This window comes from Faecalibacterium intestinale (assembly GCF_040096575.1).
Lineage (GTDB): Bacteria > Bacillota > Clostridia > Oscillospirales > Ruminococcaceae > Faecalibacterium > Faecalibacterium intestinale.
The window spans coordinates 114,464-170,378 of sequence record NZ_JBBMEN010000003.1; the positions used below are offsets into that span (position 1 = coordinate 114,464).

Here is a 55,915-nt window from a genome sequence, read left to right on the forward strand (position 1 = left end):
TGCTCAGGGTGTTGGCGTTTTCACGTACGGTACGGGGTTCTGCCACGGGTCAGCCCTCCCATCTGCGCAGGGCGATGCAGGCGTTGTGACCGCCAAAGCCCAAGCTGTTGCTCAGTGCGTACTGCATCTCCTGCTGCCGTCCGGTGTTGGGCACATAGTCCAGATCACACTCCGGGTCGGGCTGGGCGTAGTGGATGGTGGGCGGTGCAAACTGATCCCGCAGCGCCAGCGCGGTGAACACGGCCTCAATGCCGCCCGCACCGCCCAGCAGATGGCCGGTCATGCTCTTGGTGCTGACCACGGTCATCTCCTTTGCGTGTGCGCCGAACACCGCGTGAATGGCGGCAGTCTCGCAGGCATCGTTCATGTGGGTGCCGGTGCCGTGAGCGTTGATGTGGTCCACCTGCTCCGGTGCGATATCCGCATCTGCCAAGGTCAGCTTCATGCAGTCGATGGCGCCCACGCCGCCGGGAGCCGGTGCGGTAAAGTGGTAGGCATCGCAGTTGGCACCGTAGCCCACCACCTCGGCGTAGATGTGTGCCCCGCGTGCCCTTGCGTGCTCCAGCTCCTCCAGCACCAGCACACCGCTGCCCTCGCCCATGACAAAGCCGCCGCGGCGGGCATCAAAGGGCAGGCTGGCAGCGTCCGGGTCGGTGGCGGTGGAGAGCGCCTTCATGCTGGTAAAGCCGCCGATGCCCAAGGGGCTGATGCAGCTCTCCGCGCCGCCGCAGACCATCACCGGCTCGTAGCCGTCCCGGATGCGGTGGAAGGCGTCGCCTACGGCATTGGTGCCGCCGGCGCAGGCCGTGACCGGGCAGGTGCACATCCCCTTCAGGCCGAAGCGGATAGCCACCTGCGCCGCTGCCATGTTGGCAATGGCCATGGGCACAAAGTAGGGGCTTACCTTCTCCATGCCCTTTTCCTCGCCGCGGGCGTGCTGCTCCTCAATGGTGGGCAGACCGCCGATGCCGCTGGACAGGATGACGCCGATGTTTTTGCCCTCGGCTTCCGTATCGATGCCGCTGTCTGCAATGGCTTCGGCGGCAGCGCCCAGTGCCAGCAGGGTGAAGCGCGCCATCTTGCGGACTTCCTTTTTGTCCACCACGGTCTCGGGGTCAAAATTCTTTACCTCACCGGCCAGTTTGCACTTGAAGTCGGTGGTATCGAACTGAGTGATGGGGCCGATGCCGCATTTACCGGCACGGGCTGCTGCCCAGCTGTCAGCCACATTGTTGCCCAGCGGGTTCACCGTGCCAAGGCCGGTGATCACAACTCTGCGTTTTTCCATAAGGGTTCTCCTTTACATTGCCATGCCGCCGTCCACACAGAGCACCTGCCCGGTGAGATAGCTGCTTTGTTCTGCGGCAAAAAACGCCACTGCCTGCGCCACATCCTCCGGCTGGCCTGCGCGGCCTGCGGGGATGCCCTGCGTCATGCCGGTGCGCACAGTCTCCGGCAGCACGGCAGTCATGTCGGTGTCGATAAAGCCGGGTGCTACCGCGTTCACGGTCACGTTCCGCGCGGCCAGCTCCCGGGCAAGGCTCTTGGTCAGGCCGATGAGCCCCGCCTTGCTGGCGGCGTAGTTGGTCTGCCCGGCATTGCCGCGCAGCGCCACCACGCTGGAAAGGTTCACGATGCGGCCATAGCGCTGGCGCACCATGCGGCGGGCAGCTTCCTTGCAGCAGAGAAAGGCGCTTTTCAGGTTGGTGTCCAGCACCGCGTCAAAATCCTGCTCGGTCAGGCGCAAGATCAGGTTATCCCGGGTGATGCCCGCGTTGTTCACCAGCACATCCACCCGGCCAAAGGCCTCGGCGGCGGCATCGAACAGCGTTTTGCAGCCCTCGGCGGTGGATACATCCGCCTGCACGGTCACCGCCTGCACGCCCTCGGCGCGGCAGAGCGCTGCCGTCTGCTCCGCAGGCTCTGCGCCGTGGCAGTAGTTCACCACCACATTGCAGCCCTGCTTTGCCAGTGCCACGCACACTGCGCGGCCAATGCCCCGGCTGCCGCCGGTAACGATGGCGGCGCGGGTCAGCTTTTCTTCGCTCATTCTGCTTCCTTCCATGCGGTCAGCACCGCATCCAGCTGTTCCGGGGTCTCCACTGCGGTGCAGACCACCCCGGACAGGGTCTTTTTCACAAAACCGCTCAGGGCGCTGCCGGGGCCGACCTCCAGAATGTGGTCCACACCCAGCTCGCCCAGACGGCGCAGGGTATCTTCCATGTAAACGCTGCTCTGCACCTGCTTTACCAACAGCTGCGGGATGCTGTCGGTCTCGGCCTTTTCATGCCCCAGACAGTTGAACAGCACCGGCGTCTCCATGGTGCCAAAGTTTTCGCCCGCAAAGCGCTGTGCCAGCGCATCCCCTGCGGGAGCCATCAGCTTTGTGTGGAAGGGGCCGCTGACCTTCAGCGGGATGCAGCGGCGGGCACCGGCTTCCTTTGCCAGCGCAGCGGCCTGCTCCACAGCGGCTTTCTCACCGCCGATGACCAGCTGCCCCGGGCAGTTGTAGTTGCAGATCTGCACACAGCCCGTCTCTGCAGCCTGTTCGCAGCAGGCAGACAGTTTTTCTCTGTCCAGCCCCAGCACGGCGGTCATGCCGCAGTCAAGGCCCTTTGCAGCTTCGGCCATGGCCTTGCCCCGGAAGGCGGTCAGCTCGATGGCCTGCTTTGCGGTAAACACCCCGGCTGCCTGCAGCGCGGAGTATTCGCCCAGCGAAAGCCCCGCCAGATAGGCGGGCTTTACGCCCTTTTCCGCCAGCACAGCGGTCACACCGCAGGCAAAGGCCACCATGCAGGGCTGGGTGTATTCGGTCTGGTTCAAAACGCCGTCCGGGTCCTCAAAACAGACGCGGTGCAGGTCAAAATCCAGCGCTGCGCTGTCAAAGGCCGCCCGGAAGGCGGGAGATGCTTCGTAAAATTCCTTGCCCATGCCGGGGTGCTGCGCACCCTGACCGGCGTAAAGTACGGCAAGCTTCATAAATTCTGCCTCCATTCGGTCACAAGTTCGTCCATCAGCTCGCGCACGGTGCGCATCCGGTCCAGCCTGCCCACGTTTTCGCCGCAGAAGAAGAGCCCTTCCTCCACATTGCCCTTCACCGCCTCGATGAGGGCGTGGGTGATGCAGTAGGGCACGGCGGCGGGGTCGCAGGTCTTGAGACACCGGGCGCAGTGCTTGGGCGGGAAGCGCTTGCCCTCGGCCAGCGCCTGCACCAGCGGGGTGTTCAGCGCGCGGCCGGGCATTCCCACCGGGCTGTGGATGATGCGCACATCCTCCGGCTTTGCCGCCAGCAGCACGTCCTTGTAGGTCTGGGAGGCGTCGCACTCGTAGGTGGGGATAAAGCGGGTAGCAAGCTGCACGCCCGCAGCGCCAAGCTTTGTAAAGTGTGCCATGTCGGCACCGGTGTACACGCCGCCCGCCACGAATACCGGGATGGCGTGGCCGTATTGCTCCTCGTAGGGTTTTACCTCCGCCAGCACCCCGGGCAGAATTTCGTCCAAGGTCTGGCAGCGGTCGGCCAGCAGGTCCTCCTCGGCAAAGCCGAGATGTCCGCCCGCCTTGCAGCCCTCGATGACCACAAAATCGGCGGTGCGGTCAAAGCCCTTTGCCCAGCGGCGCAGGATGAGCTTTGCCGCCCGGGCGCTGGATACGATGGGCGCAATGGCCACCTCTTTGGTGCCCACGATGCCCGGCAGTTCCAGCGGCAGACCCGCACCGGAGACCACGGCATCCACCCCCGCCGCCACAGCGGTGCGGATGGCGTCGGCATAGTCCCGGGTGGCTACCATCGCGTTGATGGCTACCAGACCCATACCTCCGGCAATGGCCTTGGCCTTTTGAATCTCTGCGGTCAGGGCGCGGTGATTGGCTGCCGCCGGGTCACGGGCAAAATCCGGCTCGCGGTAACCTGCATCGGCGGTGGAGATGCACCCCATGCCGCCGCAGGCCGCTACCGCACCGGCCAGCCCACCCAGCGAGACGCCCACGCCCATGCCGCCCTGCAAAATGGGTACTTGCAGGGGCTTGCCGCCAAGGGTCAGCATTCGGTGTTCAGCGCGGCGATGCGCTGCCTCCCGCCCTGCCACAGGTCGGCAAGGATGTCCGCCACGGGGCGTACCTCGTGCAGCATTCCGGCCACCTGACCGGCCATCAGGCTGCCGCTTACCGTGTCGCCCTCAAAGACGGCGCGGCGCAGGCTGCCCAGCGTGTATTTTTCCAGCTCCATCTTGTCCGCGCCCGCCTTTTCCTGACGGACATACTCCCGGCTCATGCGGTTTTTCAGCACCCGCACGGGTGCGCCTACGCTGCGCCCGGTAACGATGGTGTCACTGTCCCTGGCTTTGAGCAGCGCGGCCTTGTAGTTTTCGTGAATGGGGCACTCCTCGCTTGCCAGCAGGCAGGTGCCCACCTGCACCCCGCAAGCGCCCAGTGCCAGCGCAGCCGCCAGCTGACGGCCGTCTGCAATGCCGCCCGCCGCGATGACCGGCACGCTGACCGCGTCCACCACCTGCGGCACCAGTGCCATGGTGGTCATCTCGCCCACATGGCCGCCGCTCTCGGTGCCCTCGGCAACGACGGCGTCAATGCCCAGCGGCTCCAGATGCCGTGCCAGCACGGCAGCAGCCACCACCGGGATCACCTTGATGCCGGCAGCTTTCCACATGGGAACGTATTTCCCCGGGTTGCCTGCGCCGGTGGTGACCACGGCGACCTTTTCCTCCACCACGATCTGGGCAAACTCATCTGCCTGCGGGTGCATGAGCATGATGTTCACCCCAAAGGGCTTGTCGGTCAGCTCCCGGCAGCGGCGGATGTTCTGGCGCAGGATATCGGCATTCATGCCGCCTGCACCGATGATGCCCAGTGCACCGGCGTTGGAGCAGGCGGCGGCAAACTCACCGGTGGCAATGTTGGCCATGCCGCCCTGAATGATGGGGTATTTCGTCCCCAAGATCTCGTTTAAAAGTTTCATGGTCTTTATCCTTTATATTCCACGATCATGCCGCCCCATGTCAGACCGCCGCCGAAGCCGATGCAGGCAAGGGTCTGGCCGGGGTGCAGCTGGCCGCTTTCAGCCAGCTCGTTCAGCGCCACCGGGATGCTGGCAGCACTGGTGTTGCCGTGGCGATCCATGTTTTTGTAGAACTTTGCACCGTCGGCGTGCAGCGCCTTGACGCAGTGGTCGATGATGCGGCTGTTGGCCTGATGGCAGACCACCCAGTCCAGCCCGTCCAGCGTAAGGCCGGTCTCGTCCAGCACGGTGTGCAGGCACTTGGGCAGGGCATCTACCGCAAAGCGGAACACTGCCCTGCCGTCCATGCTGATGGGTGCCGAGCCTGCGCGGCTGGGGCCGCCGGCATGGATGGCGGCATCGCCCCGGGCACCCAGCGTGATGGCAAAGGGCGCTGAGGTGTCGTTCAGTTCAAACACCGCCGCACCGGCTCCATCGCCGAACAGCACGCAGGTGGAACGGTCGGCAGGGTCCATCAGGCGGGAGAGCGCCTCGGTACCGATGACCAGCGCGTACTGTCCGCCCAGCGTAGCCAGCAGGCCGCGCGCCACCGCCGTGCCATACAAAAAGCCGGAGCAGGCGGCGTTCACGTCCAGTGCAGGGCGGTTTTCCGGCAGCGCCAGCGCCGCCTGCACCTGACAGGCCACGCTTGGGGTGGCGTCCGGCGCGGAAAGGGTGGCGCAGACGCAGCAGGCAATGTCTGCCGGGGCAAGGCCGCTGCGCTGCAGCGCCTGCTTTGCGGCGGCAATAGCCAGTGTGGCGGCGTTTTCGCCCTCGGTGCAGTAGTGCCGGGTGCGGATGCCGGTGCGGGTGGTGATCCACTCGTCGCTGGTATCCACGGTGCGGCTAAGCTCTTTGTTGGTGACCGTGCGGCCGGGCAAAGCCCCGCCGGTGGCGATCAGACGCAAACCCTTCATGCTTTCCTCATTTCTCCGATCTGACGGAATTTCTGGTAGCGCTGCTCGGCCAGCTGACGGCCGTTCATGCGGTCAAGGCTGCGCAGCTGACGCCGCAGTGCCTCGTCCAGATTGCCGAACAGTACCCCGTGGGCACGCTGTGCGCCGCCCACCGGCTCCGGGATGATCTCCTCCACGATGCCGTCCTTGTACAGATCCTGCGCGGTCAGCTTCATGATCTCGCAGGCTTCGCCGCTGCGGGAGGAATCCTTCCACAGGATGCTGGCAAAGCCCTCGGGGCTCAGCACCGAGTAGACGGCATTTTCCAGCATGAGGATGCGGTTTGCCACACCCAGCGCCAGTGCGCCGCCGGAGGAGCCTTCACCGGTGACCACTGCGATCACCGGCACGGTCAGGCCGCTCATCTCCATCAGGTTGCGGGCAATGGCTTCGCCCTGTCCGCGCTCCTCGGCATCCTTGCCGGGGTACGCACCCGGGGTGTCGATAAAGGTGATGATGGGACGGTCAAATTTTTCGGCCTGCTTCATCAGGCGCAGGGCCTTGCGGTAGCCCTCCGGCCCGGGCATACCAAAGTTGCAGCGCAGGTTTTCTTCCAGCGTGCTGCCCTTGCGGTGGCCGATGACCGTGACCGGCTGACCATGGAACAGTGCCACACCGCCCAGAATGGCGGCATCTTCCTTGCACTGGCGGTCGCCGCACTGCTCGAAGAAGTCGGTGAAGAGTGCATCCACGATCTCGTCGATGTGGGGGCGCTCCGGGTGGCGTGCCAGAAAAACTCTGTCCTCTGCAGTCAGCGCCCCGCAGCCGGACAGCAACGCGTCCTCCTGTGCGGAAAGCTCTGCCAGCTCGGCAGCGTGGTTGGTGATATCGGTCATATTCTCGTCCGCCGGGTCGCCGCGCAAGGCGGCGATCTTTTCATCCAGCGGTGCGAGCTGTTGTAAGATGTCCTTGATCATAAGGCGCTCCCTCCTCAGGCGTGCAGACGCAGCAGCTGCGCCAGTGTTTCGCGCATTTCGGTACGGGGCACTACCTTGTCCACAAAGCCGTGCTCGTACTGGAACTCGCTGCGCTGGAAGCCTGCGGGCAGCTTTTCGCCGATGGTCTGTTCAATGACCCGGGGGCCCGCAAAACCGATCAGCGCCCCGGGCTCGGCCAGCATGATGTCGCCAAGGCTGGCAAAGCTGGCAGTCACACCGCCGGTGGTGGGGTGGGTCAGCACGCTGATGTACAGCCCGCCCCGGGCGGAGAACCGCTCGATGGCGGCAGAGGTCTTTGCCATCTGCATCAGGCTGAAAATGCCTTCCTGCATCCGGGCACCGCCGCTGGCCGAAAAGATGATCAGCGGCAGGTGCTTTGCGGTGGCGTGCTCCACGGCGCGGGTGATCTTTTCGCCCACAGTGGTGCTCATGCTGCCCATAAAGAACCGACTGTCCAGCACCGCAGCCACCACCGGGGTGCCCTCGATGCGCCCCGTGGCGGTGATGACGGCTTCCTTCAGGCCGGTCTTGCCTGTCTGTGCTTCCAGCTTTTCCGGGTAGCCGGGAAACTGCAGCACATCCTGCGGGGCAAGGTCGGCGTCCAATTCCCGGAAGCTGCCCTTGTCCAAAATCAGGTTCAGGCGGTAGTACCCGCCGATGGGCAGGTGCACCCCGCAGTTGGGGCAGACGTACTGCGCCTTGTTCCAGATCTGGCGGGTGGCACGGCGTCCGCACTTTTTGCATTCCACGAACTGCGGGTCGTTCCACACGGCACCCGCATCCCGCCGGGCTTTCAGCTGGAAGGTGCGCTCCCGCATACTGCCCGGCAGCAGGTCTTTGATACTGTTCATCGCGTTTCGCCTCGGTCAGCCTCAGACATGGGCATTGATGTAGTTGAAGATATCGCCCACGGTCTTGAGGGATGCCAGCTCCTCATCGGGGATGGACACGCCGCAGGCCTCCTCCAGTGCCATGTTCAGCTCCACAGCGTCCAGGCTGTCGGCCTCCAGATCCTCGGTCAGGCTGGCTTCCATGGTCACCTTGTCCTCATCGCAGCTCAGGGTATCGACAACGATCTTCTTCATTTCCTCGAAAGTCATGGTAGTGTTCTCCTTTATGTTCTATGGTTGTTTTTAATTATTTACCTAAAAGTTGTGAGGTATCGAACACGACCATTATAGCCAATTCGTCGGATAAGTCAATGGATTTAGTTAAATATTTTTATCTTTTACACTTTTGTCACAGTTTGCTTCCTTTTTATATAGCCCCCTGCACAGGGCGCAAAAAAGCCGCTGCACAGTGCTTTGTGCAGCGGCTTTTCCCGCAATAATAATATTATTTTCTTATTCCAACCCGATCTGCTGTGCGTATTCCTCCAGCAGTTCCCGCTCAAGGAAGGGGGTCTTGACGCCCTCGCGGTCGCGGTAGGTCTCGTGCCCCTTGCCGATGACGGCGATCAGATCGCCCTCCTGTGCGTGATCCACTGCGTAGTGCAAAGCGTCCAGACGGTCGGGGATCTCCACGAACTTTGCGTCCGGGTTGCCCTTGTTCATGCCCTCGCGGATATCCGCGATGATGTCCTCCACCTTTTCAAAGCGGTTGTTGTCCTCGGTGAGGATGGAGAAATCGGCCATCTTGGCGCAGATCTCGCCCATGCCGTAGCGGCGCAGCTTGGAGCGGTTGCCGCCGCAGCCGAACACCACCACCAAGCGGTGGGGCTTGTAGGCGCGCAGGGTGGTGAGCAGGCTCTCGGTGGATACCTCGTTGTGGGCGTAGTCCAACAGGATGGTGAACTTTTTGCTGATGGGCACCAGCTCCACACGTCCCTTCACCACGCACTTGCCCAGACCATCGTGGATGGCGGCATCCGGCAGACCCAGCACCTTGCCCACGGCCAGCGCAGCCAGCGCGTTGTACACGCTGAACTCGCCGGGCATATTCACCTTGACGTCCATCTCGTCCTTGCCGGTAACGTGGAAGGCAACGCCCAGAAAATCGTGGGTGCGCAGCAGCTCGTATCCGGTCTCGCGGTAGTCGGCCTTTTCATCGCGGCCATAGGTGACCAGCTTGCAGGTGTGGCCTTCCAGCAGGGCGGCGGTGTTCTCGTCGTCGATATTCACCACGCCCACATCGCAGCGCTTGAACAGCTGTCCCTTCCAGCTGCGGTACTCCTCAAAGGTCTTGTGCTCGCCGGGGCCGATATGATCCGGCGAAAGGTTGGTGAACACGCCCACATCGTAGTGCACGCCCGCCACGCGATCCATCATCAGACCCTGACTGGATACCTCCATCAGCGCGGTGTCGCAGCCGGCATCCAGAAACTCCCGGAAGGTCTTTTGCAGCTCGTAGCTTTCCGGGGTGGTGTTGGCGGTGTCCTTGTGGCGTCCCATATAGTAGATGCCGTTGGTGCCGATCATACCTACCTTGCGGCCTGCGGCCTCCAGCACGCTTTTGATCATATGGGTGGTGGTGGTCTTGCCCTTGGTGCCGGTGACGCCGATCATGGTCATCTGGCGGGCAGGGTTTCCAAAGAGGTTGGCGCTCATCAGTGCCATGGCATAGCGGCTGTTCTCCACCTTGACCACGGTCACCCCGGGCATGGCGGAAAGGTCGATGTCGTGCTGGATGACCAGCGCGCTGACCCCCTTGGCGGCGCAGTCGGCGGCAAACGCGTGGCTGTCCCGCTGGGTGCCCACGATGCACACGAACAAAAGCCCCGGGGCAGCCTTGCGGCTGTCGTAGATGATATCTGCGATCTCAGTATCCAGACTGCCCTGCACAAGGGTAAAGGGCACGCCTTCCATCAGTTGTTCCAGCTTCATACAGTCTCCTCCAAAAAGCTTCTTTACATGGGGTTTTCTTCTTCGTTGGCCGTCATGCGGTCAGGGTGGGTCAGGGGCAGCTGCTCGGTGTCCGCGTCAGCTGCCGGTTCGGTGGTGTCGGCAGCATCCGCGCTGTCCGTGCTTTCTGCACTGTCGGTGCTGTCGGCGGCGTCCTCTGCCGGGGCGGGTTCCTCGGCCTTGGGCGGCACCACATAGCCGGAGGGCAGAGTAGGCTCGCCCTGTGCAAAATAGATCTTGCGGGTGCTGCTGGCGCTGGTATGGCTGAAATCCAGCCGCCCGGTGTCGGTGGGGCCGCAGCCCTTGCCATCGGCGTTGGTCAGCACATAGCGGGCGCGGTCCAGCTTATAATCCAGATCATTCAGCGTACCCAGCAGCACGCTGATGCGGTCCTGATACAAAAATGCGATCTGTTCGGTGTCTGCCACTTCCAGCCGTGTCACATCCTGCGACAGGCCGTATTCTTCCAGCTTGCTCACCAAGGTGCTCAGAGCTTCCATGCGGGCATCCCCTGTGTCCGCCGTGCTTTCGCTCCCGGCTGCTTCCGACCCGGAGACGCTTGCTGCGTCCGCATCCTCCACAAGGCAGAACGCCTGTCCCGGGGCGGTATCCTGCAGCTTACCGCCGTACAGGGTGCAAAGCCCCTCGGGCTGGGTGCTTTCCTCGGACAGGATCTTCCATTTGTCCGAGATCACAAGCCACTTGCTGCCGTTTTGCACCGCGTAGGCGGGCACGGCTTCGGTCACCTGCACCACCACGGTGTTGGGGTAATCCCGGATCACCTTGATGGAGCCCAGCAGCGGGAAATTCTGCTCCAGCACAGCGGCCTTTTCGCCGGGCTCAAAGCTGAAAATGTTCTCTTCCAGCTGCACGCCCATCCGCTGCAAAATGCTGTCTGCGGAATAGCCCGCGATCTCGGTCACCTGCTTGCCGTCCGGGGTCTGCACCTGAATGGAATTGATGCGGAACAGCATGGTCATGGTCAGGTAGATGCCCGCGCCAATGACGCACAGCAGCATGGCAAAGGCGGTCAGGCGGCGCAGTATCCGGCGGCGGCGCAGGGTGGCGCGGGTCACCTTGCGCTTTTTGCGCTTTTCCCGCCGGGCAGGGCTTTGCTGCGGGGCAGTCTGCGCCGGGCGCAGGCGCTGGTTCTGGCTGCCTGCCGGTTGCTGCCGGTTCGGGTGGTTTTGCGCGTTCGGGTGGTTCTGGTTTTTCCGGCTGCTCTGCCCGCTGCGGGCATTGTTTGCCGGGCGGCGCTGTTTGCCGCCGGACTTCGCGTTTTTCGGTCTGCTGCCCGCCGGGCGGCTGCCGGCGGGGTACTGGGTGGTATTGCTCCCCTGCCCTTGCGCCGGACGGCGGGTCTGGGACTGGGGCTGGGTTGGGAACTGGATGCTGTTATCCGCCCGGGAGGAGCGCACGCTGCCGTTGGCACTGCGGGAGGGCGGGCGGCTGAGCGGCTCGCCGTTGTAGCCGTAGCGGCTGCTGCCGGTGTTCCGGGGCGTATGATCCTGCGAAGGCGCAGAGATGCGCGCCACATCCCGGTTCAGATCATAGGGTCTGGTGTTCCGGGGTCTGCCGTTGCGGTCACGGTTCTGCTGCATCATTCGCACCTTCCTTCTTGTTTATTCCGGGTCTGCATCACGGGGTCTTTACCAGCTTGAGCAGCGCCGCAGTGATGCGGTCCAGACTGTCGTCCACCGACAGGCTGCGGGCGTTTTTGCCCATCTCGGCCAGCTTGCCGGGCTGTGCCAGCATTTCGGCCACCGTCTGCACCAGCTTTTCGCCGGTCAGGTCTTTTTCCTCAATGACCATGGCCGCCCCTGCCTTTTGCAGCTCCATGGCGTTGTAGTACTGGTGGTTCTCCGCCACATTGGGGCTGGGGATCAGCACAGCGGCGCGTCCCACGGCTTCCAGCTCTGCCAGCGTCAGCGCACCGGCGCGGCTGATGACGAGGTCTGCTGCAGCCAGCAGTTCCGGCATATTGTTGATGTATTCCTTTACCACAAGGCTGTCGCCGGGGGTAAAATCCTTCTGCTTTTGCAGCTGCTCAAACAGCTGTACGCCGTACTGTCCGGTGGCGTGCAGGTGCAGCACCGGCTTGTGCTCGTGCTGCTCCCATGCGCAGAGGTCTGCCACCACCTCGTTGACCCGGCGTGCACCCAAGCTGCCGCCAAAGGACAGGATGACGGTGCGGTCGCCCGCGCCCAGCTGTGCGCGGATGGCTTCGCGGTTCGCGGCCTGTACAAACACCTCCGGCCGCACGGGGTTGCCCACCACAAGGGTCTTGTCCGGTGCGCCCAGCTTTTCCACAGCGGCGGGCACGGCGGCAAACACGATATCCACATCCGGAGCCAGCAGCTTGTTGGTCACACCGGGGAAGGCGTTCTGCTCGTGCAAAGCGGTGTGGATGCCCATTTTGGCGGCGCAGCGCACCACCGGGCCGGACACATAGCCGCCGCAGCCGATGACGAGATCCGGCTTTACCTCTTTCATCATGGCCTTGGCCTTGGGGCCGGAGAGGGCCAGATTCCACAGGGTAATGAGGTTGCGCTTGATGTTGTGCAGGCTGAGCTTGCGCTGGAAGCCGGTGATCTCGATGTGGTGGAAGGGGTAGCCCACCTGTGTGACCAGACGGTACTCCATGCCCTCCTTACGGCCTGCAAAATGGATCTCGGCGGTAGGGTCAGCCTTTTTCAGAGCACCGGCAATGGCCAGTGCGGGATTGATATGTCCGGCAGTGCCGCCGGCTGCGATGAGAACACGCATGGTGATTCCTCCTTATAAACGCCCGGCCTGCGGCCGGGCGGGCTTGCGGTTTTACTGTTCTGTGCGGGCTGCGCGGGCAGAAGCCAAGTCAATGGTCTTGCGGGCAAGCTCTGCTTCCCGCTCAGCACGGGCGGCTTCCCGCTGGGCACGCATCTGCTCCCGCTGCTGCGCCACCCGCTCGCCGTTGCGGCCTATGTTCACCATCACGCCCATCTCTGCCAGCAGCAAAATCAGACTTGTGCCGCCGGAGGAGAAGAAGGGCAGGCTGATGCCGGTGTTGGGCAGGGTGTTGGTGACCACGGCGATGTTGCAGAACACCTGCCACGCGATCTGTGCCATGATGCCGATGCCCACCATGGTGCAGTACAGGTTCTCCGCCTTATAGGCGATGAGCAGACCCTGCACGATGAACAGCACGAACAGCACGATAATGAGCACTGCGCCGATGAAGCCCAGCTCCTCGCACACCACGCTGAAGATGAAGTCGTTGGTGCTTTCCGGCAGCCAAAGCTGCTTTTCCACGCTGTTGCCCAGCCCCAGCCCCTTCAGCCCGCCGGAGCCGATGGCGTAAAGGCTCTGCACGGTCTGGTCGGTCATCTTGCTCAGATCCTGCGTCCAGCCGTCCAGACGCTTTTGCAGGTAAGGGATGGAGTCCACATGGGAGAGCAGGGTCTCCAGCAGGGCGCCTGCCGTGATGGCACCCGCCCATGTCAGCACACCGCCGCTGCCGGACAGCAGCAGGATGGTGCCCACCACCGCCACCGTCAGCACGATGCCGGACATGTGCGGCTCCATCGCCAGCAGGATGACCACCGGTATAAGGGGCAGCACCGGCACCACGAGCTGCTTCCACACCCGCACCCGCAGCCACTCCCGGGGGGTAAGCAGGATGCGGCGCTCCGGGTCCAGCCGCTCCACCTGCGGCGCTTTTGCCGCAAGATGGGAGCTGAACAGGATCATTTCAAACTTTGCTACCTCCGAGGATTGCAGTGTAAGCCCGCCGAAGCGGATCCAGCGGCGGCAGCCGTTCAGAGGAGCCATGGTCAGGGTGACGGCCAGCATGGCCAGCACGATGATGTACCCCGGCACCACCATCTTGCGCAGAAAACGGTGGTCCACATAGCTCATAAGGAACATACAGCCCAGCCCGAGCATCATACACAGCGCCTGCTGTTTGATGTAGTGGAAGCTGTCGCCCATGCGCAGGTAACCGGTGGTGTAGCTGGCGCTGAACAGCATCACCAGCCCAAAGATCATAATAACAGCCAGCGTAGCCAGCCAGTCGATCAGCAGCCGGGACCACGGGCCCGGGTCTCGCTGGAACACCGACACCGGCGCTCTGTGTTTTTTGCGGATAGTCGCCATCTGCGCTCCCTTCCCTCTCTGTGCCCGGTCAGCACCAGCGCAGCAGCGCCAGCGCCAGCACATAGCCGACAGCGCTCAGCGCAAAGCTGCACAGAAACACCGTCTCCGGGCTCATTTTAACCCAGCAGCGCAAGGGCTTGCCGGTGCGCTTTGCACACAGCAGCTGCGCTGCCAAAAGTCCGCCCGCCGCCCAGAAGGGCAGCGCCAGCGGCACGGTCAGGCTGGTCATGTCCAGACTGAGCGGGATGCAGCCGATGGCACCCGCTGCCAGCAGACTGCCGCAGCAGCCCACCCCCAGCCTTGCCGGGGGAAATGCCCACAGCAGCAGTGCCACCAGCGCCCCGGCAAGCGCGGCGGGCAGCACCGCCAGCCCGGAAACGCCCAGACCGGCTTCTACCATCATCAACGCCAGCATGGCCACAAAGGCCGCACCGCACACCGCGCCCTCGTCCCGCTCGGCGATGCGGGCACACTCGGCCAGTGCCACCATGAGCACCGTCCACAAAAAGGGCACGGCGCTGCCCAGCAGCACATACCCCGCCCCGGGCACGCCCAGCCCCCGGGGCAGACAGCCCGCTGCCCGCAGCAGCAAAAGGACAAAGGCCGCAGCCAGTGCTTCCAGCAAAAGGCGCACATCCCGCCGCAGCCCCAGCGCCGCCGGGCTGCGCATCCGGGCAAGATCTTCTGCAAGACCCACTGCCCCAAAGGCAAGGCTTCCGGCCAGTGCCGTGAGCAGCCGTGTCATCAGCCGGCCCTCGCTGCCCAGCAGCTCCGGCTGGCCTACGCAGGCGGCAAGCCAGCCCACGCCCACCGCAGTCACCGTGCCCGCCGCCGCACACAGCCCGCCCCACAGCGGGGCGCGCAGGGGTGCAGGCCGGGGCTGCTCAGACTGCACCGGCTGCTGTTGTTGTTCGCGGCGTTCCAGCACCCGCCGCAGCGGCACAAACAGGCTGCACAGGGCTGCCGTAAGGGCAAAACCCAGCACCACCGCCGCTGCCAAGGCGAAACGCTCCATAGATCAGACACTCCATTTCGCCAAATAGTTATACTTCCGCTTCTTTATGCTCTTCGTAGAAGATATCCAGCACTTTTTCCAGTGCCATGCCGTGGCTGGCCTTTACCAGAATGGCATCGCCGGGCTGCACCCGATCCAGCAGAGCATCGGCAGCCTCGCGGTAGCTGTCCGCGTGCAGGGTCTTTACCCCCTTGGCCGCAGCCACCACAGCGGTGCGCTTGGCCTGCTCGCCGTAAGTGATCAGGCAGTACAGCCCGCTCTCGGCGGCAAGGCGTCCCAGCTCCTCGTGTGCTTCGCGGCTCAGCTCGCCCAGCTCCAGCATATCGCCCAGCAGGGCAAAGCGGCGCTTGCAGGGGAAATCTTTAAACATCGCCAGCGCGGCCTTCATGCTGTCCGGGTTTGCGTTGTAGCAGTCCTCGATGACGGTCACGCCCTCGCTGTCCACCACCTTCTGGCGGCGTCCGGTCTGCTCAAAGTTGGAAAGCCCATGGATGACCCTCTTGGCGTCGCACCCCAGCCGGGTGGCAGCGCAGTAGGCAGCCAGAGCGTTTGCCACATTATGGCGTCCCATGGCGGGGATATTCACCACAAAGGTGCCGTGCTCCTGATCCTCCAGCACAAAGCTCATGCCGTCAGTCTCCTGCCGGATGGACAGGGCGCAGACGTCTGCGTTCTCATCGCTCAGGCTGAACCACACCGGGCGCACATGGGCGGGGAGCACCGCCTTGCGCAGGAAGGGGTCATCGTAGTTCAGCACCAGCGGCGCACCCTCCGGCAGACCGTTGCAGATCTCCAGCTTTGCCTTGCAGATGTTCTCCTGACTGCCCAGATTGCCGATATGGGACACGCCGATGCAGGTGATGATGCCCACATCCGGGCGTGCCGCCCGCGCCAGACGGTCGATCTCGCCGGCGTGGCTCATGCCCATCTCGATGACCGCGTACTCGGTGCTGCTTTCCAGCCGCATCAGGGTGCGGGGCATTCCCAGCTCATTGTTCTGGTTGCCCTCGGTCTTGATGGTCTCGCCAAAGCCGCTCAGGGCGGCGTAGGTCATCTGCTTGGTGGTGGTCTTGCCCACACTGCCGGTCACGCCCACCATCTTGGGGTGGTACTGGCTGCGGTAGTTTGCGCCCATCACCATCATGGCGTGGTAGCTGTCCGGGCAAAGGATGGCCTTTTCCTCCGGCACACCGGGCACGGGGTGGTTGACCACCACATACTCCGCGCCCTGCTCCAGCGCACGGGCGGCGAAATCATGGCCGTCGAACCGCTCGCCGGGGAAGGCCACAAAAATGCAGCCGGGTTTTACCTCGCGGCTGTCGGTGGTGACCAGTTCCACCTCCGGGTCACTGGTCAGTTTTCCGGCAGGCACCAGCCCTGCCAGAAGCTTGCTTGCATGGATCTTTTCCATTGTTCTATCCCCTCTCGTTCTATTGAATGCTGCACCCTCATCCGTCACTGCCTTGCGGCAGTGCTTTATGCTGAAAGCCTTGGTCGAGGATGCCGAAAAAGCTGTTTTACCCACAGGTCAGGGTGATGATAGTGCCGCGCTGCACGCTGGAGCCGGGCTCGGCGCTTTGCGCCTGCACCGTGCCGCTGCCTTCCACCACGCAGTTCAGCCCGGCGGCGCTCAGCATCTGGCGGGCAAAGTCCGGGCTCTTGCCAGTCACATCCGGCACCTCGGTGCGGCTGCCCTCGTAGGTATCGGTATACAGGTAGATGGTGGTGCCGTAGGGCACCTTTGCGCCCGCGTGGGGGTACTGGTAGGTGACCGGGGCAGCGGACTGGCTGCTCTGACTCTCCTGCAGCTGATGCTTCAGGCCCTGAATGTTCAGGCTCACCTGTGCGTTGCTCCACTCGGTGCCCACAAGGTTCGGCACGGTGACGATGGTGCCGCTGCGGTCCTCGCCGTCGGTGGCAATGCCCAGATAGGGGGCCACCTCGCTGATGATATTGCCCGCCACAGGGGCTGCAAGGATGGAGGAATAGTCCGTCTGTGCGTTGTTGGGGTCGTCCAGCATGACGTAGACCAGAATTTCCGGGTCGTTGGCGGGCAGCACTGCCACGAAGGAAGCCACCTTTTTATAGTCGCCGTCGGCGCGGCGGTTCATATTCAGCTGCTCGGAAGTACCGGACTTGCCGCCGATGCGGTAGCCGGACACATAGGCGTTTTTGCCGCCGCCGGTGCCGTTGCCCACCTCGTACTCCATCATCTGGCGGATGACATCGCTGGCGCTCTGACTGATGACCTGACGGCGCACGTTTGCGCCGATCTCCTGAATGACGTTGCCGTTAGAATCGGTGATCTTATCCACCACATGGGGGGTGACCAGATACCCGCCGTTGACGGTGGCCGCAATGGCGGTGCACATCTGCAGCGGGGTGATGGCCATGGCCTGACCGAAGGAGGAGGACGCCAGCTGCACCTCGCCCAGCTGGTCGGCGCGGTAGTACTGCATAAAGTTGGTCTCGCTGGGCAGATCCACGCCGGTTCGGGCGGTAAAGCCGAAGGCATCGAAGTAGTTATAGAACTGCTGCGAGCCGACGCGCTGCCCCAGCTGGATGTAGTAGATGTTGCAGCTCTTGCGCAGCGCCTCGGCCATATTGAGCAGGCCGTGCGCCTTGCGTCCGGCGCAGTGGTAGGTCTCCTTGGCTACGCCGTAAGCGCCGGAGCAGGTAAAGGTGGTGTTCATGGTCGCCACGCCGGAGTCGATGCCCATGGCAGAGGTGATGACCTTGAATACAGAGCCGGGGTAGTACAGCTCGGTGATGGCCTTGTTCTTCCACAGGATATCCCGGTAGTAGCCGGAATAGTCCGCTTCCTCGTCCAGAATTTTGTTGCCCTGTTCATCGGTGATGTAGTTGCCGTCGGCGTCCTTTTTATAGACGCCGTAAAGCTCCGGCTCTGCGTGCACCAGCTCGTTGAGGTAAGCCTCGTTGGCGGTGTAGTTCAGCGGGTCGTTGGGGTCAAAGTCCGGCTTGGAAGCCATGGCAAGGATGGCACCGGTCTTGACGTTCATTACAATGGCGCAGCCGCGGTTTTCCACCGTGTTGGCTGCAATGGCTTCGTTCAGGTACCGCTCCGCGATCTCCTGCACGTTCACATCCAGCGACAGCACCAGATTGGAGCCGTCCTTGGCGGCAAAGGTGGTGGCGTTGGCGTCTGCAATGGCGTTGCCCACCGCGTTGCGCTGGGTGATGGTGCGGCCGTCCACACCAGCCAAGGTGGACTGGTAGGATTTTTCCAGTCCGTAGGTGCCGACGCCATCCGCGTCCGTAAAGCCCAGCACCGCTGCGGCAAAGGCACCGTAGGGGTAGTTGCGCTGGAAGCTCTTTTCCGAGGACACTGAGATGCGCCCCTTGCGGGAGGTGTCGGTGGCCTTTTTGTGCGTCTTGTTGAAGCTGGTGACGTACTTTTCAATGGAAAGCTTCACCGCGTTGTTCACCTTGGTGGCAAGGGTAACGTAGGCGGAATCCAGCCGGGAAAGTGCATCGTAAACGGTCTGGTACTGCTGCTGATACTCTGCCGAGGAAGTGTCCACGCTGTCCAAGCTTTCGCCGTCCCCGGAGAGCAGACGCAACGTCAGCTCCCGGCTCACCTCGGCGCACATGGCGGGGTCCAGCGTTTTGGTCACGGTGTCGTCATCATTGGTCTTGCTCGTATAAAGGATGCTGCTGTAACTGGGGTCTGCCCAGATGGTCCACACCACGCTGGTGGAAGCAAGGGTGATGCCGGAAGCATCGTAGATCTCACCGCGGGTGGCCTTGATGGTGGTATCCAGCAGCTGCTGCTGGGCGGCGTACTGGCGGTACTCTGCCCCGTGGACGATCTGGATATTATACAGGCTGCGGATGACGATGGCAGCTGCCACCACCACCGCAAGGATGCCCAGACGGCTGCAAATCCGCCGCACCCGGCTGTCCAGCCGGTCCCGGCCGGTGGCCGGACGCAGGCGGTAACCCCTGCTTTTTTTGTTACGGAAAGGTTCTTGCATTGGTTTTCTCCTGCGGGGCGTGCACTGCATTCCGCACGCCCTGCGCTGTTATTTGTTCAGACTGCGGTGTCCATAAACCGAAAAAAGCGTGCGCCGCCGCACGCTTTTTCCGTTTATCTCACGGTGCCCAGAATGTTCACCGCACCGGTGTACAAAAAGTCGGTCCATTGCCGCACGGTGGACTCCCGGCGCACCAGTGCGCCGCTTTCGCCCAAGCGGATGTAGGTGATCTGGCTGGGGTCTACTTTCATCAGACCCAGCCGCCCTGCGGTCTCCTCCACGCTGGCAATGTTGGTCTTGCTGTTCAGGGTGCTGTTGTAGTAGGTATACTGGCTCTGCTCGCTGACCAGCTGCGCCTTAGTGGCTTGAATCTGGTCGTTCAGCTCCACCAGCTGTGCCTCGCTCCACAGCAGACTGATGGCAAAACCCACCAGCAGTGCTGCCGCCACCAGATTCATGGCGTTATGTACGGCGGCCTGCAGCGGGTTCAACCGCCGCTTGCCGCCCTTTGCTACCCGCAGGGTTGCTTTGCGCTGCGGCTGCGGCGCCCTGCGGCGGCGCGCCGCGTTACGATCGTATGCTGGCTGACCCATGGTTCCTCTCCTCCTCATGATGCCGGTGCTTCCGGCATCTCAGCATTTTTCCAGTACACGCAGGTGGGCAGAACGGCTGCGCCGGTTCTCCTCCAGTTCCTGCGTATCAGCTTCAATGGGTTTGCGGGTGATAAGCTTTGCCTTTGCCTTGCCGCCGCATACACACACCGGAAACTCCGGCGGGCAGGTGCAGGCTGTGGACCAGCGGCGGAACTTGTTCTTGACCAGCCGGTCCTCCAGAGAGTGGAAGGTGATCACGCACAACCGGCCGCCCGGTGCAAGGTGATCGAAAATGGTATCCAAGCCCTCTTCCAGCGCATCCAGTTCGTGGTTCACTGCAATGCGCAGTGCCTGAAAGGTGCGGCGGGAGGGGTTCTTGTTTTTGCGGCGCTCTGCCGGGGGCATCGCGCTTGCTACGGTATCTGCCAGCTGCAGGGTGGTCAGGATAGGAGCAGTTTCCCGCGCCTCCACGATCTTTCCTGCGATCTGCCATGCGTAGGGTTCCTCGCCGTAGTCCCGCAGGATACGGGCCAGTTCCTCGCGGCTTTCGGTGTTCACAAGGTCTGCGGCGGTCTCGCCCTGCTGGCTCATGCGCATATCCAGCGGTGCGTCTGCCCGGTAGGAAAAGCCCCGGGCGGCATCGTCCAGCTGGTGGCTGGAAACGCCAAGATCCAGCAGTGCACCGTTGATCTTTTCAATGCCCAGCTGCTCCAGCGCCTGCCCCGCATAACGGAAATTGATCTGCACCACGGTGGCAGGCAACCCGGCAAGGCGGGAGCGCGCGGTCTGCACCGCATCCGGGTCCTGATCCAGCGAAATGAGCCTGCCGCCCTTGGCGGCGTCCAGCCGCAAAGCGATCTGGCGGGAATGTCCCGCGCCGCCGGCGGTGCCGTCCAGATAGGTGCCCGCCGGGTCGATGGCAAGCCCTGTCAGGCACTCGTTCAGCAAAACGGGGATATGCTCAAACGAGGCCGGGTCAAAGGGCTGCTGTTCTTCAAAGGCCATTGGCACGGCCTCCTTTCTCGGTTTAATTTTTTGCATCAGAGGTGCAGCTTGCGCAGCTGCTCGGCGCGCTGGTCGTTGGTCACGGCGGCGCGGCGGGCGTTCCAGACCTCGGTGGCCCAGATCTCGGCGTGGTTGCGGTTGCCGATGATGGTCACGTCCTTTTCCAGTCCGGCGTAGGCGCGCAGTTCTGCGGGCAGCAGGATGCGTCCCTGCTTGTCCGGCACCACCTCGCAGGCGGTGCTGAACAGATCACCGGAGACAGCCCAGCTGTTCATCAGCTCATCGCTTTCCAGCTTGTCCGCCAGCCGCTGGACTTCCTCCATGGGCAGTGCGAACAGGCAGTTGTCCACCCATTCCAGCACCACAAAGCTCTCGCCCATGGCGTCGCGGAATTTTGCAGGGAAGTTCATCCGCCCCTTGGCGTCGATGGTGTAATCATAACGGCCAAAAAACACGCGCTGCTCCCCCTTTCAGGGGCGTTTTCAGGGTGTATGCCCTACTTTTACCCACTTTGCCCCACCGATACATCTTTATTGTAGCAAATCAGACTCGTGAATGCAAGGGTTTTCGGGCGGCTTTTGACCGCAAAAATCCACAAAAAAAGTCCCTGTGAGCCGTCATTTTTACTCGCAGGGACTTCGTTTTCCGCAATGTGTGGAATTTGTGTGGAAAGTTAGCCGTTATCAGCCGTTTTTCTTGGCGTTCTGGCGCAGACTGTTACGGATGTTTTTGACCTGTGCGGCGTTTTCCACCATGGTGTCCTCGGTGGTGCGCAGCATATTCTCGCAGTAGTCGGTCACGGTCTGGCGCAGGGTGCGTGCCTCGGTCTGGGCTGCGGAGGTGATCTCAGAAGCGCGCTGCTGGGCAGCCTTGACGATCTCGGCATCGCTGACCAGAATGCGGGCGCGCTCCTCGGCTTTTTTTACAATGGCCTGTGCCTGTGCATTGGCGCTGTCCACGATCTGCGCCCGGTCGTTCACGATCTGCTGCGCCTGCCGCAGTTCGCCGGGCAGCGCAGCCCGCACCTCGTCCAGATAATCCCGGATCTGCTCCACATCCACGATGCGCTTGCCGCCGGAAAGGGGCACATTTGCGCTCTCTTCCAGTGCATCCTCAATGGTATCCAAAAGCTCGTTCACGTTCATAAGGCTTCTCCCTCCTGCTCAGCGGCGGGCTGCATGGGCTTTGTGTACTTCCACAGCAGCACCTTGCCGTATTTATACTGTTTCTGCAGGGTCAGACTGCCCGCCTGCGCGGGCAGCACGATGCCTGTTTCGCTCTCGCACAGCACGATGCCGCCCGGAGCGACGCACTTTTCCACGGCGGGCAGGATCTTTTCCAGCGTGCCGCCGCGGAAGGGCGGGTCCAGCAGCACCAGATCGAACTGCTCCCGGCAGGCCGATAAAAACCGCGCAGCCTCGCCGATATTCACCCGGCTGCGGTCAAACACGCCGCAAGCCTTGCAGTTGCGCATCACGATGCTTACGGCCTCCCGGCTCTCGTCCAGAAAGACGCACCGGGCCGCACCCCGGCTCAGCGCCTCGATGCCCAGCTGGCCGCTGCCGGCGTACAGATCCAGTACCCGTGCCCCGGGCAGGTCGAACTGTACGATGCTGAACATCGCCTCCTTCACCTGCGAGAGGGTGGGGCGGGTGACATCGGTGCCGGGCAGTGCTTCCAGCCTGCGGCCCCGGGCTTCTCCTGCGATCACGCGCATGATGTTGCCTCCTTGCCGTAGCTGCCGTCCCCGCGGCAGCCAGTTTGAACTCTTTCGTATCCTTTATTATCTCCCAACTGCATAGCATTGTCAAGAGCCCGCATTGCGCTGCGAGCGGCTTTGTGCTACAATCATAGCAGCAATATTGCGCATTTTACGGCGCATTTCAGCAAAGGAGAGTATACAGCATGAAAGTTCTGCTCATCAACGGCAGCCCCCACGAGAAGGGCTGCACCTACACCGCCCTTTCCCTTATTGCCGGGGAGCTGAAGGCACAGGGCATTGAAACCGAGATCCTGCACGTCGGCGGTCAGCCCGTGGGCGGCTGCATCGGCTGCGGCGGCTGCCGCAGCGGCAACGGGTGCGTGTTCGGCGGCGTCGTCAACGAAGCCATTGAGAAGGCCAAGACCTCCGACGCCTTCGTGTTCGGCAGTCCGGTGCACTACGCCTCCGCTGCGGGCAACATGGCCAGCTTTATGGACCGTCTGGCCTACGCGGGCGGCAAGTATCTGGCCTACAAGCCCGCCGCCATCTGCTGCTCTGCCCGCCGCGCCGGTACCACCTCCACTCTTGACCAGCTGGTCAAATACCCCCAGTTCTTCCATATGCCGCTGGTCAACGGCTCCTACTGGGCGATGGTGCATGGCTCGAACCCCGAGCAGGTGCTGCAGGACGCCGAAGGCTGCGCCGTGATGCAGGAACTGGGCCGCAACATGGCATGGCTGCTGCGCTGCATCGAAGCCGGTAAGGCTGCAGGCATCGACCACCCGCAGAACCCGCCCCGCCCCATGACCAGCTTTATCCGCTGAGCGGAAGAATTATTTTAAATTTATGGATTGGGAAACTCCACAGAGTTTCCCAATCCATTTTTTCACATACAGCCCCTCTCGTGAAAATGATTTCAGAGCCCCGGAACGCCGCTGGCGTTCTGGGGCTCCATTTCTATGGGCGATTTTGTACAATTTTTCCAAGCATTTCTTGGGCAACCTGCCACCGGCAGCTTCCGCGCACTGCAAAATTTCTGCTGTTCCGGCACAAAAGGGGCGCGAATGCTTTTTTCGTTCATAACTTTGTGATACCATACCTCTATAAGCTTATCACTCAGACGGAGATCCTGCTATGGAACACTACGATTGGAACGAGGGCTGGCTGTTCACCCCCACATTCGACCCGGCGCTGGTGCGCCCGGAGTGCCCGGAGCTTTCCCTTACCCCGGTGCGGCTGCCGCACACGGTCAAACCCCTGCCTTATAATTATTGCAATGAGAACGACTACCAGCGCCTGTGCGGCTACCGGCGGGAGTTTTTTGCGCCCAAGGAGTGGCTGGGCCGCACCGTGCTGCTTACTTTCGGGGCAGTGGCACACGATGCCACTGTGTTCTGCAACGGGCGGCGGATGTTCCACCACGGCTGCGGCTACACCGCCTTTACGGTGGATCTGACCGGTGCGCTGCGTCTGGGGCAGAAGAACGTGGTAGCTGTGCGCTGCGACAGCCGGGAGGATCTGAACATCCCGCCCTTCGGCGGGCAGCTGGATGCGCTGACCTACGGCGGCATCTACCGCGCCGTCAGTCTGGATATCAAGGAGCCCGCCTATCTGCGGGACGTGTTCATCGAGGCAAAGGCGGAGGGCGATTTCCGCATCTACACCGCCACCGTGGGCGAGACGGTCGGCTGCACCCTGCAGGCCGAGATCCGCAGCCCCGCCGGGAGCCGGGCGGTGTACAGCGGCGAGCTTTCCCTGCCCATCACCGGCACGCTGAACAACGTGCACCCGTGGAGCTTAGAGCACCCTACCCTGTACACCCTGACCGTGCGGCTCATCCGCCCCGGCACCGGCGGTCTGCCCGACCGGGTGCTGGACGAAAAGACGGTGCGGTTCGGTTTCCGCACCGTGCAGTTCGTGGCGGGCGGGCTGTACCTGAACGGACAGCGGGTGGAGCTGCGCGGCCTTGACCGGCACCAGAGCTACCCCTATCAGGGCTACGCCATGCCGGACAGCATCCAGCGGCTGGACGCCCAGCTGCTGAAAAAGGAGCTGGGCTGCAACGCCGTGCGCACCTGCTATGCGCCCCCCAGCCCGGCGTTTCTGGACGCCTGCGACGAGCTGGGTCTGCTGGTGTTCCCCGAAATGCCCGGCTGGCAGCACATCGGTGATGAGGTGTGGCAGGCGCAGGCGCTGCAGAACTGCCGGGAGATGGTGTGCCAGTGCCGCAGCCATCCCAGCATCTTTTTGTGGGGTGCCCGCATCAGCGGCAGCCCCGACAACGAAGCCTTTTATAAGCGCACCAACGAAGCCATCCACCGGCTGGACCCCACCCGCCCTACGGCGGGCAGCCGCAGCACCCGCAAAAGCCAGCTGCTGGAGGACGTGTACGCCTACAACGATTATTCCTACGCCGGGCGCGGCGCGGGCTGCGAGAACCGCGCCGCCGTGACCCCCGACACCCGCAAGGGCTACCTTATCAGCGAGTTCGGCGGTCAGAACTTCCCCGCCAAGCCCTTTGACGATGAGCCGCACCGTCTGGTGCAGGCACTGCACCACGCCGCCGTGCTGAACGACAGCATCGCCCAGCCGGGCGTGGCGGGCAGCTTTGGCTGGTGCATGACCGACTACAACACCCACCGGGAGTTTGGCAGCGGCGACCGCATCTGCTACCACGGCGTAATGGACCCGTTCCGCAACCCTAAGCTCTCCGCCGCCGTCTATGCCAGCCAGAAAACGCCCCGCGCCCCCTCCGACATCGTGCTGGAGGTCTCCTCTGCCATGACGCTGGGCGACCTGCCCGGCGGCGCAGCCGCCGCCTGCTGGGTGTTCACCAACGCCGAGAGCGTGCGGCTGTACCGCGGCAACGACTTTGTGGCCGAGTTTACCCCCGACCGCCGGGGACGCTTTGCCGCCCTGCCCCACCCGCCCATCGAGATCAACGATTTTGTCGGCTCGCTGCTGGAAAAATACGAGGGCATGGATCACGCCACCGCCGTGCAGGCTGCCGCCATCCTCAACGAGCTGCGGCGGGACGCCATGGCGCTTTCGCCCCTGTCCAAGGCGCGGATGCTCTCGCTGCGGCTGAGCTGGAACGAGCTGCTGCGGATGTACTACAAGTACATCGGTGTGCTGGGCAGCTCCGCGCCGGTGTACCGGTTCGAAGCGGTGTGGCATGGCCGCGCCGTGCGCACCGTGGTGCGGGAGCCGGTGCAGAGCGTCCGGCTGGAATGCACCGTGCACAACCCCCTGCTGACCGACGGCCCCACATGGGACTGTGCTGCCGTCAGCCTGCGCGCCATCGACCAGAACGGCAACCTGCTGCCCTACTGCGGCGAGGCCGTCTGCCTGTCCGTGGAGGGTCCGCTGAAAATTTTAGGTCCCAGCGTAGTGCCCCTGCGGGGCGGCATGGCGGGCACCTACCTTGCCACCACCGGCAAGGCCGGACGCGCCGTGCTGCACTGCCGCATGGAGGGCGCACTGGACACCGAAGCGGTGCTCACCGTGCGCAGCCGGGAGGAGCAAAACGTTTAATTTTCGTCCTTTCATGATAGATTTGCAGTCTGTTCAAAATTTTATCATGGTTGGCTGATATTCTAGAGGTACAAAGTATTCCGCAGGGCGGCGCTGCTGCCCTGCGTTTCCGTGTGTAAAGCCCCAGAGAAGAGGATGCGAAAATCTATGAGAGAAAAATTCCGTCAATTCATGATCGGGCGCTACGGCACCGATGGCCTGAACCAGTTTCTGAGCATGAGTTCCATCGTGATGCTGCTGGTATCGCTGCTCACCCGCGTTTCCCTGTTCACATGGCTGGGCGCGGCGCTGCTGATTTTGTGCTACTACCGCAGCCTGAGCCGCAACATCTCCAAGCGCACCGAGGAGAACTACCGCTTTTACAGCCTGAAGGATCGGTTCAATAACAAGTTCCGCAGCCTGAAGGAGCAGTGGGCCAACCGCAAGCTGTACCACTACTACCGCTGCCCTCAGTGCCGCCAGAAGCTGCGGGTGCCCCGGGGACGCGGACGCATCCAGATCTCCTGCCCGCGCTGCGGCACCCAGTTCATCAAAAAAAGCTGAGCCGCCATGTTCGGATATGTGATCCCGGATCGGGCCGCCCTCAGCCCCGAAGCGCAGAGCCGCTACCGCTCGGCCTACTGCGGGCTGTGCCGCCGCATCGATGCTTTGCACGGGCTGCGGGGACGGTTCAGCCTGAGCTATGACCTGACCTTTTTGAACATTCTGCTGTGCAGTCTGTACGAGGGCGAGACCCCCGCAGACAGCGGTATAAACCGCTGTCCCATCCACCCGGTACACGGTGTACTTTGGCGCAGCGCCGACCCTACCGACTACTGCGCCGACCTGAGCGTGGCGCTGCATTACTACAACGCGCAGGACAAATGGCAGGACGACCGCAATCTGCTGGCGCTGGGGTACAGCGCCCTGCTGGACAACAGCACCGCCGAAGCCGCCCTGCGCTGGCCGCGCCAGTGCAATGCGATCCGCTCGTGTCTCGCCAAGCTTGCCGAGTACGAAGCCGCCGGCAGCACCGACCTTGATGCAGTGTCCGGCTGCTTTGGTGCGCTGATGGCAGAGCTGTTCGACTACCGGCAGGACCGCTGGGCACCGGAGCTGCGTAGCATCGGCTTCCATCTGGGCAAGTTCATCTACCTGCTGGACGCCTACGACGACCTGTCCCGCGACAAGCGCCGGGGCGCGTACAACCCCCTGCGGGAGCTGAGCACCCACCCGGACTATGAGGAAGAGATGCTGGACATCTTTGAGCTGCTGCTGGCACGCTGCGCGCAGAACTTTGAGCGTCTGCCCTGCGTGGAGGACGCAGATCTGCTGCGCAACATCCTGTATTCCGGCGTGTGGCTGAAATACAACTGCAAAAACGCAAAACGCACCGGAAAGCCCGATGTGTCTTGATTTTGTGCCGATATTCCGGTAAAATAAAACGGATATGGTGCAGCGGCGCTGTACCGTCAGTATAATGAGTGAGGAAGTATACCGAGCATGAGAGATCCCTATGAGGTGCTGGGCGTTCAGCGCGGCGCAAGCGACGATGAGATCAAAAAAGCATACCGCGCCAAGTGCAAGCGCTGGCACCCGGATTTGAACCCCAACGACCCCACGGCGGAGGAGCACTTCAAGGAGGTGCAGGCCGCCTACGACGCTATTACCAAGGGCGATACCGGCCCCCAGATGGGCGGCAACCCCTACGGCGGCTACCAGCAGCAGGGCTATAACCGGCAGAGCTATGGGCAGCAGGGTTACGGCCAGCAGAACTACGGCTATACCGGTTTTGACGGCTTTGACGGGTTTGAGGGCTTCGACCCCTTTGGCTTTGGTTTTGGCTTTGGCGGCTACCAGCAGGCCGGGCCCAGCGCTTCCGGCACCGACACCCCGGAAATGCAGGCCGCCCGCAACTTTGTGGCCAGCGGCCGCTACGCCGAAGCGCGCCGGGTGCTGGACGGCATGACCGGCCGCAACGCGCGGTGGTACTATCTCTCCTCGCTGGCCAATCAGGGGCTTGGCAAAAGTGTGGACGCTTTGCAGGATGCCCGCCGCGCCGTGCAGCTGGACCCGAACAACACCGAGTACCAGATGCACCTGCGCCGGATGCAGAACCCCGGCCAGACCTACCGCACCCAGACCACCTACGCCCAGCCCGGCGGGCTTTTGCGCTGGTGCTGGAGCATGATTTTGCTGAACCTGCTGTGCAACTGCTGCTGCGGCGGCTGGGGCTTCCGTGGGTTCAGAATGTAATGGGAAGTAGACGATTTGAAATGGCTTCCGCTGCGCTCTAGCCATTTTCAGCGGAAAAATTATTTTAAATTTCGGGATAGCGGAACGCCTGCGGGCGTTCCGCTATCCCATTTTCACAGGAGGGGTCGTAAAGGGAAACTACCTGTCAGCCGCTGCGTCCCTCCCCGTGAAAAAGTAAATCGGGAAAATCCGCAGATTTTCCCGATTTACAAATAAAAATAAAATTCCGCTATTGATGCGCAGAGCATCGCGGAGCGCATTTCAAATCGTCCACTCTGCCAAAAAAGGCTGCTGCACGCACGGTGCAGCAGCCTTTTTTCTGTTTGCGGATGTAAGGGTTTGCTCTTACTTCTGGGGAGCTTCGAAAGCAATAGCGGTAGCACCGGCAGCGGCGTCCACACTCTTCAGAGAGATGGGAGCCACCTCGTAGTGCAGGGTGTCAAAGCTCTGGGTATTGCCGTCCTCGGTGGTGAACTCCAGAACGTAGACAACGTCAGCCTGCTTGTCAGCCTCGACATCGCGGGTGATGACGATGCTCTCGCCGTCAGCCAGACCCTCGCCTGCCAGGTTCTCGCCCTTGTCCTCAGAGCCTGCATCGTACAGGTACAGCTCAGTCACCTTGCTGCCGGTGGTGTTGTACACGGTGTACTCGGCAGAAGCAGCCTCAGCCTCAGAGGAAGCAGCTTCGGAGGAAGCAGCCACGGAAGAGGCAGCAGCAGAGGATGCGGTGGAGGATGCAGCGGTAGAGGCAGAGCCGCCGCAGGCGGTCATGCCGACAGCCAGTGCCAGAGCGGCAGCGGCAATTGCAACAGTCTTGAGCTTCATAGGGAAATCTCCTTTTTCTTCTTTTGTTGGTGTCAGGCCCCCGGCAGCATACCAGCTGCATCGGTTGTCTGATGTCCTTCCATTATACGCACGTTGACGAAAAAAGCAAGCTTTTTTCGTCAAAAATTAACGATAAAATAAGAATTGTTACTATTTTGACATGAATTTGGCACATTTTAGGAGATGCAAACTTGAATCATATCGTTGACATTCCGGCTGTTTTTTCCCTATGTGGCTGCGGGATAACGGCGCAGATCATTTTATTTTCCCCTTGACAGCCGCCAGCCGCCGCTGTATACTATGCATCGTGAACGGTGTTCATGTTGGGAGGTGAGTTTACGAATCCAATGGCAACGTCCAAAGCGGACATCCTGAAAACCAGCCGGGAGCTGATCCAGCAAAACGGCTGGGCAGCGGTCAACATCCGTGCGGTCGCCGCAGCCTGCGGGGTCTCTGTGGGCTGCATCTACAACTACTTCGGCTCCAAGACCGAGCTAGTAAGCGCGGCAGTGGAAAGCATCTGGAACGACATCTTCCGCCACCCGGAGGACGAAGCCGTGTTTCAGGACACCCTGTCCTGCATCCAGTGGATGTACCGGCAGATGGAATACGGCTGCCAGCAATATCCCGGCTTCTTCACCCACCATGCACTGGGCTTTGTGCAGCAGGACACTGCCGGCGGCAAGCAGCAGATGCGGCAGACATGGCAGCACATTCTGGACGCTTTGTGCAGCGTGCTGCGCCACGATGCCAAGATCCGTCCTGACGCCTTTACCGAGCAGTTCACCCCGGAGCAGTTTGCGGGCATCCTGTTCTCCCTGATGCTGTCTGCGGTGGTGCAGCAGAGCTTCGACCCTTCTGCGGTGCTGGAGATCGTGCGCAGAACCATTTATTAAGCAAAAAACATCCCACAAGCCTTGTGGGAGTTTTTTAAGTCCGAATGTGAACATAGTTCATTTTGGTTTCAGCGCTCCGCAGACCATACTACTGCAAGCCCTTTTCCCTACGATGCTTCCGGTACGGCTCTGCCGCGCCGGTTCACTATAAAATCAAAAAACTGCAATCAAAACAAATACAGGAGAAAAACGCATGAGAGCAATCATTGAGACCGTTTTCGATATCTTCTATCTGGTCATCGTACTCACGGTGGGCATCCGCATGATCCGCGGCAGCAAGGCTGGCACCCAGTTCCGCCTGTTCGGCCTGATGGCCGTGGTGCTGGGCGCGGGCGACTCTTTCCATCTGGTGCCCCGCGCACTGGCGCTCTGCACCACCGGTCTGGAAAACTACGCTGTGCCGCTGGGTCTGGGCAAGTGGATCACCTCTGTGACCATGACCGTGTTCTATGTGCTGCTGTACTACGTCTGGCGCAAGCGCTACCAGATCGAGGGGCAGAAGAACGTGACCGCCGCTGTGTACGCCCTGTCCGCTGTGCGCATCGTGCTGTGCATGATGCCGCAGAACCAGTGGCTCACCAACCACACCCCGCTGGCATGGGGCATCCTGCGCAATGTGCCCTTTGCCCTGCTGGGTCTGCTGATCATCGTGCTGTTCTACCGCAGCGCCAAGCAGAACAACGATAAGGCTTTCCGCTGGATGTGGCTGACCATCGTGCTGAGCTTCGGCTTCTATATCCCCGTAGTGCTGTGGGCAGACGTCAACCCCCTGATCGGGATGCTGATGATCCCCAAGACCTGCGCCTACGTCTGGACCGTGCTCATCGGCTACAACGCCATGAAAGCCGAAACCGGCAAGCAGAACTGAGCCTGCACCTCCCCCGCTGCTTAGGGTGTATCTGAAAAGTCGAAAATTTAGTCTATTTCTACAAGCACAGCTGGATTTTGCGTTAAATAGCCTTGAAATCCACAAAGGATTCCTGCGGCTATTTGCCTTAAATCCCGCTTGTGTTTGCGAAATATTCGTCATTTTCTTTGTTTTCAGATACACCTTAACACAAAGGGGCGCACAAGACCCAGCAAAAAGACCGGAGCTGTATCAAGCCCTGAAAGGGCTTTACAGCTCCGGTCTTTTGTTTTTGCTATCTCATTCGCCGTCCGTCAGCTCTTTTACAAGCCTTGTCAGGGTGGCTACATAGGACTCGTTGGAGAACTGCTGCTCATACAGCCGGCGGCAGTCATCGTGCATGGCAGCCAGCATCTCCGGGTGCTCGATCGCCCAAGCCAGCTTGTCGGCCAGCTGCTGCGGGTCGTCGTCCTTGTACAAAAAGCCGTCCACGCCCTCGGTCACAAGTCCCGCCGTGCCGGTGTGCTCCGATACGATGGAGGGCTTGCCGAAGATCAGACCCTCGGTGACAAAGGTAGGCATGGGATCATCGCGGGAAGCGCACACCACGCAATTGCACTGCTCCATCAGGGATTTCACCTCCGGGCGCTCCAGCCGCTTGCGGTAGAACACCGTCTGTGGGTAATCCCGCACCAGACTGTCCACGGCGTTGTACATCCCCTTGTCGGCGGCTTTGCCCACAAAGAGGAAGGCGGCTTTTTCCCGCACCGCAGAGGGCAGCAGCCGGATGGCATTGCAGAAGATATCCGGGCCCTTGCGGGGCTCCAGCGAGCCGACCGTTACAAAGAGGGTGCGTCCCCCGGCAAAGCTGATGTCATAGCGGGGGAACTGCTCGGCGGCGTAGTCCGGCAGACCGTAGATCAATTGCTCGATTTCAAAATCCGGCCTTACCGAGTGCATGGCGGCGGTGGCGTGGGAGCCTACGGCGCAGACATGGATATTTTTGCCCAGCGCCTTGGGGATGCTGTGAGAGATGAAGGGGTAGCCCGCAAAGGCATCGTGCAGCCACCACAGCACCGGCACAAAAGAGCCGTTCAGGGTGCGCACCACAGGCGCTTCCACCACCGTGTTGGCCAGCACAAAGTCTGCGCTGGTGGCCAGTCCCCACAGGGCGCTGGAGGTAACGCAGTCCGGGCGGGTGACCACGGCGGCACCGGCGTCCAGAAACAGCTGCAGCGGGCCCTCGTCCGCAGGGCCCAGCACTACTACCTCAAAGCCAAGGCTGCGCAGCACCGGCACGGCGCTTACCAGCACGATGGGCGCGCCGGTCATGGTCAGCTCGTGGCTCAGGATCAGCGCGCGGCGTCCCTTGGCGGAGAATACGTCCTCGGCGCACAGCTCCCGGCGGAAGTGCAGCAGCGCCTGCGGGATGCAGCAGCTGTGCTGCGCCATGGCGTGGGACAGGCGCAGCAGCTCGGTAACGCTGTCCCTGCCCCGGGCGGCGGCGCGCACCTTGTCCAGCAGTGCCCGGGACACTATGGCGCAGCTGCTGCCGGGCAGGTGCCGGGTGCTCAGGTACAGGGCGGTAGAGCCGTCAAAGCCAAAGGAGGCATCGCAGACTGCAAGGTCTGCACCCTCCCGCAGGGCAGCGGCAAAATAGGTCAGGGCGGTAGGGATGCATTCCACATCCTCGCTCACCAGCAGCACCCCGGCTACATCGGGGGTCAGCTCGCCCTCCAGCGCGGTCACCAGACGGAACTTGCGGTGCAGCTGGTTTTGCAGCGCCGTTTCCAGCGCCTTGTGACGCCCCGGCGCATAGACCAGAAGATAGGTGCTCTGGGTATCGGTATAGGCCTGCTTGGACAATTGCTTGCGCTGCAGGGTACTGTAACTGGTGTACATCGATCCAACTCCTCCGGGCAGAATATCGGGCGGGCTCAGTGGCCGCGCAGCAGGGTCAGCAGTCTGCGCAGCGGAGCGGTCAGCCGCCAGCTGCTGCTGGCGCGTATCGTTTCCAGCGAGACCTGATATTCGTGCTGGATGCCCTGCAAAGTCAGCAGCTGCTGGTTCAGCCGCATACATTCGGCGCGGCTGGCCTGCAGCATCTCATCAGCCTCCTGCGCGGCGGCAGCATTCTTCAGCTTCAGCTCGTTCAGTGCCCGCAGCAGAGATTTGCCGGGCTGCTCGTGCAGAAAACGCCCCAGCGGGTAGTAGTGGTAGTTTACCGCAAACTTCATGCCGGCGCTAAAGCCGGTGGTGCAATGCAGCGAAAGGTTCGGGTCCACATCCAAAAACAGCAGGCAGTCCTCCTGCAGCATAAGGCCGTTGACCGACTGAAAGCTGATGCGCTCGTCCGAAATGGCAAGATCGGTGATGCAGCAGGCCAGCTCGCCGGGATCCAGCCGGACAGCGCGGGCGTCCTCCGGCAGAACAAAGGTGACCGACACCTCATGGGTCAGCTCGTTGTGGGCGTCCTCGGCTGCGATCAGGCATTCCCGGGGCGAAAAGCCGCTGCCGGTGTCGTAGAACAGCTGCGGCAGGGTGAGGGTAAAGTTATCCGTCTCCGTGCTGTGCTTGGCAAGCTCGGTCTGGCAGACCAGCAGCTGCTGCTCCAGCTCCAGACACCGCTGTGCCAGCTGGGAAACACCCTCGTCCGAGAGCCTGAGCTGCTGCTCCAGCTCTGCAATATGCGCCTGCAGGGCAGCAGGGGTCGCGGGGAGTTCATGGTTCATAACGGGATCCTCCTCTTCCTTATCCTATAAGCTCAGCTGCGCCGCCGCAGCCGCAATGTGCTGAAAAGCCGTTTGCATAAGCATTGCAAGCAGCTTCCGAAAGATCAGTGCCGCGCAGTGTAGTGCACCTGCGGGGTGTGCCGCCGGGCGGGGAACAGCCGGATGATCAGCTCCCGCCGCCGCTGCAGCAGGGCACAGACCAGCCAGATGGAGCCCAAAGAAAAGGCATATTCCAGCCCGATGCCCACAAACGGGCGGTCGGCGTATTTTGCCGCAAGCAGATACCACGGAATGGCGGTAAGCTCCACGGTATGTATGCAGAAGATATACAAAGAGCGGCGTCCGATGGCCTCAAAAAAGCTCACCAGCGCGTTCCGGTGCCGGTTCAGCCGCAGAAACAGCCGGACGAACAGCAGGCCGGCAAGGCCGTCCAGCAGGATGCTGATGGGGCCTAAGGTCCACTCTGCCATGGAAACGCAGTCGGTGCTGCCGGTGGCAAAGGCAGCCACCGGGATCAGCAGAACAGCTGCCCACAGGATGCAGGACATCCGGCGGGACAAGGGCTGATCCAGCCAGTGCTGCCGCTTGGCAAGGTAGCCGATGTACAAATACGGCGTGATCACCGCGCCCTGGATCAGGCAGAAAGGCAGCTCCCACGCAAGGCTAGTGCCCCAGCCCAGCAGGGCGGCACCGCCCACTGCCCACGAAACGTACCGCTCCGGGAAGATGTTCAGGATGACGTCCAGCAGGATCCAGCCCACCAGCAGCGCCAGCAGATACCACATGGGCCCGCAGGAAAAGAACTCCTGCCCAAAGTAAGTGGCCGTATGGGGCAGACCCAGCAGAAAGCCGCCCGCCACCTTGATGCTCTCGGTCAGCGAGCCGGGCAGGTAGTGAAAGGTCTTATAATGAATGATAAAATGCAGCACTGTGGTGAACACCGCAGTATAGCAAAAGGGCTTGAGCAGACTTTTGAGCTGCTGGTGGATGCATTTGTGGATAGAGCGCTTGCGGAAGCCGTAGCCGCTGGCAATAAAAAAGGCTGCCATCAGCGTTTCGCGGTAGATAAAGCAAAAAAAGGCGGTCAGTGACAGGCCGTTCGACAGCTGGAGCGGATAAAGCTCTACGGTATGCCCCAGCACGATGGACAGCATCCCTGCGCCCTTGAGCATATCAAACATCCCGATGGAGCTGACAGTGCGGGGCTTGGTTGTTTCCATGAAAGATTCCTTCCCTGCGCCGGGCAGATACCCCCCTCGAGAAAAAGCCGGATACGGCGCAAATGATCAGTTTTTATGCAGCATTGCCATGATATATGGCTAGTATAATGCTTTTTGGGGAGACTGTCAATTTTGTTTTGCAGTCCGCGCCATACCGGAACTGGTATTTTGCGCTAAAAATTGTAGCACAGGAACCGGCGGATTGCAACGAAAGGTAGAATTTGGCCAGACTGCGCCAAATGATACGCAACAAAAACTTGTCAAGATGAGAAATTAAATGTTGCAGAAGTATTGCATTGCGCTGGAAGATATTGTATACTGGGCACAGTTGAGCGCCCGGGCTGCGCCCCGAAGGACGGAGCCGGACACTGGGCAGGACAAAATGCTTCGGGAGGGTAAAATTATGGTCACATCGCTGTATCAGTCACTTTGTAATATGGAAACGATCTATGCGGACCACGTGGCGATCCGGTATTATGACGAGACAAAACAGGGCGTAACGGAGGTGTACTACCGCCAGTATGCCCAGGATCTGCGCAGGTTCGTCAGCTTCCTGCGCAGTAAGGCAGGGGATGTCAAGGGGCAGCGGGTCGCGATCCTGGCCCGCAACAGTTACCACTACATCATCTGTATGTACGGCACCGTGCTGGCGGGCGGTGTGGCAGTGCCGCTGAATATGGGCAAGAACTGGGACGAGATCCAGTACGAGCTGGATCTGGTGGAGCCGGTCTGTGTGCTGCAGGACGGTGAGTATCTGCAGTGGGAGCCTGCCCTGGCGGATGCCTACAGTGCAAAGCTGGAGCCGATGGATGCCTTTACCGCCTTTGCCCCCGCACAGGATGTAAAGGAAGTGGAAGATCTTGCCGCGATGGCCTTTATCATGTTTACCTCCGGCACCACCGGCCGCAGCAAGGGCGTTATGCTGAGCCAGAAGAACCTGTTTGCGGCCATGCCCGCCTTCCTGGATCCGTTTGATGATGTGCGCAAGGCGACCGGCTGGGACACCGATAAGTTCTGCTCGCTGTCCGCGCTGCCCATGTTCCACATCTCGGCCATGACCAGCCTGGTATCCTGGAGCATTACCGGCCACTGCATCAACCTGTGCAACGACCTCAAGTATTTCTACCGCGATATCGGCGCGATGCACAGCGAGGTGATGGCTGTGGTGCCGGTGCTGCTGAAGAGCCTGTATAAGGATGTGATGAAGGGCCGCCGCGACCGCCTGAATGGCCTGTGCGTCCTGACCTGCGGCGCAGCCATGTTCGACCCCAAGATGCTCAAGGACCTGATGGACAAGGGCTTCTTTATTGCCCAGATGTACGGCCTGACCGAGACCTGCGGCGATGGTGCCTGGAACTCCTCCCAGGAGGAAAAGCACCTGACCAGCGTGGGCCATGTGGACAACAGCTGCGAGTATAAGCTGGACGATGGCGAGCTGTGCATACGCGGCACCCCCATCATGCTGGGCTACTATAAGGACCCCGAGGCCACGGCTGAGGTCATCGACAAGGACGGCTGGTTCCACACCGGCGACATCGCCCGGCTGGAAGAGGACAGCTATATGTACCTGACTGGCCGCAAGAAGAACCTGATCATTCTGGACAGCGGCGAGAACATCAGCCCTGAGGAGCTGGAGGATCTTGTGGAAAAATGCCCCGCCGTGCAGGAATGCATCGTGAAGGAAATGGGCAAAAAGATCGGCGCTGTGGTGTACTGCCCGCAGGACAAGCAGCAGACTGTGCAGGATCATATTACCGAGATGAACCGTACCCTGCCGCTGTATAAGCGCATCGGTGTGGTGGAGTTCAGTGCAGAGCCGCTGCCCCGCAATGCTACGGGCAAGCTGATACGCTGAGTATAAAGCAAACAGAACAAAACAGGATGGAATTTACAATGGAAAAATTCGTGAGCACGATGTACGATGCCATTACGCAGGGCATGGAAAAGGAATTTCCCGAGCGCGTGGCCTTCCGTTACTACACCGAGGAGACCGACATGGTGACCACCGTCCTTTTTAAGGAGCTGGCACAGGATGTCCGCCGGACGGTCACCTATCTGCAGAGCACCATCCCGGACGCGAAGGGCAAAAAGGTCTGCCTGCTGAGCAAGAACAGCTACGAGTATGTGGTAAACACCTTCGGCGCGATCATGGCAGGCTGCGTGCTGGTGCCGATGAACCAGCGCAAAAGCTGGGCGGAGATGTCCCACGAGCTGGAGCTGGTGGAGCCCGCCGTCATCCTGACCGACGGCGAGGACTACGGCAGCAAGGAGCAGCTGGAGGCCGCCTACGGCAGTCTGCTGCATCCCATGGACGAGTTCCGCCGCTATGAGCCGGCGGCGGAGCTGCACCCCATCGGTCACGACGACCTGATGGTGCTGATGTTCACCTCCGGCACCACCGGCCTGAGCAAGGGCGTTATGATGAGCGAGCGCAACCTGTTCAGCGCAGGTCAGGTGCTGTGGGCCATCTCCGCACAGCTGGCAGACAAGATCGATCTGACAAAGCCCCTGCCCGGCCACTACATGGTGCTGCCCATGTTCCATCTGGGTGCTTTCATCGACCTGTTCTCCACCACTGTCATGGGCTGGCCGCTGAATCTGGGCAGCGATATCCGCGACTTCTACCGCGATATCCAGAAGATGCCCAGCCAGATCATGTCTGTGGTGCCGATGATCATGAACTCCCTGCACAAGGATGTGATGCGCGGACACCGTGACCGTCTGGGCGATCTGTGGGTGCCCATCGGCTCCTCTGCCATGTTTGACCCGCAGGTGCTGCTGGATATGGTGCACAACGGGATGTTCGTCATCCAGTGCTACGGTGCTACCGAGACCTGCGCCGCCGGCATCATCAACTTTGCACAGGACGAAAAGCACATTGGCGCCGTGGGTCAGGGCAGCGAGTACATGGACTACAAGATCGAGCCGGACGGAGAGCTGTGTATGCGCGGCGACTGCGTGATGATGGGCTACTATAAGGACCCGGAGGGCACCGCAGAGGTCATCGACAAGGACGGCTGGGTGCATACCGGCGACCTTGCCCGGGTGGACGAGGACGGCTACTACTACATCATCGGCCGCAAGAAGAACCTGATCATTCTGGACAGCGGCGAGAACATCAGCCCCGAGGAGCTGGAGGGCATGGTAGAAAAATGTCCCGTCGTACAGGAATGTATCGTAAAAGAACTGGGCAAAAAGATAGGTGTTGTGGTATACTGTGAAAAGGAGCACCAGCAGACCGTGCGGGACTTTGTTACCCAGATGAACCGTACTGTCCCCCTGTACAAGCGCATCGGCGTGGTGGAGTTCAGCGAAACGCCGCTGCCCCGCAACGCTACGGGCAAGCTGGTACGCAAGTAAAACGCAACAGAAAGGAAGCATAATACGATGGAACGTGCAGAAATCATTTCTCAGATCACGGCTATTCTGGAGGATGTCGCAGAGGTATCACCGGAGGATGTGACCGAAAGCAGCGTCCTGATGGACGATCTGGATCTGTCCTCTATGGAGATCCTGACCATTGTGGCAGATCTTGAGGAGACCTTTGGTCTGCGCATCCCGGAAAAGGAGCTGCGCAACTTTGTCACCATGGGTGATCTGGTGGATTATCTGGCAGCAAACGTGGGGTAAAACCAATGGAAACACAACAGCGCTCGACGGAATATAACTTTCAGGGTGTTATGTATTTTTTCCGTCGGGAAAAAGTCCAGTGCCGGTACCAGTTCTCGCTGCGGGATGCGGTGGATCTCACCCTTTTGCAGCGGGCACTGACAACGGCCTTGGCAAGTGCGCCTTATTATACCCAGCGTCTGGTGCAGGAAAAGCGGGAGATGTGGCTGGAGCCCAACACTGAGCCCTGCCTTGTGTACCACGGCAGCACCATGCGCAATATCCCGGAACAGACGAACGGCTACCTGTTCTGCGTCAGCTGCGAAGGGGATACCATCTACTTTGACTGGCATCACTTCCTACTGGACGGCCACGGGGTATCGCCCCTGTTCACCAGCATTCTGGAGCAGTACTGCAACCTGCGTTACGGCACTGCCTTTGCGGTGCAGCAGATCGTGTGCGACCCGCCCTATGATATGGATGCCATGCTGGCAGAGCACCCGCCCGTGGAGGGCGGGAGCGACGCCATCCAGCGGGACGTGGTGCAGACCTACGAGGGTACGCTGCGCCGCACCCGGGTGTGCCTGAGCAAGCAGAGCCTTGTGGAAAAAGCACTGGCAAACAACGCAAAGCCGGTAAGCGCCCTGATGGGTCTGCTGTGCATGGCCATGCGGGAGTATCTGGGCAAGGAGAAGATCCAGTATTCCTACTCCTCCGATACCCGCGATGTGGCTGGTGTGCCGAATGCGCTGTACAACTGCGTATGCAGCTTTGAGCATACGGTGCAGCTGCAAGCTCAGACCCGCCTTGCGGATTTTATATCTGACGTAGATGCAGACATCAAGCGGGACTTGCAGCCGCAATCCAAGCGCCGCCGCATGACCGAGCAGATGGGCTGGGTGTACAAGGTGAATCAGCAAAAAGCCCCCCTGCGCATCAAGCAGCGGGTATTCCAGATGGGCGAGTACATTGGTGGCACTATTTCGGATTTCTGGCTCAGCTATCTGGGCAATCCGCTGATGCCCGCCACCCCGGAGCTGGCACAGTACACCACGGATTTTGGTGTCTGGGTGCCGCCGGATGGCGCATCCGTGGGCGTGGAAGCCGCCAGCCTGAACGGAAAGATCATCCTGTGCATCCACAACAAGGCACCCCACCCGGGTCTGGCCGATATTCTCCGCAAGACCTTTGAAAACGAAGGTGTCACCGTGCTGGAAGCCGCCGATCTGGACTGAGAAGTACATAAAAAAACAAAAAGGATCGCTGCACCTTATGGGTACAGCGATCCTTTTTTCATGCCGCAGCCGGGTCTTTCCTTTTTATCAAATCCCCCAAATTGCCCAACAAAGTTCCGCTTCCGTTCACAAAGGGCGGCGGGAGATGTGCTATACTGGTTCCAGAATTTCCAGTTATGAAAGGAGTTTTGTTTCCATGAGCCAAGCCGCCGCGCAGCAGCCCTCCCGCAAAAAGACCGTGATCTCTCTGCTGGTGCTGCTGGCACTTACCTGCATCATCGTGTTCACTTTTAAGGATCACTGGGCCGAGATCACTGCGGCGCTGGCACAGCTGTCGGTGTGGCAGGTGCTGGCGGTGCTGGCGGTCGGCATCAGCTACCCCCTGCTGGAAGGGTGCGTGGCGTGGGTCATCGTGCGCAGCCGTCTGCCGCAGTTCACCCTGCGGCAGGGGCTGGATGTAGGCTGGTGCGGCACCTTTGGCAACGTGGTCACGCTGGGTGCCGGTGCGGTGCCGGTGCAGCTGTACTACCTGCACAGAGCCGGACTGCCGCTGGGCCCCGGTGCAGGCCTGATGACGTTGGAATACGTTTTCCACAAAAGCACGGTGCTCCTGTATGCCACCGTGATGCTGCTGTTGCAGCGCCGCTGGCTTGCAGCCAACACCACCGGTGTCATGCGCTACCTGCCCATGGCATACGCTGTGGTAGCGGTAATTATCGTAGCGCTGGTGCTGCTGTGCGTCTCGCCGCTGGTGCAGAACCTCGCCCGCTGGCTGCTGGGCTTTCTGCCCAAGACCGAAAAGTGGCAGCAGCGCCGCGCCGACTGGCTGGAACAGCTGGAGGTGCTAAGCACCGAGAGCCGCCGACTGCTGGCAGATAAGCCCCGCTGCCTGAAAATTTTTTCCCTGCAGGCGCTCAAGCTGTTCGGGCTGTTCTGCCTGCCCTACCTGTGCATCCGGTTCATGGGGCTTTCCCCGCTGGGCTTCTGGCAGGTGCAGCTGCTCACCAGCCTGATGCTCTTCGTTTCCAACGCTCTGCCCAACGTAGCCGGGATGGGCTCGATCGAGACCGCCTTTCTGCTGGTGTTCGGCAGCTTTCTGGAGCAGGGCGAGGTGATGAGCGCGCTGATGCTCTACCGCATCGCCAGCTATTATGTGGTATTTGCCGCCAGCGCCGTGGGCTTTTTCATCGCTCAGCGGCATCTGGCGCAAATGGAGCCGCCAAAGGAGGGGTGAGCAGATGAAAAGCTTCCACATTCCCCGCACCGCTTTATTTTTTATCCTGTTTGCACTGGCAGCTTTTGCGGTGCTATACCATCCCATCGACCTGAAAGCACTGGTACGCGCCAGCTCGCAGGGCACGCTCCGCACCGAGGAAGTGGCGCATTTTGGCAGCACAAACGACATGGACTATCACCTCCTCTCCATGGACAGCGAAGAGTTCCAACAAACGGCAGAATTGCTTTCCACCGTCTCCTGCTGCAAAAAGCTGAACCAGAACTATTCTGCCTACACCCACGATACCTTCCCGGTGCAGTCGGTCACCGTCAGCTTTTATGATGATGCCGAAAACCAGAAGTTTCTGCTGACGGTGTACTCCGACGGCGTGTGCATCCTGAACAGCGCCTATGTCAGCGTAAAATACCCCGGCGGCGGCGCAGCGCAGCTGTATGAACAGCTGGCGGGGATGGGGCAGTAAAAAATGATTTTGAATGCCCTCCGCTTATCGGGTTGCGGCACCCAGCATCCGCATCGTGCCTTGGGCGGCACTCGCGTCTTGCTGGCCGCTGCCCCAACAACTCCTCCCTGTTTCCGCCGCTGGCGGCGGTCGTCGTTGCGCTCTGGGCATATTCAGCGGAAAAATTATTTTAATTTCGCGTTTGGAGCGGCCTGCGGGCCGCTCCAAACGCATTTTCACGGGTGGGGTCGTAAAGGCAGATGGCATATTTGTCGTTTACCTCGCATCCCTCTCTGTGAAAGCTGGATTCAGAAACGCCCGCAGGCGTTTCTGAATCCAAAATTTAAAATGAAATTCCTTAATCTATGGCCAAAGCGCACGCGGCGGCCATTTCAAATCGTCCCTCAAGGCCTAGCGCACAGAGGGAGTTTCCTCGCAAAACAAAAATCGGGGCACTCAGGTGGTCAAGCTGAGTGTCCCGTTTTTGTTTTCTTTGCGTCGGCTGTGGTACCAAACACAGCCGGTGCCGCGCCGGAAGCTGCAGAGCAAACCGTGCTGCCGCTTCCCGTAGAAAAGAGAAAGGAATGGAGGAATGGAGCGGAGCGCTTGCAGACGCTCCTTTTTTTCTGGTGCAACGTGGTTAGAATTAGCTAACCACCGCTGCGAGAACAGGATACCACAGACGGTTAGTCTTGTCAACCCTTAATTTGCAAATTTTTTCGCAAAGTTGCCGCGCCGCCGGGGTTTCGGCGGTTTTTCTACATTCTGCCCAAAGAATAGCCTTTCCGCTGGAAGAAAACCCACTTGTTTTCTATTGCTTTTTAAAGTGGTTCTTGCTATTATAGTAACGCAAGATTTTGTGGGCAGGTTTTTATTTTTGTCTACACCTTGTAGTAAGGGCTGCCGCAGCCGGCAGCGCAAGACCGTTTCGCCCCCAGAAAACCGCCCAGACAGAGCGGTTTTTCAAAGGCTCATTAGTTAGAAAACGCTAACTGCGTAATGGAGCAAGGAGGTTCCAATGATCCAGTTTGAACAGTGGGAAGGCTTTGAAGGCCGCATCTGGAAGGAAGAGGTCAATGTGCGTGACTTCATCCAGAAAAACTACACCCCCTATAACGGCGACGAAAGCTTTCTGGCAGGCCCCACCGAGGCTACCGATAAGCTTTGGGGTGCTTTGCAGCAGCTGCAGAAGGCCGAGCGCGCCAAGGGCGGCGTGCTGGATATGGAGACCGAGGTGGTCAGCAGCCTGACCTCCTACGGCCCCGGCTATATTGACGAAAACCTGAAGGATCTGGAGCAGATCGTTGGCTTACAGACCGACAAGCCCCTCAAGCGCGCCTTTATGCCCTACGGCGGCATCAAGATGGCAGAGCAGGCCTGCACCACCTACGGCTACCAGCCCTCTGCCGAGCTGCACAAGATCTTTACTGACTACACCCGCACCCACAATCAGGCCGTGTTCGATGCCTACACCCCGGAGATGAAGAAGGCACGCCACACCCACATCATCACCGGTCTGCCGGACACCTATGGCCGCGGCCGCATCGTGGGCGACTACCGCCGCGTTGCCCTGTACGGCATCGACGCCCTGATCCAGTTCAAGCAGGAGGATCTTGCCAACTGCGGCGACGGCACCATGACCGATGACGTCATCCGTCTTCGCGAGGAGATCGCCCGCCAGATCAGCGCCCTGAAGGGCATGAAGAAGATGGCCGAAGCCTACGGCTACGACATCTCCCAGCCCGCCAAGGACGCCAAGGAAGCCTGCCAGTGGCTGTACTTCGGCTATCTGGCCGCCATCAAGACCCAGAACGGCGCTGCCATGAGCGTGGGCCGCATCTCCACCTTCCTTGATATTTATATCCAGCGCGATCTGGACAAGGGCATTCTGACCGAAAGTCAGGCACAGGAGCTCATCGACCACATGGTCATGAAGTTCCGCATGGTCAAGTTCGCCCGCATCCCCAGCTACAACCAGCTGTTCTCCGGCGACCCCGTGTGGGCGACGCTGGAAGTGGGCGGCATCGGCATGGACGGCCGCAGCATGGTCACCAAGAACTGCTACCGCTTCCTGCACACGCTGGAGAACATGGGCCCCGCACCGGAGCCCAACCTGACCGTGCTGTACTCCTCTGCCCTGCCGGAGGCCTTTAAGAAGTACGCCGCCAAGGTGTCCGTCAACACCAGCAGCGTCCAGTACGAGAACGATGACGTGATGAAGCCCGTCTGGGGCGATGATTACTCCATCTGCTGCTGCGTGTCTGCCACCCAGACCGGCAAGGAGATGCAGTTCTTCGGCGCACGCGCTAACCTTGCCAAGTGCCTGCTGTACGCCATCAACGGCGGTGTGGACGAGAAGAGCCACGAGCAGTGCGGCCCCAACTACGCCCCCATCACCAGCGAGTACCTGACCTATGACGAGGTGCTGCCCAAGTATGTGCAGATGTTGGACTGGCTGGCAGGGCTGTACGTCAACGTGCTGAACCTCATCCAGTATATGCACGACAAGTATTACTATGAGGAAGCCGAGATGGCACTCATCGACACCGATGTGCGCCGCACCTTTGCCACCGGCATTGCAGGCTTCTCCCACGTCATCGACTCCCTGAGCGCCATCAAGTACGCCAAGGTGAAGGTGGTGCGCGATGAAAACGGCCTTGCCACCGGCTTTGAGACCGAGGGCGACTTCCCCAAGTACGGCAACGATGACGACCGTGCCGACGAGATCGGCGTGTGGCTGCTCAAGACCTTCCTTGAGATGATCAAGAAGCGCCACACCTACCGCAACTCCGAGGCTACCACCTCCATCCTGACCATCACCTCCAACGTGGTGTACGGCAAGTACACCGGCGCTCTGCCGGACGGCCGCGCCGCCTTTACCCCGTTTGCCCCCGGCGCTACCCCCAGCTACGGCGCAGAGCAGAACGGCCTGCTGGCATCGCTGAACTCGGTGGCAAAGCTGCCCTACCACTGGGCACTGGACGGCATCTCCAACACCCAGACCATCAACCCTGAAGCGCTGGGTCACAGCGAGGGCGAGCGCGTGGAGAATCTGGTGCAGGTACTGGACGGCTACTTTGATCAGGGCGCACACCACCTGAACGTGAACGTCTTTGGCAAGGAGAAGCTGCTGGATGCCATGGAGCACCCTGAAAAGGAAGAATACGCCAACTTCACCATCCGCGTTTCCGGCTACGCCGTCAAGTTCATCGACCTGACCCGCGAGCAGCAGCTGGACGTGCTGGCCCGTACCTGCCATGGCGTCCTGTAAGACCCTTGGGTACGTCCACTCGCTGGAATCCTTCGGCTCGGTGGACGGCCCCGGCGTGCGCTTTGTGGTGTTTTTGCAGGGGTGTGCCCTGCGGTGCAAGTACTGCCACAACCCCGAAACATGGGCAGAGGGCGGCGAAGCGTGGACGGCAGAAGCGCTGTTCCAGCGGGTATACCGCTACCGCAACTACTGGGGCAAAAAGGGCGGCATCACGGTCAGCGGCGGCGAGCCGCTGCGGCAGATGGACTTCCTGACCGCGTTCTTCACGCTGGCGCACGCCAAGGGCGTGCACACGGCGCTGGACACCGCCGGGCAGCCTTTCCGTCCGGACGACCCGGCGTATCTTGCCGCATTTGACCGTCTGATGGCTAACACCAGTCTGGTGATCTTAGACCTCAAGGAGATCGACCCGGAGCGCCACCGGCAGCTCACCGGCAAAGACAACACCAACATTCTTGCCATGGCGCGCCGCATCTCCGACCTCGGCATCCCGCTGTGGGTGCGGCACGTCCTTGTGCCCGGGCTGACCGACGATGAGGAAGGGCTGCGCAAAACGGCAGACTTCATCCGCAGCCTGAAAACGGTACAGCGGGTGGAGGTGCTGCCCTACCACACCTTGGGGCTGTTCAAGTGGCAGAAGCTGGGCATCCCCTATCCCCTGCCGGACGCTGTGCCGCCCACCGCAGAGCAGGTAAAGCGGGCAGAAGAACTGCTGGAAGTGAGCCGGTATCCCGGGTAAAGCGCCACCGTTTTGATTGCGCTCCGCTTCGCTCTGCGCAAGTTCAGCGGAAAAAATATCTATGATTTCGGACTCCCGGAGCGTCTGCGGACGCTCCGGGAGTCCATTTTCACGGGAAGGGTCGCAGCGGCAAGCGACATTTGCAGCGCCGCTTCCTTCGGAAGCGCGGCGCTGCGGAAAAATCTTGCGATGCCGTTTGCCTTTACAGCCCCTCCCGGTTCTTCGTTCCTCCTTGACTTCCCTGCACCGCACCGCTATAATAAAGGGGTAAAAGGATAAATGCGTTTATCCGGGCAGAGTAGCGCCGCACACCGTCTGCGCAGAGAGAACAGGCCGCTGGCTGGAAGCCTGTTTGCAGACCGCCGCGCAAAGTGCGCCCGGACAGCACGCGGCGGGAACCCCTGCGGGGAAGTATCGCCGTGCGGTGCGCCGCCGTTACCGGTTTTGAGCGACAAACAGAAGTGGAACCGCGATTTTGATTTTAAAACCGCCTTCGGAGCTGTGCTGCGTGCACTGCTCCGGGGGCGTTTTGTTTTGCGGCTTCTGTTTGGAACAAAAAGGAGAATTGACCATGCAGATCTTCAACACCTTGACCCGACAGAAGGAAGAATTTGTGCCGCAGGTGCCCGGCGAGTACCGCATCTACGTCTGCGGCCCCACCGTGTACAACTATATCCACATCGGCAACGCACGCCCGCTGATCGTGTTCGACACCCTGCGCCGCTATCTGGAATACCGGGGCAACAAGGTGATCTACGTTTCCAACATCACCGATATCGATGATAAGCTCATCAAGAAGGGACAGGAAGAGGGCACCTCCATGAAGGAGGTGGCACAGCGCTTTGAAGCCGAGTACCTGAAGGATGCCGCCGGTCTGAACTGCGAAAAGCCCACCGTACAGCCCCGCGCCACCGAGCATATCCCCCAGATCCTGGATATCGTCAAGGATCTGATCGACTCCGGCCACGCCTACGTTGCCAAGAACGGCGATGTGTACTTCCGGGTGAAGAGCGACCCCGGCTACGGCAAGCTGAGCCACCTGAATCTGGACGATCTGGAAAGCGGCAACCGCGAGCTGCGCAGCCGCATGGAGGACGATTTGAAGGAAGATCCCGCCGACTTTGCCGTCTGGAAGGCCGCAAAGCCCGGTGAGCCCGCATGGGAAAGCCCCTACGGCATGGGCCGCCCGGGCTGGCACATCGAGTGCAGCGCCATGAGCCGCACCCATCTGGGCAAGACCATCGACCTGCATTGCGGCGGTCAGGATCTGATCTTCCCCCACCACGAAAACGAGATCGCCCAGAGCGAGTGCGCCAACGGCTGCGAGTTTGCCCGCTACTGGATGCACAACGGTTTCATCAACGTGGACAACCAGAAAATGTCCAAGAGCCTGCACAACTTCTTTACCGTGCGGGATGTGGCAAACCTCTACGGCTACGAGCCCATCCGCTATTTCATGCTGACCGCCGGCTACCGGATGCCCCTGAACTACACCGTGGACCTCATCGAAAGCTGCAAGAACAGTCTGGAGCGCCTGTACACCTGCCGCGAGAATCTGGACTTTGCCCTGAGCAAGACCGACTTCGGCACCGACGAGACTTTGAAGGAAAAGGCCGCCGAGGCACGCACCAAGTTCTGCACCGCCATGGACGACGACCTGAACACCCCGGATGCGCTGGCTTCCGTGTTCGATCTGGTCAAGGAGATCAACACCCTATCCGCCGCTTCCAGCAAGGCTGCACTGGAGACCGCTGCCGCCGCCTTTGACGAGATCACCGGTGTGCTGGGTCTGCTGTACAACCGCAAGAAGGACGAGGTGCCCGCCGAGGTGACCGAACTGGTGGAAAAGCGCGCTGCCGCCAAGAAGGCCAAGGACTGGGCCACTGCAGACGCCATCCGCGCACAGCTGACCGAGCTGGGCTGGGCTGTCAAGGACACCGCACAGGGTCCCCAGCTGAGCAAGCTGTAAACCCCGGCGCCGCAAGCGCGCTGTAACAAAAAAGAGGACGCCGCACGAAGCGGTGTCCTCTTTTTGCTGCTTATGATATTGTCAGGATCAGTGGCCGCAGCTCTCGCAGTGCTCACAATCCTCTTCCAGCTTGCCCACGATGGGTTCCGGATCGATGCCCTGACGGCGGTAGTAGTCGGACAGAGCAGCCTTGACAGCCTGCTCCGCCAGAACAGAGCAGTGCACCTTGACCGGAGGCAGACCTTCCAGAGCCTCCACAACGGCCTTGTTGGTCAGCTTCAGCGCCTCGTCCACGGTCTTGCCCTTGATCAGGTCGGTGGCCATGCTGCTGGTGGCAATGGCTGCGCCGCAGCCAAAGGTGAGGAACTTGACGTCCACGATCACATTATTCTCGATCTTCAGGTACATCCGCATGATGTCGCCGCACTTGGGGTTGCCCACTTCACCCACGCCGTTTGCGTCGGGCAGCTCACCTACGTTGTGCGGATTTGCGAAATGCTCCATGACCTTGGCACTATACATACTTGCCATAATTACTGCTCTCCCTTCAGGCTGAACTGGCGGGCCTTGTTCTGACCCTGCAGCCACATACAACTCATAGCGCGGCGGCGGGGGATGACCTCCTCCAGCACGTCACACAGATATTTTGCTTCCTCCATGGTATTCTGCGGGCCAAAGGTGAACCGCATGGAACCGTGGCCGATCTCCTCCGGCAGGCCGATGCTCAGCAGCACATGGCTGGGGTCCAGGCTGTCGGAGTTGCAGGCAGAGCCGGTAGAGGCGCAGATGCCGTGCATATCCAGATCCAGCAGAATGGTCTCGCCCTCCAGACCCGGGAAGCTGATGTTCACATTGTTGGGCAGACGGGGGCTGCGGCCGCCGTTCAGGCGGGCTTCCGGGATGTTCTTGAGGATGCGGTCGATGACGTAATCGCGCAGCTCGCTCTCGTGGGCCATGCGCTCTTCCAGATGCGTGGTGGCCATTTCCAGTGCCTTGCCCATACCGGCGATACCGGCCACGTTCTCGGTGCCTGCACGGTGGCGGGCTTCCTGACTGCCACCGTCGATCAGGTTCTGGGGCCATACGCCCTTGCGGCAGTACAGTGCACCCATGCCCTTGGGGCCGTTGAACTTGTGGGCGCTCATGGACAGCATATCCACGCCCAGCTCCTTCACGTCCACAGGGATGGCACCCACAGCCTGCACGGCATCGGTGTGCATCCACACGCCATGCTTGTGGGCGATCTCGGCGATCTCCTTGATGGGCTGGATGGTGCCGATCTCGTTGTTGGCCATCATGATGCTGACCAGTGCGGTGTCGGGACGGATGGCGGCTTCCACGTCCTCGGGGCGGATGTAGCCCTCGGAGGTGGGGCGGATATAGGTCACCTCAAAGCCCATGCGCTCCAGTGCAGCCATGCTGTGCATGATGGCGTGGTGCTCGAAAGCGCTGGTGATGAGGTGTTTTTTGTTCTGGCGTGCCTTGGTAAAGGCGGTGCCCTTTACGGCCCAGTTGTCGGCCTCGGAGCCACAGCTGGTAAAGAAGAGCTCAGCCGGACTTGCATTGATGGCCTTTGCCACCTGCGCACGGCCGGTGTCCACGAATTCCTTGGCCTCGTAGCCCACACTGTAATGGCTGCTGGGGTTGCCGCAGGCACCGCTGAGCGCCTGCACCATTACCTCCAGCACCTCCGGTGCACAGGCTGTGGTGGCAGCATTATCTACATAAACCACTTTTTCTGTGTTTTCCATAAGAATGACCCTTTCTCATTGAATGCGTGTGCCACAGGGCGGCACCCCCGCACGCACACGCGGAATCCTTTCAACGGATAAGTTATACCATATCATTCCCTAGTATGTCAATAGGAATACTGGAATTCCCGGTTCAAAAGCAATTTTTTGCGCCCGCAAAGCCGGAAAGAACCATTATTTGCCTTTTCCGGTCAGCTTGCCCAGCGCCACCTTCCACTTGGGGTAGCCCCAGCGCTTATCCTCGGCAAAGTCGTCTGCCAGCTTCCACGGGAACACCCCACCGTCAAAGTACAGATTGCCGGCTTCATCCACCCGGTCCAGCTTTTTGGGCAGATAGCTCTCGTCGTAATAGCTCTTGCGGCGGTCCGGCAGCACCCAGTGCAGGGTACCGTCCTCGTCCATGCCGGACGCCCACACGCCGAACACAAAGGTGGCGGCTTCGCCGTAGCAGTGCTGCTCAAAGCGGATAGCGCCATCATAGTAGAACTTGATGACCTCCAGCGTGCCGGATTCCTTTTTGCCGTCCCGACCTAAAGTAGGGCGGTAATCCTGCTGGTAACGGCAGCCGCAGTGGCTGCCCGCGAACTCTTTTGCATGGAACGACATGGCATGGTTTCCTTTCTGTTGTAGTTTTGCGCTTCTTATTATAATAAGCGGCTTTTTGGCGGGACGATTTGGAATATCCTCCGCTGCGCTCTGGATATTTTTAGCGGAATTGGATTTTTTATTTGAGCATCTGAAAAGCCTGCGGGCTTTTCAGATGCTCTTTTTCACGAGTGGAGGGCGCCGGTTTTCTAAGCCCCTTTTGTGAAAATGCGTTTGGAGCGGCCCGCAGGCCGCGACAAACGCGAAATAAAAATAAATTTTCCGCTATTTATGCCCAGAGCGTAAGCGGAGGGCATTTCAATGGTTTTCCTTAAAAATGCCCCTCAAAATCGCCCTCGATCTCGTAGGGCCAGCTTAAAATGCCGCCGAGGTCCCGCAGGTCGGTGTAGCCAAGGGCTTCCAGCTTCTGCACGGCATCGGCGCTGCGGCGTCCGGTGCGGCAGTACACCAGCCACAGGGCGTTTTTGTCCGGCAGCACCTCGGCGGCGCGGTCGGTGACCTGTCCCAGCGGCAGCAGCTTTGCCCCGGGGATGTGCCCCACGGCGTATTCGTCCGGCTCGCGCACATCCACAGCTACGGCCTTGCCGGAATCCAGCAGACGGATGGCGTCTGCGGCGGTGATCTTCTCTGTCATACTCTCACTCCTCAAAGATAGGTTCTGTTCCATCCTATGATAACAGACCTTTTTTGTTTGCACAAGAGGTTTCTCCTTTGCAAAATCCGAGTAACGTGCTATACTATGAAATACAGCAAGGAGAGGACGACCATGAAATTTTCCACCAAGAGCCGCTACGCCCTGCGCCTGATGGCGGAGCTGGCGCGCTATGCGCCGGGCACCACCGTCAGCCTGAAGGAGATCAGCGAGCGGCAGAACCTGAGCCTGAAATATCTGGAGCAGATCGTCACCCCGCTGGCGCGGGTGGGGCTGGTCAAGAGCGAGCGGGGCAGTCAGGGCGGCTACCGCCTGACAAAAGACCCTGCCGACTACACCGCCGGCGAGATCCTGCGCGCCATCGAGGGCAGCGTAGCGCCCATTCCGTGCCTTGGCAGCGTGACCAACGAGTGTCCCATGTCCGAGCAGTGCTTCACACTGCCGTTCTGGGCGGGGCTGGACGAGGTGATCAACCAGTATATCGACAGCGTCACACTGGAACAGCTGGCAAGCCAGCTGCCCGCACCGGATTCCGCCGCGCAGGAGAGCTGCTGCAGCTGCGGCGGCACAAAAAATGAGAAATAAGTAAAAATAAGGCTTGACATTCCCCTTTGCATCGGCTATAATAATCAAGCATTCAGCGAATGCATATAGGGGTATAGCTCAGCTGGTAGAGCAGCGGTCTCCAAAACCGCGTGCCGTGAGTTCGAAACTTACTACCCCTGCCATGACGCACAGGTTCTTCGGAACTTGTGCGTTTTGTTTTTAGTAAAACTCCCCCAGTCTCGCTGCGCTCGACAGCCCCCTCTAAGATGGGGCCTTTGGCGCGCCCGGAAACTTTACCGCCACCGCCAAAAGCCGTCCCCTTGGGGAAGGTGGCTGCGACCAAAGGGAGCAGACGGAAGGGGTCTTTACCCCCTTCTGCAAAAAATTGCATTTTCTGCAAATTTGTGCTTGACAACAGGCCGACTTTTCGATATAATAGAGCACGTTCCCGCGGTAAGACGCCGCACGAACTTGAGCGATCATGGCCCGGTAGCTCAGTTGGTTAGAGCACCAGCCTGTCACGCTGGGGGTCGTCGGTTCGAGCCCGATCCGGGTCGCCATTTGCTGCTATAGCTCAGTTGGTAGAGCGCATCCTTGGTAAGGATGAGGTCTCCAGTTCGAATCTGGATAGCAGCTCCAAAGGCAAACACCTCGAAGTCTCAGGACTTCGGGGTGTTTTTTGTTTATCCTTTCAGCCGCACCGCAAAAATACCGCCGCACAGCTGTGCGGCGGTATTTTTCATTCTTCCCCATCGGGGATATTTTCTGCGTCCAGCAGATACTCGATCTCGGTCTGCTGCTCCATCTGCTGCACTGTCCAGTCCAGCTGCACAGCGCCGCTCAGGTCCAGCGAATAGTCCTCGGTATACAGCAGACTGCCGGTGTTCAGGCTGCTTTCTGCCGGGCTGCGGGCATCCCATGCAAAGTGCAGCTTTTCCGGCGGCACGGTGCACTGCTTTGCCAGTGCGGTCAGGGTGTAGCAGTCCCGGGCAAAGGCGGCGGCGCTGTCGTAAGGGCCAAACAGCTCCACGGTCAGGGTCAGGCAGGTATCCCCGGCGGGCAGGGCGGCGGCCTGCTGCAAAGTCTCGACCTGCGGGCCGCTCAGGTACAGCCAGCCGCTGATGTTCTGGATGGCGATGTCCTGCGCGTCCTGCTTGCAGGCGGAGTACAGTTCATCAATGGCCTGTGTGCTCAGGCGGTTCATGGTCTGCTGATTTTCGCCGCTCACTTCGTCCCACAGCAGGGGCAGCATCGCCATGCAGAAGCAGCCCGCCATCAGCACCAGACAGACCAGCACGGACACAAAATCGTACTTCCAGCGGCCGGGGCGGGCGGCAAAGAAGAGCACCTCGCACCCCAGCAGCACCAGCGCCACCGCCGGGGCAATTTTCAGGGTCAGCTGCACATCAAAGCCCGGCACAAAGAAATACAGCAGAAAGAACACGCCCGCCGCAATGAGACACGCGCCCAAGGTCAGGCTGCCCACCCGGCGCAGGGGCTTTTCTGCGGGTTTCTGCTCCGGCGGGGGCACACTGCCCGGCTGTGCCGTCAAAGGGGTCTTATTCTGCTCGGTCATCGTCATCCTCCGCAGGGGTTTCGTTCTGTTCTGCGCCGGTCACCGGCTCGCCCAGCAGTGCCGAAAGCTCCGGCATAGCAAAATGGGTGTCCGTGTCTGCGGTGTCCTCTGCATCCTCTGCATCCTCTGCATCCTCTGCCTGCGGCGCAGCCGTGTAGGCGTGGAAGTCCTCGGGTTCCTCCTCGGCGGGCTGCTTGCCCTTTTTGTTTTTCGGGCCGCGCACCAGCCACATACCGCACACGATCAGCGCCACGCAGACCACGATCTGCGGCAGGGCGTCCAGCATCAGGTAGATGGCGCGGAAAACCGGGTTATCCTGTCCCCAGCGCCACATCACATCGCCCAGCACCCGCATGATGATGTTGTTGTAGAACACGATGGCGCCCAGTGCAATCAGCCCCCAGCCCACCAGCTTGTGGCTTTCGCCCATGAACTGGGTCATGCGGGCATCGTGCCAATTAAAGTGCACCAGATAATCGTCCTCCGGGGCTTTTTCCGCCGCCAGCTGCGCGCGGAGGTTCAAGGTATCGAAAAAGCTGTACATATACACAACGATGCAGCCGACTACCAGTGCGTTCAGCCCTATGGTGTCGCCTGCCATAATAAATAGGCAGAACATGGTGATGAGCGAGAGCCCCCGCTTCATATAGCCCTGATACATCTGCCCCGCACCGGGGATGCAGGCAAACAGCAGGGTCAGGATCCCGTTTTTCTTCATAATCAGTTCCCTCATTTCTCAGTGGTGTCTGCACTGTGGTGCAAAAGCGCATCCAGTGCGTCGGATAGTTTTTCAGTCAGCTGTTTTTTGTCCTCTATGGGCTTGCCCAGCGGGGCGGTGGATGGCTGCGGGGCTTTGTCGTTCACCGGCTTGCCCAGCAGCTCCGGTTCGGTCTGCTGAGTAGTCTGCGGCAGCCATGTGTTCAGCTGCTGCCCGGTGTGCAGGATCTGTTCCAGTGTACCGGCACGCCACATGGTCAGCGCCAGCACGGCGGCTACGGTCGCCACGGCGGCGCGTCCCCATGTGTTCTGCATCAGCCGTATCCAGATGGTGCCCATCACCGCGCCCCGGGCGGAGCGCGGCGGCTGCTCCAGCACATCATCGGTCAGCAGGGCGGTGTAGCGGTCCATGCAGCGGTCGCAATAGGCAAGGTGCTCGGCGGCTTCCAGCCGCTGCGTTTCGTCCAATTGCCCGCCGACCAGTGCCTGTAAGCCTTCCTCGCTCAGACAGCCTTTTGCGTCAAACAGTTCCATGTACGCTCCTCCTTTCACAGGGTATGCGCTCGTTTTGCAAAATCTGCTGCGCCAGCATCTTTTTGGCGCGGTAGACCTGCGCTTCCACCGTTTTGGGCGGTCGGCCGCACAGTCTTGCAGCTTCGGCCATGGTGTGCTGTTCCAGCAGCACCAGACGGCAGGGCGTGCAGTAGGGCTCGCGCAGGTTTAAGATCATCCCGGTAAGCTCTTCCTCGCCCAGCACTTCCAGCACCTGCTGTTCCGGCTGCATACCGGGCGGCGCGCCCTCCAGCGCCAGCACCTCGTCGCCGGGGGTGTTCATCTTGCGCACCCATGCGCTGCGCAGATAGTCCTTGGCTTTGTTGGCGGCGATGCGCGCCAGCCACTGCTTTTCAAAGCCGGGCGGGCAGCGGTCGATGGCCCGCCACGCCGCCAGAAAAGTCTCCTGCGTCAGGTCCTGCGCTTCCTGCACATCCGGCACCAGCTGGTGGCAGACCGTGTACACGAGCGCCTGATATTTCTGCACCATCGTGCTGAATTCCTGTGTTGTCAACGCGCTACACGGCCTCCTTTCCGGTTCTGGATGCGGTGCTCTGCGCCGCCCTTCTGTCTTTAATACGAGAGAGCGACGGCAGTTCCTGCAAAAAACTAAAATATTTTCAAACTTTTTCTTCTTCCACAGATATGGTACAATAGCAGTATAGCACACAGGGAGGATTTACGCCATGGCTTCTACCACCCGTCAGGCGCTTTTACAGGCGCTCAGCGCCGCCGAGGGCGCGTATATTTCCGGCCAGCAGCTGGCGCAGCAGCTGGGGGTCAGCCGCGCCGCCGTGCACAAGGCGGCGGCGGCGCTTACCGCGCAGGGCTATGCGCTGGAAGCCGCCTCCCGCCGGGGGTACCGTCTGCTGGGCGGCGACCCCTTCTGCGCCGAAGCGGTCGGCCCCTACCCCGCCCCGGTGCAGCTGTACGACACGCTGGAAAGCACCAACCGCACCGCAAAGCTGCTGGCGCTGGAAGGCGCTGCCCACGGCACGCTGGTGCTGGCGGGCGGGCAGACCGCCGGGCGCGGGCGGCTGGGACGCAGCTTTGCCAGCCCAGCGGGCAAGGGGGTGTACTGTTCGGTGGTGCTGCGCCCGCCGCTGCCTGCCGCCAACGCCCAGACCGCCACTATCGGCGCAGCGGTGGCGGTGTGCCGGGCGGTGCGGACGCTGTGCGGGCTGGAACTTGCCATCAAGTGGGTGAACGACCTATATTACAAGGGCAAAAAGGTGTGCGGCATCCTGACCGAAGCCGGTACTGACCTTGAAAGCGGCCAGCTGGAATGGCTGGTGGTGGGCATTGGGCTGAACCTGACCGCCACGGCTGAGGACTTTCCCCCGGAGCTGACCGCCAAAGCAGGCAGCTTATACCCCGGCGGCCCTGCCCCGGTAAGCCGGGCGGCGCTGGCGGGTGCCATCGGGCGAGAGCTGTTAGCGCTGTGCCCGGGTTTTGAATGTCTGGACGAGTACCGCGCCCGCTGCTTTGTGCCCGGCCACTGGGTGACCGTATGCACCGGCACCGAGACCTACGCCGCACAGGCGCTTTCTATCGACGGCACCGGGCGGCTGGTGGTGCAGCGGGAGGGTGGGCGCACCGAAGCGCTGCGCTGCGGCGAAGTGACTATCCGTCCTACCAAAACAGATTGACCGGCAGCACCGTCATCCCCCGATGCGGTACATATCCCGGGTCACCGGGATATCAAGGCAGTCCCACGGGTGGAAGGGATGCTGCAGGGGCTTGCTGCGGACAGCCGCCCGGATGGCTTCCAGCAGCTGCACATCCGATGCGCCGCCGCGCAGCATTTCTCCCAGCTCTACGCCTTCCTCGCTGGCCAGACAGGGCCGCAGGAAGCCGGAGGCCGACAGCCGCACCCGGTTGCAGCGGGTGCAGAAAGGCTCTTTGCCGTGCACCGGGCTGATAAAGCCCACACTGCCCGCCCAGCCGGGGTTTGTGTAGTATACCGCCGGCCCGTCCCCAAAAGCGGCGCTCTGCGCCGGGGGCAGGCTGTACAGCCGGGGATAATCCTGCCGCAGCTGCTGCAGGATCTCGCTGTTGGGGATGCCCAGTTCCTGCAGTTCCCGGGCGCAGCCCACGGGCATCAGCTCCAGAAACCGCAGCCGGACGGGGAAAAAACGGACATACCGCCGGACGAGCCAGCGGTAGTCCTGCTCATTATAGCCCCGCAGCGCCATATAGTTGAGCTTGAGCGGGATGCCGCAGAACATGGCATCCTCAAAAGCCTGCTTCACGGCGGCGTGCTGCGGCGGCGTAAGGCGGGAGATGCGCTTGTTCCGTGTATAGCTCAGGCTGTTCAGGCTCAGATTGATGCCGTCCAGCCCGGCTTCCTTCAGCGCCGGCAGCTGCGCCGACAGCAGAGTGCCGTTGGTGGTCAGGGTCACCTTGCGGATGCCGGGCACAGCCTTGAGCCGGGCGGTCAGCTGCGGTACGCCGGCGCGCAGCAAAGGCTCGCCGCCGGTCAGCCGCAGGGTATCGATGCCGCAGGCGGCAAACAGCTGCACCAGATGCAGCAGCTCTGCA

At 61.0% G+C, this 55,915-nt stretch carries 53 protein-coding genes and 3 tRNA genes (2 of these 56 cut by a window edge); 21 read left to right on the top strand and 35 right to left on the bottom strand.

Annotation, left to right across the window (positions count from 1 at the left end; all coding sequences use genetic code 11):
• The 22 genes from fabZ to rsmD form a co-directional block, all read right to left on the bottom strand.
• Positions 1 to 46 carry the beginning of a 3-hydroxyacyl-ACP dehydratase FabZ gene (fabZ, locus tag WMO20_RS03820; RefSeq protein ID WP_112090826.1) on the bottom strand. It extends 425 nt beyond the left edge of the window, so only the first 46 of its 471 coding nucleotides appear in the window; its start codon is at positions 44 to 46; the stop codon falls past the left edge of the window.
• Between the two features lie 3 nt (positions 47 to 49).
• Positions 50 to 1,288, bottom strand: coding sequence for a beta-ketoacyl-ACP synthase II (gene fabF, locus WMO20_RS03825; protein ID WP_349185904.1), 1,239 nt, complete (start codon positions 1,286 to 1,288; stop codon positions 50 to 52).
• Positions 1,289 to 1,300: 12 nt separating this feature from the next.
• Positions 1,301 to 2,050, bottom strand: a complete 750-nt coding sequence (fabG, locus tag WMO20_RS03830; protein WP_349185905.1) for a 3-oxoacyl-[acyl-carrier-protein] reductase — start codon at positions 2,048 to 2,050, stop codon at positions 1,301 to 1,303.
• Positions 2,047 to 2,979, bottom strand: coding sequence for an ACP S-malonyltransferase (gene fabD / locus WMO20_RS03835; protein ID WP_349185906.1), 933 nt, complete (start codon positions 2,977 to 2,979; stop codon positions 2,047 to 2,049). The genes fabG and fabD overlap by 4 nt, the downstream gene beginning before the upstream one ends.
• Positions 2,976 to 4,043 carry an NAD(P)H-dependent flavin oxidoreductase gene (locus tag WMO20_RS03840; RefSeq protein WP_112120932.1) on the bottom strand — a complete coding sequence of 356 codons (1,068 nt, stop codon included), beginning with the start codon at positions 4,041 to 4,043 and terminating at the stop codon, positions 2,976 to 2,978. The genes fabD and WMO20_RS03840 overlap by 4 nt, the downstream gene beginning before the upstream one ends.
• A complete protein-coding gene (locus tag WMO20_RS03845; RefSeq protein ID WP_349185907.1) occupies positions 4,037 to 4,972 on the bottom strand; it encodes a DUF561 domain-containing protein in 936 nt (311 codons plus the stop codon). The genes WMO20_RS03840 and WMO20_RS03845 overlap by 7 nt, the downstream gene beginning before the upstream one ends.
• 5 nt (positions 4,973 to 4,977) lie before the next feature.
• A complete protein-coding gene (locus WMO20_RS03850) occupies positions 4,978 to 5,928 on the bottom strand; it encodes a beta-ketoacyl-ACP synthase 3 (protein WP_349185908.1) in 951 nt (316 codons plus the stop codon).
• On the bottom strand, positions 5,925 to 6,884 hold the full coding sequence (locus tag WMO20_RS03855; protein ID WP_112090819.1) for an acetyl-CoA carboxylase carboxyltransferase subunit alpha: 960 nt from the start codon (positions 6,882 to 6,884) through the stop codon (positions 5,925 to 5,927). Before WMO20_RS03855 ends, WMO20_RS03850 begins: the two co-directional genes overlap by 4 nt.
• A gap of 14 nt (positions 6,885 to 6,898) precedes the next feature.
• Positions 6,899 to 7,756 carry an acetyl-CoA carboxylase, carboxyltransferase subunit beta gene (gene accD, locus WMO20_RS03860; protein ID WP_112090818.1) on the bottom strand — a complete coding sequence of 286 codons (858 nt, stop codon included), beginning with the start codon at positions 7,754 to 7,756 and terminating at the stop codon, positions 6,899 to 6,901.
• A 21-nt stretch (positions 7,757 to 7,777) separates the two neighbouring features.
• Positions 7,778 to 8,005, bottom strand: a complete 228-nt coding sequence (acpP, locus tag WMO20_RS03865; protein WP_097783116.1) for an acyl carrier protein — start codon at positions 8,003 to 8,005, stop codon at positions 7,778 to 7,780.
• Between the two features lie 243 nt (positions 8,006 to 8,248).
• A complete protein-coding gene (locus WMO20_RS03870) occupies positions 8,249 to 9,727 on the bottom strand; it encodes a UDP-N-acetylmuramoyl-L-alanyl-D-glutamate--2,6-diaminopimelate ligase (protein ID WP_316544449.1) in 1,479 nt (492 codons plus the stop codon).
• Positions 9,728 to 9,750: 23 nt separating this feature from the next.
• Positions 9,751 to 11,349, bottom strand: a complete 1,599-nt coding sequence (locus WMO20_RS03875) for a cell division protein FtsQ/DivIB (RefSeq protein WP_349185909.1) — start codon at positions 11,347 to 11,349, stop codon at positions 9,751 to 9,753.
• A 34-nt stretch (positions 11,350 to 11,383) separates the two neighbouring features.
• Positions 11,384 to 12,511 (bottom strand): undecaprenyldiphospho-muramoylpentapeptide beta-N-acetylglucosaminyltransferase, encoded by a 1,128-nt coding sequence (gene murG / locus WMO20_RS03880; protein ID WP_349185910.1) that lies wholly within the window; start codon positions 12,509 to 12,511, stop codon positions 11,384 to 11,386.
• Between the two features lie 51 nt (positions 12,512 to 12,562).
• Positions 12,563 to 13,876, bottom strand: coding sequence for an FtsW/RodA/SpoVE family cell cycle protein (locus WMO20_RS03885; protein WP_349185911.1), 1,314 nt, complete (start codon positions 13,874 to 13,876; stop codon positions 12,563 to 12,565).
• A gap of 28 nt (positions 13,877 to 13,904) precedes the next feature.
• Positions 13,905 to 14,891, bottom strand: a complete 987-nt coding sequence (locus tag WMO20_RS03890) for a glycosyl transferase family 4 (RefSeq protein WP_349185912.1) — start codon at positions 14,889 to 14,891, stop codon at positions 13,905 to 13,907.
• 28 nt (positions 14,892 to 14,919) lie between these two features.
• Positions 14,920 to 16,302 (bottom strand): UDP-N-acetylmuramoyl-tripeptide--D-alanyl-D-alanine ligase, encoded by a 1,383-nt coding sequence (locus WMO20_RS03895; RefSeq protein ID WP_349185913.1) that lies wholly within the window; start codon positions 16,300 to 16,302, stop codon positions 14,920 to 14,922.
• Between the two features lie 106 nt (positions 16,303 to 16,408).
• Complete coding sequence (locus tag WMO20_RS03900; RefSeq protein WP_349185914.1) at positions 16,409 to 18,886, bottom strand: penicillin-binding transpeptidase domain-containing protein; 2,478 nt, start codon at positions 18,884 to 18,886, stop codon at positions 16,409 to 16,411.
• A gap of 113 nt (positions 18,887 to 18,999) precedes the next feature.
• Complete coding sequence (locus WMO20_RS03905) at positions 19,000 to 19,479, bottom strand: cell division protein FtsL (RefSeq protein WP_349185915.1); 480 nt, start codon at positions 19,477 to 19,479, stop codon at positions 19,000 to 19,002.
• Positions 19,480 to 19,518: 39 nt separating this feature from the next.
• The gene (gene rsmH, locus WMO20_RS03910) at positions 19,519 to 20,484 is read right to left on the bottom strand and encodes a 16S rRNA (cytosine(1402)-N(4))-methyltransferase RsmH (RefSeq protein ID WP_113620773.1); all 966 of its coding nucleotides are present in this window, start codon (positions 20,482 to 20,484) and stop codon (positions 19,519 to 19,521) included.
• Positions 20,485 to 20,519: 35 nt separating this feature from the next.
• A complete protein-coding gene (gene mraZ / locus WMO20_RS03915; protein ID WP_349185916.1) occupies positions 20,520 to 20,939 on the bottom strand; it encodes a division/cell wall cluster transcriptional repressor MraZ in 420 nt (139 codons plus the stop codon).
• A gap of 228 nt (positions 20,940 to 21,167) precedes the next feature.
• Complete coding sequence (locus tag WMO20_RS03920) at positions 21,168 to 21,629, bottom strand: ATP synthase subunit B family protein (RefSeq protein ID WP_005921047.1); 462 nt, start codon at positions 21,627 to 21,629, stop codon at positions 21,168 to 21,170.
• Positions 21,626 to 22,201, bottom strand: a complete 576-nt coding sequence (gene rsmD, locus WMO20_RS03925) for a 16S rRNA (guanine(966)-N(2))-methyltransferase RsmD (protein ID WP_055185497.1) — start codon at positions 22,199 to 22,201, stop codon at positions 21,626 to 21,628. The genes WMO20_RS03920 and rsmD overlap by 4 nt, the downstream gene beginning before the upstream one ends.
• Before the next feature lie 188 nt (positions 22,202 to 22,389).
• On the opposite strand from rsmD, the gene WMO20_RS03930 reads away from it, so the two are divergent.
• From WMO20_RS03930 to WMO20_RS03950, 5 genes are all read left to right on the top strand, one after another.
• Entirely contained in the window at positions 22,390 to 23,010 is a 621-nt protein-coding gene (locus WMO20_RS03930; protein ID WP_349185917.1) for a flavodoxin family protein, read from the top strand.
• A gap of 310 nt (positions 23,011 to 23,320) precedes the next feature.
• Entirely contained in the window at positions 23,321 to 25,720 is a 2,400-nt protein-coding gene (locus WMO20_RS03935) for a glycoside hydrolase family 2 protein (RefSeq protein WP_349185918.1), read from the top strand.
• A gap of 147 nt (positions 25,721 to 25,867) precedes the next feature.
• Positions 25,868 to 26,263, top strand: a complete 396-nt coding sequence (locus WMO20_RS03940) for a hypothetical protein (protein WP_055185500.1) — start codon at positions 25,868 to 25,870, stop codon at positions 26,261 to 26,263.
• Positions 26,264 to 26,269: 6 nt separating this feature from the next.
• The gene (locus tag WMO20_RS03945) at positions 26,270 to 27,115 is read left to right on the top strand and encodes a DUF5685 family protein (protein ID WP_349185919.1); all 846 of its coding nucleotides are present in this window, start codon (positions 26,270 to 26,272) and stop codon (positions 27,113 to 27,115) included.
• A gap of 87 nt (positions 27,116 to 27,202) precedes the next feature.
• Positions 27,203 to 27,955 carry a DnaJ domain-containing protein gene (locus tag WMO20_RS03950; protein ID WP_349185920.1) on the top strand — a complete coding sequence of 251 codons (753 nt, stop codon included), beginning with the start codon at positions 27,203 to 27,205 and terminating at the stop codon, positions 27,953 to 27,955.
• 345 nt (positions 27,956 to 28,300) lie between these two features.
• Here the strand turns inward: WMO20_RS03950 and WMO20_RS03955 are convergent, their stop codons facing one another.
• A complete protein-coding gene (locus WMO20_RS03955; RefSeq protein WP_113992282.1) occupies positions 28,301 to 28,780 on the bottom strand; it encodes a cytochrome C in 480 nt (159 codons plus the stop codon).
• A 347-nt stretch (positions 28,781 to 29,127) separates the two neighbouring features.
• Here WMO20_RS03955 and WMO20_RS03960 point away from each other — a divergent pair, with 347 nt between their 5' ends.
• Entirely contained in the window at positions 29,128 to 29,676 is a 549-nt protein-coding gene (locus WMO20_RS03960) for a TetR/AcrR family transcriptional regulator (protein WP_349185921.1), read from the top strand.
• Between the two features lie 193 nt (positions 29,677 to 29,869).
• On the top strand, positions 29,870 to 30,544 hold the full coding sequence (locus tag WMO20_RS03965; protein WP_349185922.1) for a hypothetical protein: 675 nt from the start codon (positions 29,870 to 29,872) through the stop codon (positions 30,542 to 30,544).
• A gap of 279 nt (positions 30,545 to 30,823) precedes the next feature.
• Here WMO20_RS03965 and WMO20_RS03970 read toward each other — a convergent pair whose 3' ends face one another.
• The 3 genes from WMO20_RS03970 to WMO20_RS03980 all read right to left on the bottom strand — a co-directional run bounded on the left by WMO20_RS03970 (position 30,824) and on the right by WMO20_RS03980 (position 34,475).
• Positions 30,824 to 32,425 (bottom strand): glycosyltransferase family 4 protein, encoded by a 1,602-nt coding sequence (locus tag WMO20_RS03970; protein ID WP_349185923.1) that lies wholly within the window; start codon positions 32,423 to 32,425, stop codon positions 30,824 to 30,826.
• Between the two features lie 35 nt (positions 32,426 to 32,460).
• On the bottom strand, positions 32,461 to 33,255 hold the full coding sequence (locus tag WMO20_RS03975; protein WP_112090798.1) for a hypothetical protein: 795 nt from the start codon (positions 33,253 to 33,255) through the stop codon (positions 32,461 to 32,463).
• Between the two features lie 104 nt (positions 33,256 to 33,359).
• Positions 33,360 to 34,475: an acyltransferase gene (locus WMO20_RS03980; RefSeq protein ID WP_316545157.1), complete on the bottom strand. Its 1,116-nt coding sequence runs from the start codon at positions 34,473 to 34,475 to the stop codon at positions 33,360 to 33,362.
• Between the two features lie 403 nt (positions 34,476 to 34,878).
• On the opposite strand from WMO20_RS03980, the gene WMO20_RS03985 reads away from it, so the two are divergent.
• The 9 genes from WMO20_RS03985 to cysS all read left to right on the top strand — a co-directional run bounded on the left by WMO20_RS03985 (position 34,879) and on the right by cysS (position 46,974).
• Positions 34,879 to 36,330: a class I adenylate-forming enzyme family protein gene (locus WMO20_RS03985; protein WP_349185924.1), complete on the top strand. Its 1,452-nt coding sequence runs from the start codon at positions 34,879 to 34,881 to the stop codon at positions 36,328 to 36,330.
• 38 nt (positions 36,331 to 36,368) lie between these two features.
• The gene (locus tag WMO20_RS03990) at positions 36,369 to 37,835 is read left to right on the top strand and encodes a class I adenylate-forming enzyme family protein (RefSeq protein WP_349185925.1); all 1,467 of its coding nucleotides are present in this window, start codon (positions 36,369 to 36,371) and stop codon (positions 37,833 to 37,835) included.
• Between the two features lie 27 nt (positions 37,836 to 37,862).
• Positions 37,863 to 38,105 (top strand): acyl carrier protein, encoded by a 243-nt coding sequence (locus WMO20_RS03995; protein WP_005922973.1) that lies wholly within the window; start codon positions 37,863 to 37,865, stop codon positions 38,103 to 38,105.
• Between the two features lie 50 nt (positions 38,106 to 38,155).
• Positions 38,156 to 39,319, top strand: a complete 1,164-nt coding sequence (locus WMO20_RS04000; protein ID WP_349185926.1) for a hypothetical protein — start codon at positions 38,156 to 38,158, stop codon at positions 39,317 to 39,319.
• 196 nt (positions 39,320 to 39,515) lie between these two features.
• A complete protein-coding gene (locus WMO20_RS04005; RefSeq protein ID WP_349185928.1) occupies positions 39,516 to 40,553 on the top strand; it encodes a lysylphosphatidylglycerol synthase transmembrane domain-containing protein in 1,038 nt (345 codons plus the stop codon).
• Positions 40,554 to 40,557: 4 nt separating this feature from the next.
• Positions 40,558 to 41,016, top strand: a complete 459-nt coding sequence (locus WMO20_RS04010) for a hypothetical protein (protein ID WP_349185929.1) — start codon at positions 40,558 to 40,560, stop codon at positions 41,014 to 41,016.
• Positions 41,017 to 42,013: 997 nt separating this feature from the next.
• A complete protein-coding gene (gene pflB / locus WMO20_RS04015) occupies positions 42,014 to 44,266 on the top strand; it encodes a formate C-acetyltransferase (RefSeq protein WP_215674334.1) in 2,253 nt (750 codons plus the stop codon).
• Positions 44,253 to 45,005: a pyruvate formate-lyase-activating protein gene (pflA, locus tag WMO20_RS04020; RefSeq protein WP_349185930.1), complete on the top strand. Its 753-nt coding sequence runs from the start codon at positions 44,253 to 44,255 to the stop codon at positions 45,003 to 45,005. The genes pflB and pflA overlap by 14 nt, the downstream gene beginning before the upstream one ends.
• Positions 45,006 to 45,576: 571 nt before the next feature.
• The gene (gene cysS, locus WMO20_RS04025; RefSeq protein WP_215674338.1) at positions 45,577 to 46,974 is read left to right on the top strand and encodes a cysteine--tRNA ligase; all 1,398 of its coding nucleotides are present in this window, start codon (positions 45,577 to 45,579) and stop codon (positions 46,972 to 46,974) included.
• Positions 46,975 to 47,061: 87 nt separating this feature from the next.
• Here cysS and nifU read toward each other — a convergent pair whose 3' ends face one another.
• The 4 genes from nifU to WMO20_RS04045 form a co-directional block, all read right to left on the bottom strand.
• The gene (gene nifU / locus WMO20_RS04030; protein WP_005922938.1) at positions 47,062 to 47,505 is read right to left on the bottom strand and encodes a Fe-S cluster assembly scaffold protein NifU; all 444 of its coding nucleotides are present in this window, start codon (positions 47,503 to 47,505) and stop codon (positions 47,062 to 47,064) included.
• Between the two features lie 2 nt (positions 47,506 to 47,507).
• On the bottom strand, positions 47,508 to 48,725 hold the full coding sequence (locus WMO20_RS04035) for a cysteine desulfurase family protein (protein ID WP_349185931.1): 1,218 nt from the start codon (positions 48,723 to 48,725) through the stop codon (positions 47,508 to 47,510).
• A gap of 174 nt (positions 48,726 to 48,899) precedes the next feature.
• Positions 48,900 to 49,331: a hypothetical protein gene (locus tag WMO20_RS04040; protein WP_112090788.1), complete on the bottom strand. Its 432-nt coding sequence runs from the start codon at positions 49,329 to 49,331 to the stop codon at positions 48,900 to 48,902.
• A gap of 310 nt (positions 49,332 to 49,641) precedes the next feature.
• Positions 49,642 to 49,965 (bottom strand): rhodanese-like domain-containing protein, encoded by a 324-nt coding sequence (locus WMO20_RS04045; RefSeq protein ID WP_112090787.1) that lies wholly within the window; start codon positions 49,963 to 49,965, stop codon positions 49,642 to 49,644.
• Between the two features lie 132 nt (positions 49,966 to 50,097).
• On the opposite strand from WMO20_RS04045, the gene WMO20_RS04050 reads away from it, so the two are divergent.
• From WMO20_RS04050 to WMO20_RS04065, 4 genes are all read left to right on the top strand, one after another.
• Positions 50,098 to 50,568 carry an RrF2 family transcriptional regulator gene (locus WMO20_RS04050; protein WP_097782970.1) on the top strand — a complete coding sequence of 157 codons (471 nt, stop codon included), beginning with the start codon at positions 50,098 to 50,100 and terminating at the stop codon, positions 50,566 to 50,568.
• 67 nt (positions 50,569 to 50,635) lie between these two features.
• A tRNA-Trp gene (locus WMO20_RS04055) sits at positions 50,636 to 50,711 on the top strand.
• A gap of 301 nt (positions 50,712 to 51,012) precedes the next feature.
• Positions 51,013 to 51,089 (top strand) — tRNA-Asp (locus tag WMO20_RS04060).
• Positions 51,090 to 51,092: 3 nt separating this feature from the next.
• Positions 51,093 to 51,168 (top strand) — tRNA-Thr (locus WMO20_RS04065).
• 100 nt (positions 51,169 to 51,268) lie between these two features.
• Here WMO20_RS04065 and WMO20_RS04070 read toward each other — a convergent pair.
• From WMO20_RS04070 to WMO20_RS04085, 4 genes are read right to left on the bottom strand one after another with little or no spacing between them, the layout of a single operon-like run.
• On the bottom strand, positions 51,269 to 52,105 hold the full coding sequence (locus WMO20_RS04070) for a hypothetical protein (RefSeq protein WP_349185932.1): 837 nt from the start codon (positions 52,103 to 52,105) through the stop codon (positions 51,269 to 51,271).
• Positions 52,089 to 52,823, bottom strand: a complete 735-nt coding sequence (locus WMO20_RS04075) for a hypothetical protein (RefSeq protein ID WP_349185933.1) — start codon at positions 52,821 to 52,823, stop codon at positions 52,089 to 52,091. The genes WMO20_RS04070 and WMO20_RS04075 overlap by 17 nt, the downstream gene beginning before the upstream one ends.
• An 11-nt stretch (positions 52,824 to 52,834) precedes the next feature.
• Positions 52,835 to 53,356: an anti-sigma factor gene (locus WMO20_RS04080; protein WP_154265413.1), complete on the bottom strand. Its 522-nt coding sequence runs from the start codon at positions 53,354 to 53,356 to the stop codon at positions 52,835 to 52,837.
• On the bottom strand, positions 53,343 to 53,888 hold the full coding sequence (locus tag WMO20_RS04085) for an RNA polymerase sigma factor (RefSeq protein WP_349185934.1): 546 nt from the start codon (positions 53,886 to 53,888) through the stop codon (positions 53,343 to 53,345). The genes WMO20_RS04080 and WMO20_RS04085 overlap by 14 nt, the downstream gene beginning before the upstream one ends.
• A 172-nt stretch (positions 53,889 to 54,060) precedes the next feature.
• Here WMO20_RS04085 and WMO20_RS04090 point away from each other — a divergent pair, with 172 nt between their 5' ends.
• Complete coding sequence (locus tag WMO20_RS04090) at positions 54,061 to 55,023, top strand: biotin--[acetyl-CoA-carboxylase] ligase (RefSeq protein WP_349185935.1); 963 nt, start codon at positions 54,061 to 54,063, stop codon at positions 55,021 to 55,023.
• Positions 55,024 to 55,035: 12 nt separating this feature from the next.
• Here the strand turns inward: WMO20_RS04090 and WMO20_RS04095 are convergent, their stop codons facing one another.
• On the bottom strand, positions 55,036 to 55,915 hold the 3' portion of the coding sequence (locus WMO20_RS04095; RefSeq protein WP_316545143.1) for a GTP 3',8-cyclase MoaA. 125 nt of this gene lie beyond the right edge of the window; the window shows 880 of its 1,005 coding nt (coding positions 126-1,005); its start codon lies off the right edge, out of view; its stop codon occupies positions 55,036 to 55,038.

Bases quoted from the DNA above. Each gene is read 5' to 3' on its own strand.
- WMO20_RS03975 (WP_112090798.1), bottom strand. From the start codon at position 33,255: ATGAACCATGAACTCCCCGCGACCCCTGCTGCCCTGCAGGCGCATATT.
- rsmH (WP_113620773.1), bottom strand. From the start codon at position 20,484: ATGGCCTTTGAAGAACAGCAGCCCTTTGACCCGGCCTCGTTTGAGCAT.
- pflB (WP_215674334.1), top strand. From the start codon at position 42,014: ATGATCCAGTTTGAACAGTGGGAAGGCTTTGAAGGCCGCATCTGGAAG.
- WMO20_RS03870 (WP_316544449.1), bottom strand. From the start codon at position 9,727: ATGAAGCTGGAACAACTGATGGAAGGCGTGCCCTTTACCCTTGTGCAG.
- rsmD (WP_055185497.1), bottom strand. From the start codon at position 22,201: ATGCGCGTGATCGCAGGAGAAGCCCGGGGCCGCAGGCTGGAAGCACTG.
- WMO20_RS03945 (WP_349185919.1), top strand. From the start codon at position 26,270: ATGTTCGGATATGTGATCCCGGATCGGGCCGCCCTCAGCCCCGAAGCG.
- WMO20_RS03890 (WP_349185912.1), bottom strand. From the start codon at position 14,891: ATGGAGCGTTTCGCCTTGGCAGCGGCGGTGGTGCTGGGTTTTGCCCTT.
- WMO20_RS03965 (WP_349185922.1), top strand. From the start codon at position 29,870: ATGAGAGCAATCATTGAGACCGTTTTCGATATCTTCTATCTGGTCATC.
- WMO20_RS04010 (WP_349185929.1), top strand. From the start codon at position 40,558: ATGAAAAGCTTCCACATTCCCCGCACCGCTTTATTTTTTATCCTGTTT.
- WMO20_RS04005 (WP_349185928.1), top strand. From the start codon at position 39,516: ATGAGCCAAGCCGCCGCGCAGCAGCCCTCCCGCAAAAAGACCGTGATC.
- WMO20_RS03935 (WP_349185918.1), top strand. From the start codon at position 23,321: ATGGAACACTACGATTGGAACGAGGGCTGGCTGTTCACCCCCACATTC.
- WMO20_RS03960 (WP_349185921.1), top strand. From the start codon at position 29,128: ATGGCAACGTCCAAAGCGGACATCCTGAAAACCAGCCGGGAGCTGATC.
- WMO20_RS03995 (WP_005922973.1), top strand. From the start codon at position 37,863: ATGGAACGTGCAGAAATCATTTCTCAGATCACGGCTATTCTGGAGGAT.
- fabF (WP_349185904.1), bottom strand. From the start codon at position 1,288: ATGGAAAAACGCAGAGTTGTGATCACCGGCCTTGGCACGGTGAACCCG.
- WMO20_RS03875 (WP_349185909.1), bottom strand. From the start codon at position 11,349: ATGATGCAGCAGAACCGTGACCGCAACGGCAGACCCCGGAACACCAGA.
- murG (WP_349185910.1), bottom strand. From the start codon at position 12,511: ATGCGTGTTCTCATCGCAGCCGGCGGCACTGCCGGACATATCAATCCC.
- WMO20_RS04075 (WP_349185933.1), bottom strand. From the start codon at position 52,823: ATGAAGAAAAACGGGATCCTGACCCTGCTGTTTGCCTGCATCCCCGGT.
- fabG (WP_349185905.1), bottom strand. From the start codon at position 2,050: ATGAGCGAAGAAAAGCTGACCCGCGCCGCCATCGTTACCGGCGGCAGC.
- WMO20_RS04040 (WP_112090788.1), bottom strand. From the start codon at position 49,331: ATGTCGTTCCATGCAAAAGAGTTCGCGGGCAGCCACTGCGGCTGCCGT.
- WMO20_RS04050 (WP_097782970.1), top strand. From the start codon at position 50,098: ATGAAATTTTCCACCAAGAGCCGCTACGCCCTGCGCCTGATGGCGGAG.
- WMO20_RS04045 (WP_112090787.1), bottom strand. From the start codon at position 49,965: ATGACAGAGAAGATCACCGCCGCAGACGCCATCCGTCTGCTGGATTCC.
- accD (WP_112090818.1), bottom strand. From the start codon at position 7,756: ATGAACAGTATCAAAGACCTGCTGCCGGGCAGTATGCGGGAGCGCACC.
- pflA (WP_349185930.1), top strand. From the start codon at position 44,253: ATGGCGTCCTGTAAGACCCTTGGGTACGTCCACTCGCTGGAATCCTTC.
- WMO20_RS03905 (WP_349185915.1), bottom strand. From the start codon at position 19,479: ATGGGTCAGCCAGCATACGATCGTAACGCGGCGCGCCGCCGCAGGGCG.
- WMO20_RS04070 (WP_349185932.1), bottom strand. From the start codon at position 52,105: ATGACCGAGCAGAATAAGACCCCTTTGACGGCACAGCCGGGCAGTGTG.
- WMO20_RS03930 (WP_349185917.1), top strand. From the start codon at position 22,390: ATGAAAGTTCTGCTCATCAACGGCAGCCCCCACGAGAAGGGCTGCACC.
- WMO20_RS03885 (WP_349185911.1), bottom strand. From the start codon at position 13,876: ATGGCGACTATCCGCAAAAAACACAGAGCGCCGGTGTCGGTGTTCCAG.
- WMO20_RS04000 (WP_349185926.1), top strand. From the start codon at position 38,156: ATGTATTTTTTCCGTCGGGAAAAAGTCCAGTGCCGGTACCAGTTCTCG.
- WMO20_RS03970 (WP_349185923.1), bottom strand. From the start codon at position 32,425: ATGTACACCAGTTACAGTACCCTGCAGCGCAAGCAATTGTCCAAGCAG.
- cysS (WP_215674338.1), top strand. From the start codon at position 45,577: ATGCAGATCTTCAACACCTTGACCCGACAGAAGGAAGAATTTGTGCCG.
- WMO20_RS03855 (WP_112090819.1), bottom strand. From the start codon at position 6,884: ATGATCAAGGACATCTTACAACAGCTCGCACCGCTGGATGAAAAGATC.
- WMO20_RS03900 (WP_349185914.1), bottom strand. From the start codon at position 18,886: ATGCAAGAACCTTTCCGTAACAAAAAAAGCAGGGGTTACCGCCTGCGT.
- WMO20_RS03840 (WP_112120932.1), bottom strand. From the start codon at position 4,043: ATGCTGACCCTTGGCGGCAAGCCCCTGCAAGTACCCATTTTGCAGGGC.
- nifU (WP_005922938.1), bottom strand. From the start codon at position 47,505: ATGGCAAGTATGTATAGTGCCAAGGTCATGGAGCATTTCGCAAATCCG.
- WMO20_RS04090 (WP_349185935.1), top strand. From the start codon at position 54,061: ATGGCTTCTACCACCCGTCAGGCGCTTTTACAGGCGCTCAGCGCCGCC.
- WMO20_RS03895 (WP_349185913.1), bottom strand. From the start codon at position 16,302: ATGGAAAAGATCCATGCAAGCAAGCTTCTGGCAGGGCTGGTGCCTGCC.
- WMO20_RS04080 (WP_154265413.1), bottom strand. From the start codon at position 53,356: ATGGAACTGTTTGACGCAAAAGGCTGTCTGAGCGAGGAAGGCTTACAG.
- WMO20_RS03980 (WP_316545157.1), bottom strand. From the start codon at position 34,475: ATGGAAACAACCAAGCCCCGCACTGTCAGCTCCATCGGGATGTTTGAT.
- WMO20_RS03940 (WP_055185500.1), top strand. From the start codon at position 25,868: ATGAGAGAAAAATTCCGTCAATTCATGATCGGGCGCTACGGCACCGAT.
- WMO20_RS03950 (WP_349185920.1), top strand. From the start codon at position 27,203: ATGAGAGATCCCTATGAGGTGCTGGGCGTTCAGCGCGGCGCAAGCGAC.
- fabD (WP_349185906.1), bottom strand. From the start codon at position 2,979: ATGAAGCTTGCCGTACTTTACGCCGGTCAGGGTGCGCAGCACCCCGGC.
- WMO20_RS03920 (WP_005921047.1), bottom strand. From the start codon at position 21,629: ATGAACGTGAACGAGCTTTTGGATACCATTGAGGATGCACTGGAAGAG.
- WMO20_RS04035 (WP_349185931.1), bottom strand. From the start codon at position 48,725: ATGGAAAACACAGAAAAAGTGGTTTATGTAGATAATGCTGCCACCACA.
- WMO20_RS03850 (WP_349185908.1), bottom strand. From the start codon at position 5,928: ATGAAGGGTTTGCGTCTGATCGCCACCGGCGGGGCTTTGCCCGGCCGC.
- WMO20_RS03845 (WP_349185907.1), bottom strand. From the start codon at position 4,972: ATGAAACTTTTAAACGAGATCTTGGGGACGAAATACCCCATCATTCAG.
- WMO20_RS03955 (WP_113992282.1), bottom strand. From the start codon at position 28,780: ATGAAGCTCAAGACTGTTGCAATTGCCGCTGCCGCTCTGGCACTGGCT.
- WMO20_RS03990 (WP_349185925.1), top strand. From the start codon at position 36,369: ATGGAAAAATTCGTGAGCACGATGTACGATGCCATTACGCAGGGCATG.
- acpP (WP_097783116.1), bottom strand. From the start codon at position 8,005: ATGACTTTCGAGGAAATGAAGAAGATCGTTGTCGATACCCTGAGCTGC.
- WMO20_RS03985 (WP_349185924.1), top strand. From the start codon at position 34,879: ATGGTCACATCGCTGTATCAGTCACTTTGTAATATGGAAACGATCTAT.